Source organism: Achromobacter sp. 1011811831 (assembly GCF_059760905.1).
In genome coordinates, this window is the sequence record NZ_JCBANG010000011.1 from 57026 (window position 1) to 106522 (window position 49497).

The 49497-nt window shown below is 66.8% G+C and carries 42 protein-coding genes and 1 other RNA gene (1 of these 43 running past the window's edge); 11 read left to right on the plus strand and 32 right to left on the minus strand.

The annotated features are described in order from the left end of the window. On the minus strand, positions 1–1333 hold the 5' portion of the coding sequence (gene mnmC / locus AC6LJ9_RS06670) for a bifunctional tRNA (5-methylaminomethyl-2-thiouridine)(34)-methyltransferase MnmC2/FAD-dependent 5-carboxymethylaminomethyl-2-thiouridine(34) oxidoreductase MnmC1 (protein ID WP_498146937.1). Its footprint begins 548 nt before the window's first position; only the first 1333 of its 1881 coding nucleotides appear in the window; the start codon lies at positions 1331–1333; the stop codon falls past the left edge of the window. 167 nt (positions 1334–1500) lie between these two features. Here mnmC and AC6LJ9_RS06675 point away from each other — a divergent pair, with 167 nt between their 5' ends. Beyond that, complete coding sequence (locus tag AC6LJ9_RS06675; RefSeq protein WP_498146938.1) at positions 1501–2376, plus strand: inositol monophosphatase family protein; 876 nt, start codon at positions 1501–1503, stop codon at positions 2374–2376. Positions 2377–2388: 12 nt separating this feature from the next. Here the strand turns inward: AC6LJ9_RS06675 and AC6LJ9_RS06680 are convergent, their stop codons facing one another. Further along, a complete protein-coding gene (locus tag AC6LJ9_RS06680; RefSeq protein WP_498146939.1) occupies positions 2389–4083 on the minus strand; it encodes an AMP-binding protein in 1695 nt (564 codons plus the stop codon). 77 nt (positions 4084–4160) lie between these two features. Here AC6LJ9_RS06680 and AC6LJ9_RS06685 point away from each other — a divergent pair, with 77 nt between their 5' ends. Further along, positions 4161–5363: a M20 aminoacylase family protein gene (locus AC6LJ9_RS06685; RefSeq protein WP_498146940.1), complete on the plus strand. Its 1203-nt coding sequence runs from the start codon at positions 4161–4163 to the stop codon at positions 5361–5363. A 62-nt stretch (positions 5364–5425) separates the two neighbouring features. Here the strand turns inward: AC6LJ9_RS06685 and AC6LJ9_RS06690 are convergent, their stop codons facing one another. After that, a complete protein-coding gene (locus AC6LJ9_RS06690) occupies positions 5426–6319 on the minus strand; it encodes a LysR family transcriptional regulator (RefSeq protein ID WP_498146941.1) in 894 nt (297 codons plus the stop codon). On the opposite strand from AC6LJ9_RS06690, the gene AC6LJ9_RS06695 reads away from it, so the two are divergent. The 5 genes from AC6LJ9_RS06695 to pagP all read left to right on the plus strand — a co-directional run bounded on the left by AC6LJ9_RS06695 (position 6318) and on the right by pagP (position 10203). Continuing rightward, positions 6318–6446 (plus strand): hypothetical protein, encoded by a 129-nt coding sequence (locus AC6LJ9_RS06695; RefSeq protein ID WP_498146942.1) that lies wholly within the window; start codon positions 6318–6320, stop codon positions 6444–6446. The genes AC6LJ9_RS06690 and AC6LJ9_RS06695 overlap by 2 nt on opposite strands. Then, the gene (locus AC6LJ9_RS06700) at positions 6443–7528 is read left to right on the plus strand and encodes a YeiH family protein (RefSeq protein WP_498146943.1); all 1086 of its coding nucleotides are present in this window, start codon (positions 6443–6445) and stop codon (positions 7526–7528) included. The genes AC6LJ9_RS06695 and AC6LJ9_RS06700 overlap by 4 nt, the downstream gene beginning before the upstream one ends. A gap of 92 nt (positions 7529–7620) precedes the next feature. Continuing rightward, positions 7621–8031 carry an acyl-CoA thioesterase gene (locus tag AC6LJ9_RS06705; RefSeq protein ID WP_103272510.1) on the plus strand — a complete coding sequence of 137 codons (411 nt, stop codon included), beginning with the start codon at positions 7621–7623 and terminating at the stop codon, positions 8029–8031. Between the two features lie 10 nt (positions 8032–8041). Continuing rightward, entirely contained in the window at positions 8042–9514 is a 1473-nt protein-coding gene (gene mgtE / locus AC6LJ9_RS06710; protein ID WP_498146944.1) for a magnesium transporter, read from the plus strand. 134 nt (positions 9515–9648) lie between these two features. Then, positions 9649–10203: a lipid IV(A) palmitoyltransferase PagP gene (gene pagP / locus AC6LJ9_RS06715; RefSeq protein WP_498146945.1), complete on the plus strand. Its 555-nt coding sequence runs from the start codon at positions 9649–9651 to the stop codon at positions 10201–10203. 15 nt (positions 10204–10218) lie between these two features. Here pagP and AC6LJ9_RS06720 read toward each other — a convergent pair whose 3' ends face one another. The 4 genes from AC6LJ9_RS06720 to AC6LJ9_RS06735 all read right to left on the minus strand — a co-directional run bounded on the left by AC6LJ9_RS06720 (position 10219) and on the right by AC6LJ9_RS06735 (position 13798). Further along, the gene (locus tag AC6LJ9_RS06720; protein ID WP_212314319.1) at positions 10219–10851 is read right to left on the minus strand and encodes a gamma-glutamylcyclotransferase; all 633 of its coding nucleotides are present in this window, start codon (positions 10849–10851) and stop codon (positions 10219–10221) included. A gap of 194 nt (positions 10852–11045) precedes the next feature. Continuing rightward, positions 11046–11504, minus strand: coding sequence for an Lrp/AsnC family transcriptional regulator (locus AC6LJ9_RS06725; protein ID WP_212314320.1), 459 nt, complete (start codon positions 11502–11504; stop codon positions 11046–11048). Between the two features lie 38 nt (positions 11505–11542). Further along, a complete protein-coding gene (locus tag AC6LJ9_RS06730; protein ID WP_498146946.1) occupies positions 11543–12802 on the minus strand; it encodes a D-amino acid dehydrogenase in 1260 nt (419 codons plus the stop codon). Positions 12803–13015: 213 nt separating this feature from the next. Next, a complete protein-coding gene (locus tag AC6LJ9_RS06735; protein WP_498146947.1) occupies positions 13016–13798 on the minus strand; it encodes an SDR family NAD(P)-dependent oxidoreductase in 783 nt (260 codons plus the stop codon). A gap of 212 nt (positions 13799–14010) precedes the next feature. Here AC6LJ9_RS06735 and AC6LJ9_RS06740 point away from each other — a divergent pair, with 212 nt between their 5' ends. Further along, positions 14011–14571 (plus strand): cysteine dioxygenase family protein, encoded by a 561-nt coding sequence (locus AC6LJ9_RS06740; RefSeq protein ID WP_498146948.1) that lies wholly within the window; start codon positions 14011–14013, stop codon positions 14569–14571. On the opposite strand, the gene AC6LJ9_RS06745 is transcribed toward AC6LJ9_RS06740, so the two are convergent. The 6 genes from AC6LJ9_RS06745 to AC6LJ9_RS06770 form a co-directional block, all read right to left on the minus strand. Then, a complete protein-coding gene (locus tag AC6LJ9_RS06745) occupies positions 14556–16250 on the minus strand; it encodes a thiamine pyrophosphate-binding protein (RefSeq protein WP_498146949.1) in 1695 nt (564 codons plus the stop codon). The genes AC6LJ9_RS06740 and AC6LJ9_RS06745 overlap by 16 nt on opposite strands. A gap of 56 nt (positions 16251–16306) precedes the next feature. Next, a complete protein-coding gene (locus AC6LJ9_RS06750) occupies positions 16307–17296 on the minus strand; it encodes a tripartite tricarboxylate transporter substrate binding protein (RefSeq protein WP_498146950.1) in 990 nt (329 codons plus the stop codon). Beyond that, positions 17293–18033 carry a GntR family transcriptional regulator gene (locus AC6LJ9_RS06755; protein ID WP_498146951.1) on the minus strand — a complete coding sequence of 247 codons (741 nt, stop codon included), beginning with the start codon at positions 18031–18033 and terminating at the stop codon, positions 17293–17295. Before AC6LJ9_RS06755 ends, AC6LJ9_RS06750 begins: the two co-directional genes overlap by 4 nt. 218 nt (positions 18034–18251) lie before the next feature. Beyond that, positions 18252–18974, minus strand: coding sequence for a VOC family protein (locus AC6LJ9_RS06760; RefSeq protein WP_498146952.1), 723 nt, complete (start codon positions 18972–18974; stop codon positions 18252–18254). Between the two features lie 15 nt (positions 18975–18989). Continuing rightward, the gene (gene secA, locus AC6LJ9_RS06765; protein ID WP_212314339.1) at positions 18990–21725 is read right to left on the minus strand and encodes a preprotein translocase subunit SecA; all 2736 of its coding nucleotides are present in this window, start codon (positions 21723–21725) and stop codon (positions 18990–18992) included. Between the two features lie 175 nt (positions 21726–21900). Then, entirely contained in the window at positions 21901–22887 is a 987-nt protein-coding gene (locus AC6LJ9_RS06770; RefSeq protein ID WP_498146961.1) for a M23 family metallopeptidase, read from the minus strand. Between the two features lie 127 nt (positions 22888–23014). On the opposite strand from AC6LJ9_RS06770, the gene AC6LJ9_RS06775 reads away from it, so the two are divergent. After that, positions 23015–23419, plus strand: a complete 405-nt coding sequence (locus tag AC6LJ9_RS06775) for a flagellar hook-length control protein FliK (RefSeq protein WP_103272498.1) — start codon at positions 23015–23017, stop codon at positions 23417–23419. Positions 23420–23769: 350 nt separating this feature from the next. Here the strand turns inward: AC6LJ9_RS06775 and lpxC are convergent, their stop codons facing one another. The 16 genes from lpxC to rnpB form a co-directional block, all read right to left on the minus strand. Continuing rightward, a complete protein-coding gene (lpxC, locus tag AC6LJ9_RS06780; RefSeq protein WP_498146953.1) occupies positions 23770–24693 on the minus strand; it encodes a UDP-3-O-acyl-N-acetylglucosamine deacetylase in 924 nt (307 codons plus the stop codon). Positions 24694–24994: 301 nt separating this feature from the next. After that, a complete protein-coding gene (ftsZ, locus tag AC6LJ9_RS06785; protein WP_103272496.1) occupies positions 24995–26179 on the minus strand; it encodes a cell division protein FtsZ in 1185 nt (394 codons plus the stop codon). A gap of 185 nt (positions 26180–26364) precedes the next feature. After that, positions 26365–27591: a cell division protein FtsA gene (ftsA, locus tag AC6LJ9_RS06790; protein WP_102775405.1), complete on the minus strand. Its 1227-nt coding sequence runs from the start codon at positions 27589–27591 to the stop codon at positions 26365–26367. Between the two features lie 4 nt (positions 27592–27595). Further along, positions 27596–28420: a cell division protein FtsQ/DivIB gene (locus AC6LJ9_RS06795; RefSeq protein ID WP_498146954.1), complete on the minus strand. Its 825-nt coding sequence runs from the start codon at positions 28418–28420 to the stop codon at positions 27596–27598. Between the two features lie 12 nt (positions 28421–28432). After that, entirely contained in the window at positions 28433–29383 is a 951-nt protein-coding gene (locus AC6LJ9_RS06800) for a D-alanine--D-alanine ligase (RefSeq protein WP_212314343.1), read from the minus strand. After that, positions 29380–30786: a UDP-N-acetylmuramate--L-alanine ligase gene (murC, locus tag AC6LJ9_RS06805; protein ID WP_498146955.1), complete on the minus strand. Its 1407-nt coding sequence runs from the start codon at positions 30784–30786 to the stop codon at positions 29380–29382. Before murC ends, AC6LJ9_RS06800 begins: the two co-directional genes overlap by 4 nt. Further along, positions 30783–31859: an undecaprenyldiphospho-muramoylpentapeptide beta-N-acetylglucosaminyltransferase gene (gene murG, locus AC6LJ9_RS06810; RefSeq protein ID WP_498146956.1), complete on the minus strand. Its 1077-nt coding sequence runs from the start codon at positions 31857–31859 to the stop codon at positions 30783–30785. Before murG ends, murC begins: the two co-directional genes overlap by 4 nt. After that, a complete protein-coding gene (ftsW, locus tag AC6LJ9_RS06815; protein WP_212314346.1) occupies positions 31856–33049 on the minus strand; it encodes a putative lipid II flippase FtsW in 1194 nt (397 codons plus the stop codon). Before ftsW ends, murG begins: the two co-directional genes overlap by 4 nt. Further along, entirely contained in the window at positions 33046–34578 is a 1533-nt protein-coding gene (gene murD, locus AC6LJ9_RS06820; RefSeq protein ID WP_498146957.1) for a UDP-N-acetylmuramoyl-L-alanine--D-glutamate ligase, read from the minus strand. The genes ftsW and murD overlap by 4 nt, the downstream gene beginning before the upstream one ends. Next, complete coding sequence (gene mraY / locus AC6LJ9_RS06825; RefSeq protein ID WP_103272489.1) at positions 34575–35744, minus strand: phospho-N-acetylmuramoyl-pentapeptide-transferase; 1170 nt, start codon at positions 35742–35744, stop codon at positions 34575–34577. Before mraY ends, murD begins: the two co-directional genes overlap by 4 nt. Then, positions 35734–38589, minus strand: a complete 2856-nt coding sequence (murF, locus tag AC6LJ9_RS06830) for a bifunctional UDP-N-acetylmuramoyl-L-alanyl-D-glutamate--2,6-diaminopimelate ligase MurE/UDP-N-acetylmuramoyl-tripeptide--D-alanyl-D-alanine ligase MurF (RefSeq protein WP_498146958.1) — start codon at positions 38587–38589, stop codon at positions 35734–35736. The genes mraY and murF overlap by 11 nt, the downstream gene beginning before the upstream one ends. Then, positions 38586–40313 carry a peptidoglycan D,D-transpeptidase FtsI family protein gene (locus tag AC6LJ9_RS06835; RefSeq protein WP_212314350.1) on the minus strand — a complete coding sequence of 576 codons (1728 nt, stop codon included), beginning with the start codon at positions 40311–40313 and terminating at the stop codon, positions 38586–38588. The genes murF and AC6LJ9_RS06835 overlap by 4 nt, the downstream gene beginning before the upstream one ends. Then, positions 40310–40594, minus strand: coding sequence for a cell division protein FtsL (gene ftsL / locus AC6LJ9_RS06840; RefSeq protein ID WP_103272486.1), 285 nt, complete (start codon positions 40592–40594; stop codon positions 40310–40312). The genes AC6LJ9_RS06835 and ftsL overlap by 4 nt, the downstream gene beginning before the upstream one ends. Then, a complete protein-coding gene (gene rsmH / locus AC6LJ9_RS06845) occupies positions 40594–41688 on the minus strand; it encodes a 16S rRNA (cytosine(1402)-N(4))-methyltransferase RsmH (RefSeq protein WP_498146959.1) in 1095 nt (364 codons plus the stop codon). The genes ftsL and rsmH overlap by 1 nt, the downstream gene beginning before the upstream one ends. Before the next feature lie 7 nt (positions 41689–41695). Then, complete coding sequence (gene mraZ / locus AC6LJ9_RS06850) at positions 41696–42124, minus strand: division/cell wall cluster transcriptional repressor MraZ (protein ID WP_062685149.1); 429 nt, start codon at positions 42122–42124, stop codon at positions 41696–41698. A gap of 425 nt (positions 42125–42549) precedes the next feature. Further along, positions 42550–42954, minus strand: an RNA gene (gene rnpB, locus AC6LJ9_RS06855) — RNase P RNA component class A. Positions 42955–43066: 112 nt separating this feature from the next. Here rnpB and AC6LJ9_RS06860 point away from each other — a divergent pair. After that, positions 43067–44896: an ATP-binding cassette domain-containing protein gene (locus tag AC6LJ9_RS06860; RefSeq protein WP_498146960.1), complete on the plus strand. Its 1830-nt coding sequence runs from the start codon at positions 43067–43069 to the stop codon at positions 44894–44896. Positions 44897–44987: 91 nt separating this feature from the next. Here AC6LJ9_RS06860 and pyrC read toward each other — a convergent pair whose 3' ends face one another. Both pyrC and AC6LJ9_RS06870 read right to left on the minus strand, forming a co-directional pair. Continuing rightward, positions 44988–46052: a dihydroorotase gene (gene pyrC / locus AC6LJ9_RS06865; protein ID WP_212314359.1), complete on the minus strand. Its 1065-nt coding sequence runs from the start codon at positions 46050–46052 to the stop codon at positions 44988–44990. Between the two features lie 14 nt (positions 46053–46066). Then, the gene (locus AC6LJ9_RS06870) at positions 46067–47260 is read right to left on the minus strand and encodes a M20 aminoacylase family protein (protein WP_212314360.1); all 1194 of its coding nucleotides are present in this window, start codon (positions 47258–47260) and stop codon (positions 46067–46069) included. 148 nt (positions 47261–47408) lie between these two features. Between AC6LJ9_RS06870 and AC6LJ9_RS06875 the strand changes: the two genes are divergently transcribed. Next, on the plus strand, positions 47409–47687 hold the full coding sequence (locus tag AC6LJ9_RS06875) for an SWIB/MDM2 domain-containing protein (RefSeq protein ID WP_006217453.1): 279 nt from the start codon (positions 47409–47411) through the stop codon (positions 47685–47687). A gap of 530 nt (positions 47688–48217) precedes the next feature. Here the strand turns inward: AC6LJ9_RS06875 and AC6LJ9_RS06880 are convergent. Then, entirely contained in the window at positions 48218–48583 is a 366-nt protein-coding gene (locus AC6LJ9_RS06880; RefSeq protein WP_212314362.1) for a hypothetical protein, read from the minus strand. Positions 48584–49497: the final 914 nt, after the last annotated feature.

Here is a 49497-nt window from a genome sequence, read left to right on the forward strand (position 1 = left end):
TGTCCGCCCGCGCCAGTTCCCGGCCCGCCGCGTCCAGCGCCTGCCACTGCCCGCCATCCTGATGGACGCGCGCGACCTGCGCCGGCAGTACCGTCACGCCGGGCAAGGCCAGCAAAGTTTCGATCAGGCGGCCCGGCTGCACCAGCATGCCCTGCGCGAAATACACGCCGCCGCGCGCCACCGGCATGCCGGCCAGCGCGCCGGCTTCATCGCGATCGACCTGCCGCACCCATTCGGCGGGAAACGCCAGTGTTTCCAAGGTGCCCGCCAGCGCCGCCGCGCGCCCTTCGTCGCGCTCCAATTGCACCGTGCCGCAGACACGCGGCGCGGCGCCCTCGGGCAAGCCACGCCATCGCGCCAGCGCTCGCGCGCTGCCCGCGCGCGACAGCCGGGCGCGCGCGTTGTCGTCACGCGCCACCACCGGCGTCAGCGCCGCCGCCACGTGGCCGGCATGCGCCGGCGCGCCCTCGGCGCGTGCCGCGTCCAGCACGGTCACGCGCCAACCGCGCAGCGCCAGGCCCTGCGCGATGCCGGCGCCGGCCAGGCCCGCGCCCACCACGACGGCATGGCCGCGCGGCCGAACGCGGGCGCGCGCCTGCACGGCCCGCGCGCCCTCTGCCCGGGCAGTGGCGACGGTCATGTGCCACTTGCCGCCATAGCCGGCTTCACGGCGCGCGTCGAAACCGGATTCGGACAGCGCCTTGCGCAGCTCGCCGGTGCAGGCCCAGGTGGCCAGGGTCGCGCCGGGCGCTGCCATGGCGGCGAGTTCACGCAGCAACGCCGGCTCCCACATGCGCGGGTTGCGTCCGGGCGCGAAGCCATCCAGGAAGTACGCATCCACGCAGGCGTCCAAACGCGACGCCACGGTTTGCGCCTCGCCAAAGGCCAGCGTCAGCGTGACGGCCCCGCCGTCGAATTCGAGCCGGTGCAAGCCTGGCAACGGCAGCGGCCATTGAGCCGCCAGCTCTTGCGCCAGGCCGGCCAACAACTCGGGCGCGTAGCGCGCCAGCAGCGCGGCCAGATCAACCGGGGCGAAGGGATGTCCCTCGACCGCCAACACGTGCAGCGCCGCGCTGCGCGCCGGATCGTCGCGCCATGCCCGCCACAGCGCCAGGAAATTCAGGCCCAGCCCGAACCCGGTCTCGCAGACCGTGAAAGCATCCCTGCCGCGCCAGCGTTCCGGCAGGCCATTGCCCCGCAGGAACACATGCTCGGCCTGGCCCAACGCCCCCGCCGGCGAATGGTAGACGTCGCCATAGGCCGGACTGTAGAGCCGGCCTTCGGCATCGAGGGCAACCGTCGCCGGCGCCAGGGGAACATAAGACGAAGACATGAGGGACCAGGATTCCAGCAGATTCGGGAATGACGCGAATTATCGGACGACATGACGGTCCTGCGCAGCCCGGCCACGCGGCGCCGACGTTGGATGCACGCCACGGGCGGCGCGGTTTTGGGGCCGGACGCAACAAGGCTGACGCATGCGGGGCGTACACTGGCCGCATGGATACCTACGATCAGCCCCGCTCGATGGGTTCGCCCATAGACCTGTGCGCCACGATCGACGCGGCGGTCACCGCCGCGCACGCCGGCGCCGCCATCCTGCAATCCTACGCGCATCACCGCGCCGATCTCGTGATCGATCGCAAGGCGCGCAACGATCTGGTCTCGCAGGCCGACCGCGAAGCCGAAGCCGCCATTATCCAGGAGCTGCGCGCGCGCACGCCGCAGTTCGGCATCGTGGCCGAGGAAACCGGCGGACAGGCCCAAGGCAGCGCCACCTGGTACATCGACCCGCTGGACGGCACCACCAATTTCCTGCACGACATCCCCCACTACGCGGTTTCCATCGCATTGATCGCGCATGCCGGCGCATCGGTGTCTGCCGGCCAGCCGCTGGCCGAGGACACGCCGGTGGTTGGCGTGGTCTACGACCCCTGCCGCGAAGAGCTGTTCACCGCCGTCTACGGCCTGGGCGCATGGCTCAATGGCCGGCGCATCTCATGCTCGCGCACGCAGACGCTGGATGACGCGGTGCTGGCCACCGGCTTCCCTTTCCGCGACTTTTCCTTCGCCGGGCAATACATGCCCATGCTGCATGACGCGATCAACCGCGCGCGCGGCGTGCGCCGCATGGGCGCTGCCGCGCTGGACCTGGCCTGGACAGCCTGCGGCCGCTATGACGGCTACTGGGAAATGGGGCTGGCGCCCTGGGATGTGGCCGCCGGCACGCTGCTGGTGCGCGAATCCGGCGGTATCTGCTCAGACATGCACAAGCGCGACTCCTGGCCGATCGGCGGCCGGGTCGTGGCGGGCAACGCCGCCATCGGCCAGGCCCTGCACGAAATGATCGCCCCGCACCTGGACAAGCAAGACTGAACCCGCGCCCGGTCAGGCCACGGGCCTGGCCGCCGCCTCGACGTCGGGCCGCAGCTCGCGGCGCAGGATCTTGCCCACGTTGCTCTTGGGCAGCTCGTCGCGGAACTCCACGTAGCGCGGGCGCTTGTAGCCCGTGAGCTTGTCCTTGCACCATTGCTGGACCTGCTCCTCGGTCAGCGACGGATCCTTCTTCACCACGAATACCTTCACCGCCTCGCCCGAGTGTTCGTCCGGCACGCCGATGGCCGCGCATTCCAGCACGCCCGGATGCTGGGCCACGGCGGCCTCGACTTCATTCGGATAAACCTTGAAGCCGGACACCGCGATCATGTCCTTCTTGCGGTCGACGATGCGCGTGTAGCCCTGCTCGTCCATGATGCCGATGTCGCCGGTGCGGAAGTAACCGTCGGCCGTCATGGACTGGCGCGTCTCTTCCGGCTTGCGCCAGTAGCCCAGCATGACCTGCGGCCCGCGGATGCCGACCTCGCCGCGTTCGCCCAGCGGCACCTCATTGCCCGCGTCGTCCAGGATGGCCACGTCGGTAGACGGCAGCGGCAGGCCGATGGAACCGGAATAGGCGGTGGCGTCGGTGGGATTCACCGTGGCCACCGGCGAGGTCTCGGACAGGCCGTAGCCTTCGATCAGGGGCCGTCCGGTGATCTTCAGCCAGCGCTCGGCCACCGCCTGCTGCACCGCCATGCCGCCGCCCAGCGTCAGCCGCAGCACGGAGAAATCCAGCTTGGCGAAGTCCTCGTTGTGCGCCAGCGCGTTAAACAGCGTATTGACGCCGGGGAACAGATTGATGGGCACCTTGCGCCAGGCGTTGATCAGCGAAGGCTGGTCGCGCGGATTGATGATGAGCACGTTGCGCATGCCCGCATGCAACCCGTAAAGGCCGCAAACCGTCATCGCGAACACGTGATACAGCGGCAGCGCGCTCAGGATGGTGAGCTGGCGATCCGCCAGGTCGTGGATCACTGGCTGGGCCACGGCCTCGGTCTGCAACACATTGGCGGTCAGGTTGCGATGCGACAGCATGGCGCCCTTGGGCACGCCGGTGGTGCCGCCGGTGTATTGCAACACGGCCACGTCGTCCATCGACAGCGCCGGAGGCGTGAACGGCCGCCGCGCGCCGTCGGCCAGGACCGCCGGCAGCATGCGCGCGCCGTCGATCTGCCAGGCCGGCACGATCTTCTTGATATGGCGCGCCACGAAGTTGACCAGCGGCGCCTTGAGCCCGCCCAGCAGGTCGCCGGGACCGGTCACGACGATGTGCTTGAGCTCGCCGCGGGTGCGCACGTTCTGCAAGGTGCGCGCGAAGTTTTCCAGGATCACGATGACCGCGGCGCCGCTGTCCAGCAGCTGGCGCTGCAGCTCTTCGGCCGTGTACAGCGGGTTGACGTTGACCACGATATGGCCGGCCCGCAACGCGCCCAGCATGCTGACCAGGTAGGCCGGCACGTTGGGCATCATCAGCGCGACGCGCGAACCCTTGGGCAGGTTCAACGACTGCAGCCACGCGGCGAAGGCGCGGGCATGCGCGTCGAGCTGGGCGTAGGTGATGTCGGTGCCCATCGCCGTGCAGGCGGTGCGGGCCGCATGGCGCTGACACGCCCGGTCCAGCAAATCGACCAGCGAGGCATAGCCCTCGGTGGAAATCTCTTGGGGAACACCTTGCGGATAGTGCGCGAGCCACGGACGAACCATAGTGTTTGCCTCCATTAATTCGATTTTCGAATGATGATACCCTTGTTGAGTTCCCTTTCGTCCCCCGAATTTTCCCCATGAAACTGCTCGAACCCATCGTCGCCTGGCACAACGATATCGCCGGCATCCGGCGCGACATCCACGCGCATCCCGAACTGGCTTTTGAAGAGTTCCGCACCGCCGACGTCGTCGCGGCCAAGCTTGAGGAATGGGGCATCGAGATCGATCGCGGCCTGGGCGGCACCGGCGTGGTCGGCATCATCCGCGGCAAGCTCCCCGGCGAGCGCGCGGTCGGCCTGCGCGCCGACATGGACGCGCTGCCCATGCAGGAAGCGAACACCTTCGCCCACGCCAGCCAGCACGACGGCAAGATGCACGCCTGCGGCCACGACGGCCACACGGCCATGCTGCTGGCCGCGGCCCGCTACCTGTCGCAGCACCGCGATTTCGCCGGCACGGTCTACGTGATCTTCCAGCCGGCCGAGGAAGGCGGCGGCGGCGCCAAGCGCATGATCGACGACGGCCTGTTCACGCGCTTCCCGATGGAAGCCGTGTTCGGCATGCATAACTGGCCCGGCATGCCGCCCGGCAAGTTCGGCCTGACGCCCGGCCCCATCATGGCGTCCAGCAACGAGTTCTCGATCGTCATCAAGGGCAAGGGCACGCACGCCGGCATGCCCAACCTGGGCGTCGACCCGGTCATGGCGGCGGTACAGATGGCGCAATCGCTGCAGACCATCATCACGCGCAACCGCAACCCGCTCGACGCCGCGGTGCTGAGCATCACCCAGATCCACGCCGGCAGCGCCGACAACGTGGTGCCCAACCACGCCGAGCTGCGCGGCACGGTACGCACCTTCACGCTGGACGTGCTGGACCTGATCGAACGCCGTATGGAAGAGATCGCGCGCCACACCTGCGCGGCGATGGGCTGCGAAGTGGAGTTCAAGTTCCAGCGCAACTACCCGCCCACCATCAACCATCCCGACGAAGCCGCCTTCTGCGCCGAGGTGCTGCGCGGCATCGTCGGCGAGGACATGGTCGACGACCACGTCCAGCCCACCATGGGCGCCGAGGACTTCGCCTTCATGCTGCAGGAACTGCCCGGCTGCTACGTCTGGATCGGCAACGGCATGGGCGAGCATCGCGCCCACGGCCACGGACTGGGGCCGTGCATGCTGCACAACGGCAGCTACGACTTCAACGACGAGCTGCTGCCGCTGGGCGGCACGTACTGGGTCCAGCTGGCGCTGCAGCGCCTGGCCAAGCCCCAGGCCTGAACCCTGGCCATCCGGCGGCCCGGCTCTGGCCGGGCCATTGACGCCGTGCGCGGCGCGCGATCCTAGGCGCCATCCCCCGGCCCGACCGCCATGCACATCGCCAGGAAACGGCCGGCGGCTCGGGCCGCAGCATCCGCGTGCGGCACCAGGATGCTCAGCGTGCGCGTCAGCGGCCGGGGCAGCAGCCGCAACGCGGCCAGCGCGCCGTCCTCGTGCCGCATCGACATCACCGACACGAAGCCCACGCCCAGACCGGCGCGCACCGCCTGCTTCACCCCCTCCACGCCCGCCAGTTCCAGCCCCACCGACGGCGCCAGGCCGGCATCGGCGAAGGCGCGCTCGACCAGCCGCCGCACCCCCGAACCGGGCTCGCGCATGACCAGCGGCGACGCGGCCAGATCGCGCAGCGTCACGGCGCCCTTGCCCGACAGCGCATGGTCGGCGCGCACGATGGCCACCACTTCATCCTGGCGCCAGGCATGCACGGCCGTGTCGGCCGGCAGCCCGGCAGGCACGTCGCCTTCGATGAAGGCCAGATCCAGGACGGGTAACCGTTCGACGATCTCGCGCGTGTTGCCATCCGACAGGTGCAGGCTCACGGCCGGAAAGGCCTGCCGGAACTCGGCCACCAACCTGGGCAGAAGATAACTCGCCGGCGTGGTGCTGGCGCCCAGGCGCAGCACGCCCGTCTCCAGCCCGCGCCAGGATTCGCGCACGGCCTGCGCCTGCCGATACACCTGCCGCAGTTGCCGGGCCTGCTCGGCCAGCCGCTCGCCGGCCTCGGTCAGCGCGATGCCATGGCCGCTGCGGCGGTATAGCGGCTCGCCGAACCATTCCTGCAGCATGCGCAGCTGGCCCGACACCGCCGGCTGCGACAGGTGCAGCGTCTGCGCGGCGCGACTGATGTTGCCGGTGTCGGCCACACAGGCGAAGGTGAGCAGTTGATCTGGCGTCATGGCGGTAGGACAGACAAAGATATCAGAATTACTGATATTAAATATTCAAAATAAAGATTTTTCAAATAACGCTGGCAAATTTAATATTCCAGCCAGTTATTTAGATATTCCAGAAGGCCCGCCATGAGCGCTTCGACCAGCACCGCCGCCCCGCTTCCCGCCTCGCCCGCCGCCCACGCGGCCGCCCCCGCCGCCACGCCCTGGCGCGACAAACTCAACGGCGTCCTGTTCGTCGGCCTGATGGCCGCCGCCGTGATGCAGTTGGCGGACCTGCCCGCCATCCGCCAGATGGGTTTCTCGCCGCTGGTGGTCGGCATCGTCTGCGGCATGCTCTATGGCAACTTCCTGCGCGGCACCATGCCGGCGGACTGGGGCGTGGGCGTCAACTTCACTGCCCGCCGGCTGCTGCGCATCGCCGTGGCCTTCTATGGCCTGAACATCAGCATCCAGCAGATCGTGGCCGTGGGCCTGCCCGGCCTGGCGGTCTCCGTGGCCGTGGTGCTGGGCACGCTGCTGATCGGCACCGTGGTCGGCCAGCGCCTGCTGGGCCTGGACCGCGACACCGCCATGCTGACCTCGGCCGGCAGCGCCATCTGCGGCGCGGCCGCCGTGCTGGCGTTCGAGCCCACCCTGCGCTCGGCGCCCCACAAGAGCGCGGTGGCCGTCGCCACGGTAGTGCTGTTCGGCACGCTGTCCATGTTCCTGTACCCGGTGCTCTACCATGCCGGCTGGCTCAACCTGGACACCCAGGCGCTGGGCATCTACATCGGCGGCACCATCCACGAGGTCGCCCAGGTGGTGGGCGCGGCCAGCAACGTGGACCCGGCCACGACGGAAGTAGCCACCATCGTCAAGATGACCCGCGTGGCCCTGCTGGTGCCTGTACTGCTGGTGCTCGGCATGTACCTGCGCAACGCCGCCAGCCATGCCGGCGGCCAGGGCAAGGGCGCCAAGCTGCCCATCCCCTGGTTCGCCATCGGTTTCCTGGCGCTGGCCATCATCAATTCGCTGAACATCCTGCCGGCGGACGCCGTGGCCGCGCTGCGCCGCCTGGACGTGTTCGCGCTGACCATGGCCATGACGGCGCTGGGCATCGAAACCCGCTTCGCGCAGATCAAGAAGGCCGGTCCCCGCGTCATGGCCCTGGGCCTGATCCTGTACGTCTGGCTGCTGGTCGGCGGCTACGGCATCGTCAAGCTGGCGTCCTGAGCCGGACCCGGCCCGCAACGACCGCGGCGCGCGCGCCGCGGTCTTGTTTTTCCTGCATAATCGGCTGGTTTCCAGGCATTGGAGCCAGCCGCATGTCCTCCAGCACCCCCACCCCCTTCACCACCCTGCCCGCCAATCGCGACGCCGTGCTGCGCGTCATGCCGATGCCGGCGGACGCCAACATCCACGGGGACGTGTTCGGCGGCTGGATCATGTCGCAAGTGGACATCGCCGGTTCGATCCCGGCGGCGCGCCGCGCCGCGGGCCGCGTGGCCACGGTGGCGGTCAACGCCTTCCAGTTCAAGGAGCCCGTGTTCGTGGGCGACCTGCTCAGCTTCTACGCCGCCATCGTCAAGACCGGCAACACCTCGATCACGGTGTCCGTCGAAGTCTATGCCGAGCGCCAGCGTCTGGACGCCGAAGTCGTCAAGGTCACCGAGGCCGTCCTGACCTACGTCGCCACCGACGAAGCCCGCCGCAGCCGTCCTCTACCCAAACTTTGAGCCGTAACGCATGACGCAATCCGCCGCCGCGCACAAGCTGCCCGCGACGCCCCGCCGCCTCGACCCGGAAGACGCCCAGCACGCCCTGGCCGAAGTGCAGGAACGCCTGCGTCGCCAGCAGCTGGTCGCCGATCTGGTGCATCGTCAGGAAGAAGGCGACGCCAAGGCCAACCTGGTCGAGGACCTGGTTCACCGGCAGCACGAAGCCGAGCTCAAGACCCTGCTGGACGGCCTGCATCCGGCCGACATCGCCTTCATCCTCGAATCGCTGCCCAAGGACGAGCGGCAGACGATCTGGAAGCTGGTCAGCCCCGAACACGACGCCGACGTGCTGCTCGAGGTCGAGGACTGGGTACGCGAATCGCTGATCGAGGCGATGGACCGCCAGGACCTGGTGGCGGCGACCGGCAACATGGACGCCGACGAGCTGGCCGACCTGGCTCCGGACCTGCCGCCCGACGTGGTGGCGGAAGTCCAGAAGGGCCTGACCGAGGAAGAGCGGGCGCAGCTGCTGGAAGCCATGGGCTATCCGGAGGACAGCGTGGGCGCCATCATGGACTTCGAGATGGTCCGGGTGCGCGAGGACGTGACGCTGGAGGTGGTGCTGCGCTACCTGCGCCGCCTGCACGAGCTGCCCGACCATACCGACCAGATCTTCGTGGTCGACCGCCAGGACAAGCTGCAGGGCATCCTGCCGCTGTCGCGCCTGCTCGTCAGCGAGCCGGAAACCGAGGTGCGGGCGGTCATGAATTCCGACTTCCTGACGCTCAATCCGCTGGACTCGGACGCCGACGCGGCCGGCGCCTTCGAGCGCTATGACCTGGTCTCGGCCCCCGTGATGGACGACCAGGGCCGACTGATCGGCCGCGTCACCATCGCCGACGTGGTGGACGTGATGCGCGAAGACTCGCAGGAGCAGGCGCTGTCACGCGCCGGCCTGCAGGAAGAAGACATCTTCGCCCCCGTGTCCACCGCGCTGCGCAACCGCGCGCCCTGGCTGCTGTTCAATCTCTGTACCGCCGCCACGGCCTCGTTCGTGGCGTCGCAGTTCGAGGGCACGGTCAGCCAGATCGTGATCCTGGCCTTCCTGATGTCCATCGTCGCCGGCATCGGCGGCAATTCCGGCAACCAGACCATGACCCTGATCATCCGGGCGCTGGCGATGGGCCGGATCACCGGACGCAACCTCTGGCAGCTGGTCAAGCGCGAGCTGTTCGTCACGCTGATGGTGGGGCTGTGCGGCAGCCTGGTCGCGGCGCTATTCGCCTGGGCGATCTCGCACTCCGTCGCCATCGCCCTGGTGATGATGGCCGCAATGATCTGCAACATGCTGGTCGGCGCCTCGGTCGGCGTGCTGGTGCCCATGGTGCGCGCGCGCTTCGGCAAGGATCCCGCCATGGGCTCGTCGGTGCTGCTTACCTTCGCCACCGATTCCCTGGGTTTCTTCATTTTCCTGGGATTGGCGACGCTCTTCCTGCTGTAGCAGCGCCCCCCAGCCTCGGCTGAAAAGGGTTGCGCTGCACACTTGTCGACCAATTTTGACAGAATACCGACAGGGAAAACCCTAGCCCATCAAGTACAGTAATAGGCTTGTCATTTCTTCTGCCTATTCCTGTAATGATCGCCAGACTCCGGACTGCCCTGCTCGGCGTGGCGCTCTCGGTTTTCACCGTCAGCGCCCAGGCTTGTGACAACCTGCCCTCCTGGGCGCAATCGGCCTGTACCCGGCTGGACCAGATCTGGTCCGAAGGCAATAACGACCTCTATATCAGCGGCTATTCCTGGCACAACCGCTCCATGTACAGCGCGGAAAAGATCCGCAGCTTCAACGAGCGCGCCTGGGGCGGCGGCTACGGCCGCAGCCTCTACGACGAGGACGGCGACTGGCAAGGCCTGTATGGCATGGCCTTCCTGGACTCGCACAGCAAGGTCCAGCCGATCGCCGGCTACGGCTTCCTGAAGATCGGCCGGGTCAGCGAGAATTTCCGCCTGGGCGCCGGCTACACCGTGTTCCTGACCGCGCGCCAGGACATCATGCACTACATCCCCTTCCCCGGCGTGCTCCCGCTGGTCTCGGCCGGCTACAAGGACGCCATGCTCTACGCCACCTACATTCCCGGGGGCAAGGGCAACGGCAACGTGCTGTTCATGTTCGGCCGCTGGTCGTTCTGACGGCCAGCTCCGGTTTCAGCAGGGCTGCCCCAGGCGCCGTACCAGCTCGCCCAGGCGCATATCGTCGATGCCGTGCGCGCGCAAGGCACGCTCGGTTTCAATCACATAGTCCAGGCACGGGCCGGAATGGCCCACCGCGTTGCGCACGGAGGCCAGCAGCCGGTCATCGCTGACGTCGGCCGCGTATTCCTGACAGGCGCGGTTGAGCAGGAACACCAGCCCGCGCACGGGCGCTTCCTTGGTATGGCAGGTCAGCCAGCGCGGGCAGTAAGCGCCGGTCACCATCTCGCGACGCCAAAGCGTGTCGAAGACCGTCCGCACGTCACTGGCGGCGATCTGGAAGGCGACGCCACGGCAACAGCCGCCGCGGTCCAGGCCGAACACCAGGCCGGGATTGTCCGGCGAGCCGCGATGGTCGTGCGACCACAGGCACAGGGAACGGTGATAGCCACGCACCGTCGCAAGCCGCCGCTCGCGCCAGGCGAAGCCGGGATGCCAGATCAGGGAACCATAGGCGAATACCCAGAGATCGTCGCTGCCGTTCCAGCCGGTCAGAAGATCGTCCACCGACGCCGCGCGTCGGGCCGGGGATTGCTGCGACTGAGCCAGACCGGCGCAATCGCCGGCGGCGGGTACTGCCAAAGCCATGAGGACCCTTTGATATCCCGATTCATTCCCATGCGGAGAATGGGCGATATCCTACGCCGGCGCGCGCGCAAAAGCATTGCGAGATAGGGCTTAAGCAACGCACCGAAAGAAATTTGCGTTTCGCGGACAGGGCCGGAAAGGGAAAAAAATTGCGCGGGCGGATTCCTCGCCCTTTTCGGGCGCGAAATCGGCGCTCAGACCGCGTCCAGCGGCAGCTCGGTGGTGCTCTTGATGACTTCCATCGAGAAGCTGGCGCTCACGTCCAGCAGGTCCACCGCTTCGATCAGGCGACGGTAGAAGCGGTCGTAGGCGGCCATGTCCTCGACCACGACCTTGAGCAGGTAATCGATATCGCCGGCCATGCGGTGGAACTCGACCACATTGGGCAGCGCCATCACCGCGTTGATCAGGCTCTGCGTCCACTTGGCGTTGTGCTGGCTGGTCTTGATGGACACGAACACGGTCAGGTTCAGGCCCAGCGCCTTCGGGTCCAGCAGGATCGCGTTGCGCGCGATGACGCCATCGTCCTTGAGCTTCTGGATGCGCCGCCAGCACGGCGTGACGGACAGGTTCACCTGCTCGGCGATCTCGGCCACGGAACAGGTCGCGTCCTTTTGCAGCAGCGCGAGAATCTTGATGTCGGTCTGGTCCATGCCCTTTCCTCGACTTTCCAACGATCCGGCAGACCGGCTCATGACGCGTAGCGCTCCGCCGTCAGGCCTTCCATGTCCACCTCCGGCGGCCGGCCGGCCACGATATCGGCCACAATCTTGCCCGTTCCGCATGCCTGCGTCCAGCCGTTGGAGCCGTGGCCGCAGTCCAGGAACAGGTTTTCGTAGCGCGTCCGGCCCAGGATGGCCGGGCCGTCCGGCGTCATCGGCCGCAGCCCGGCCCAGGCCTGGGCACGGTCCAGCGCGATGCCCTGCGGGAACCATTCGCGCACCACGGACGTCAGGAAGGCCACCCGCCCCGCATCCACCTCCAGCCCATAGCCCTTCAATTCGGCCATGCCCGCGGCCCGGATCCGCGAACCCAGCCGCGAAATCATCACCTTGTTGTGCTCGTCCATGATGGCGGCCTGCGGCGCGCGGCCGGCATCGGTGACGTCGGCGGTAATGGAGTAGCCCTTGAGCGGATAGATGGGCAGCTTCAACCCCAGCGGCCGCAACAGGAAGGGGCTTTGCCCGCCCAACGCCACCACATAGGCGTCGGCCGCCAGCATGCCCTGATCCGTATCGGCGCCGGCAATGCGGCCGCCCTGCCCGACCAGGCGCCGGATCTCGACGCCATAGCGGAAGTCGACGCCCTGGCCTTGCAGGTAAGCGCTCATCCCGGTGGCGAACTTGTAGCTGTCGCCGGAGCCATCGGCCGGCAGGAACAGCGCGCCCGCGACAGGCGCCTTCGTATGCGCCAGCGCCGGCTCGACGCTCGCCGCGTCGGCCCCCTCAAGGAAGCGCCACGGCACTTCGAATTCATCCAGCGCGCGGGTGATGCCGGGAACCGCCTTCAGGCCGGCCTCATCGCGGAACAGCTGCAGCGTGCCGTCCTGATGGAAATCGAATTCGATGGGCAGGCCCGCGCCTGCGATCTCCTTCAGGCAGGCAAAGCTGTAATGCGCCACCCGCTGCATGCGCAGCTTGTTGACGCGGAACCGCTCGGCATTGCATTGCCCCATCCAGCGCGCCAGCCAGGCCAGCTTGCGCGGTTCGGGCGTGAACGAGAAGCGGATGGCGGAATTGCGCTGCAGGGACATCTTCAGCACCTTGCCGATCATGCCCGGCGCGGCCCAGGGCCCGGCGAAGCTGGGACACAGCCCGCCCGCGTTGCCGAAGCTGGTCTCCAGCGCGGCAGCCGGCCGGCGGTCCGCCACGACGACCTCATGTCCGTCCCGCCACAGGTAGTAGGCCGCCGCAACGCCCGCGACGCCAGCGCCCAACACCAGCACTTTCATGAATGTCCTTTCCTTGTTCTCAATGTCACTCCAACATCCGCAGCACGGGGTCCGCCCCGATCCTGCCAAGAAAACGGCAATGCTGGCGCCACCGGGCACTGCGCCTCTCCCTGGCACGGCCGCCCCAAATGGGGGCCGCGCGGATCCGGCTCCGCCGGTCCGCCACCGGCGCCCCCTGGGGGGAAGCGCGCAGCGCTTCGGGGGGGACCTAACCTAATACACTCCGGGATAGCCGCCGCCGTCGAGCAGGATGTTCTGCGCCGTCAGGTAGCCGGCCTGGGCGGAGCATACATAGGCGCACAAGGCGCCCAGCTCCTCGGGCTCGCCGTAGCGGCCCGCCGGATTGGAACGCCCGCGCTCGTCCCAGACCTGCTCGAAGCTCTTGCCCGGGAACTGGTCCATCATGCCCCGAATGTGGCGGGCCTGCGCGTCGGTGGCGAAGACGCCCGGCAGCAGGTTGTTGATGGTGACGTTGTGCCGCACGGTCTGTCGCGCCACGCCGCCGACAAAACCGATCAAGCCGGAGCGCGCGCCATTGGACAACCCCAGCTCGGCATGCGGCGCCTTCACGCTGCGCGACACGATGTTGACGATGCGCCCGAAGCGGCGCTCGACCATGCCGTCGACCACGCGCCGGATCATGTCGATGGGACCAAGCATCATGGCGTCCAGCGCGGCGACCCAGTCCTCGTGCGACCAGTCGCGGAAGTCCCCGGGCAGCGGTCCATCGGCGTTGTTGATCAGGATGTCCGGATGCGGGCAGGCGGCGATGGCCGCGTCGCGTCCGGCCGGCAGCGTCAGGTCGGCCGAGACCCAGCCCACGCCAATGCCGGTTTCGCGCGCGATCTCGGCGGCGGCCTGCTCCAGGCGCTCCGGATTGCGCGCCGCGATCGTCACCGACACGCCCTCGCGCGCCAGTTGCTGCGCGCAGGCGCGCCCCATGCCACGGCTGCCGCCGAACACCAGCGCCGTCCTGCCCTTGATTCCCAGATCCATGCTTTCCCCTTGCTGGTCCGTGCCGCAGCCCCTGTCTGGCGGGCTTGCGGCATGGCCGGCTGTCTGCGGCCGAAGGCAGTCAGTATAGGAGCGCGCCCCCGCCACCGGCGTGGAATTTTTTTCTAATCTTCACCGCCACATCCGCCGATTTGGCAAAGGCATTCCAGCCTGAACCCCTAAGATGAAGGTCTGTCCACACCGCGGCTGATCCCATGTCCGACGTCCAAACTGCCTGCCCCGATCTGCGCACGCTGTGCGAGTCGGTTCAAGCCGCGCAGATGACCGCGGCCCGCGCGCTGCTGCGCGACCTCGCCTCCAGCGTCGCCAGCGTCAATGGCATCCTGCAAGGCCTGCCCGAAGCGCTGCGCGCCGGCCGTGCCGAATCCTATACGCGGCACATCGCCTACGCGGATCCGCACGGCGCCTTCACCATCGCCTACCTGATCTGGCGCCAGGGACAGTTCAGCCCGGTGCACGGCCACAAGACCTGGTGCACCTACCAGGTCCTGCAGGGCGAGCTGTCCGAAACCCACTACCGCTGGGACGCGGACGCGTCCGCCGCCATTGCTTGCGGCGGAGCCACGCGCCGGCCGGGCGACATCGTCACGGCCACGCAGGGCCTGCACCAGATCCACAGGCTGGGCAACGCCAGCCCCGGCGTGGCGATCTCGCTGCACATCTACGGCGTCGATCAGGCCGATATCTGCACCGGCGTCAATCACCTGATCGACAAGGTCCTGGACGCATCGGCCACGCATCACCCCATCCACTGACTGACCGGCGCCGCCGCATCCTGCAGCGGCTGTGCCAGCACGTCGATCAGGGCCGGGCCATCATGCTCCAGCGCGGCCTTGATCGCCGCGTCCAGCTTGGCCGGATCTTCCACCCGCCATGCCTTCACGCCATAGGCTTCGGCAATGCGGGCGTGGTCGGTGCGATCGAAATCCACGCTGTAGTAGCGCTTGTCGTAGCCGGCCTTCTGGCTGGCCTTGATCCAGCCATAGACCGAGTTCGAGAACACCACCATCAGCAGCGGCGCCTTGTGCCGCACAATTGTTTCCAGTTCGCCGACCGTGAAGCCGAAGCTGCCATCGCCCATGACCGCGACACACTTGGACTGCGGCCGCCCCACCCACGCGCCCATGGCGGCCGACATGGAAAAGCCCAGCGCTCCATGCGCGCGGTTGGTGATGAAGTGGCGACCGGGACGCGACACATCGTAGTACGCGGAGAAATACGGGCACGGCGTGCCGGGATCGGCGCAGACCACCGCATCATCCGGCAGCAGACGGTTCAGCGACTGCACCACGCGCTCGGGCCGGATCGGCGTATCCAGGCCGGCGGCCAGCGATTCCAGCTGTTCGCGCCGCGCCTGCTTCGCGCGGCCGGCCAGCACCGAGCCGTCGACCGCGTCGGCGGGCCGATGCGCCAGGCGCTCGCGCACCTCGACGGCCAGGGCCTCCAGCGCCAGCCGGGCATCGCCCACCATGCCGACTTCGGTGCGGTAGTTGGCGCCGATCACCGAGGGATCCACGTCGATGTGCAGGATCGGCACGTCGCGACTCGGAAAGCGCCAGTGCTCGGTGGACGTGGAGCCCGCGCGGCAACCCACGAACAGCACGGCGTCGGCGGCGGCCACCACGTCGCGCGTGGCCATGACGCCGCCGTTGGAGCCGACCACGCCGGCGTTGAGCGGATGCGTGTCGGCCAGGCTGCCCTGCCCGCTGACCGTCAGGCAGACGGCCGCTTTCAGCATCTCCGCCAAATCCTGCAAGGCGGCGCTGGCGCCGGCGATGACCACGCCGCCGCCGCAGATGATGACGGGCGAACGCGCGCCGGCCAGCCGCTGCGCGGCCCGCGCCACGTCGGCGGGGTCCGGCGCGTAGCGCATGGCCGGGTAGCTGCCGTGCTCGGGCTGCGTCCAGATGTCAGCCGCGTCCACTTGCTGTTTCATCACGTCATAGGGAAAGCACAGATGAGCGGCGCCCGGCTTGCCGGTGGTCATGTGGCGGAAGGCCGCCCGCACCATGCCCGGGATCTGGTCGGCGCGATCGATCGTGCGGTTCCATTTGGTCAGCGGGCGGTACAGCGCCTCCTGGTCCAGCTCGGTCAGCGGATACTTGCCGCGCGAACCGACCGCCACGTCCGATGTGATGCCCAGCACGGGCACCGACGAGTCGTTGGCCTCCACCAGGCCGGGCAGCAGATAGGTCGCGCCGCCGCCGCTGGGGCCTTCGCATACGCCCACCTTGCCCGTCACCCGTGCATACGCGTCGGCCATGTAGCCCGCGCTGCGTTCGTCACGCGTGAGGATGTGGCGCATGCCGTGGTCGAGCCGGTACAAGGCATCGTAGAACGGCAGGCTGGTATCGCCGCACAGGCCAAAAATATGCTGGACGCCGTTGTGCTGCAGCATGCGCACCATCGCTTCCGCGCCGGTCAGGGTATTCATGTCGTCTCCATGCTTGCTTGACGCTACGGGCTGCGGCCCGCCAGGCCGCCGGCGCGTCAGTTTTCGAGGTTGATGTTGCTGGTCTTGATGAAGGCGTTCCAACGTTCGTATTCGGCCTTCACATAGGCATCCAGCGCGGGACCGTCGGAGGCCACGATCTCGAAGCCCGCCTCGCCCAGTTTCTTGCGTACGTCCGGGTCGGCCAGCACGGTCTTGAAATCGCGGGTCAGCTTCTTGATGGTGGCCTCGGGCGTGCCCTTGGGCGCGAACATGCCGCTCCAGGAATAGGCGACGAATCCGGGAAAACCGGACTCCGCCACCGTGGGCACGTTGGGCAGGTCGGCCAGCCGCTTTTCGCCGGCGACCGCCAGGGGCTTGATCTTGCCCGCCTGGATCTGGCCGCGCAGCGCGGCGAAGCTGAGCCAGGTCATGTTGGCCTGCCCGCCCACCACGGCCTGGATCGCCGGCCCGCCGCCGCCATAAGGCACATGCAGCAGTTCCACCTTCGACAGGCGCTTGAGCTCTTCTGGCGCAAGATGGTTCAGCGAGCCCACACCGGTCGACGCGTAGTTGTAGCGGTTGGCGGGCTGCTTGGCCGCGGCGGCCAGGAAGTCCTTCAGGTTGTCGCCGGGCACGGACGGGTTGGCGCCAAGAACCAGCGGAAAGCGCACGGTCTGCGTGATGGCGACGAAGTCCTTGAACGTGTCGTACGGCAGCTTGGGTTTCACGGCGGGATTGATGCCGTGGTTGTCGAAGCTCACCAGCAGCGTGTTGCCATCAGGTTCGGCCCGGGCCACGAAGGCCGTGGCGATCTGGCTGGCGGCGCCCGGACGGTTCTCGACCACGACCGCGCGTCCGCCCAGCTCCTGCGACAGGCGCGGCTGCAGGATGCGCGCCAGGATATCGGTGCTGCCGCCCGGCGGATACGGCACCACCAGGATCAGCGGCCGCTCTTCGGCCGCCGCATCGGCAACCAGCCCCAGGCCGCCTATCGCCGCCACTGCGCAAGCCATGGCCAGCGCGCGTCTGTACAACGTATGGATCATCGGTGTTCCCCTGTTGTGGTGTCGGCCTGCGCTGCCTGCGTGGGGTCGGCCTGGTCCCGCATGTAGATATTGGAAAAGCCCGTGCGTATCACGTCGGTGATCTGATCCAGGCGGCGGCCGATATGCGCCCCCATCATGCCGGGCAAGGCATCGATGTCGCGGCGTTCCAGCGCCTGCACGATGCGCATGTGCTCGGCCTGCGTGTGCGCGCGGCGCCCCTGCTGCATGTCGATCCAGCGCACGAAATGGATGCGGGCATTCACGCTTTCCAGTGCGCGCACGAATTCCTGGTTGCGCGAATAGCGCGCCAGCATCAGGTGAAAGGCCTCGTCCAGCTCCAGCAGGCGCGTGGCCTCGCTGTCTTCCGGCACGTCGCGGGAGCGCTCGACGAAGGCCCGCAGCTCGGCCAGCTCCGCATCGCTGGCGCGTTCGCAGGCCGCGCGCACGATGCCGGACTCCAGCACGGCGCGGTATTCATACAGCGAATGGATCTGCTTGGCGTCCAGCAGCCGGGCGATGAAGCCCCGGTTGACTGCCCGGGTCAGGAAGCCTTCAACCATCAGCTGGTTGAGCACTTCGCGCAGGGGCGTGCGGCTGACGTTCAGGCGCCGGGCCAGTTCGACCTCGTTGATGCGCTCGCCGGGCTTGAAGTCGAAACGCACCGCCATCGCCTTGACGGTGTTGTACAGCTCTGCCTGGCCTTCGGAGGTGCGGGACGCGAGGCGGGTCTGCGTCATGATCGGGTCTCCGGCGCGGCGCGCCTTGGGATTGAAGTGCATACTAAAGTGCATACACTTTGACCGACAACCCGGGTTTGCCCGGACGGCAACGCGCAGGCATGCGGCCGGATCACCCGGCGTGCGGCGACCAGGACGATCCGACGGCCGAAGGCTGGCCGATCAGAAGGAAAACACGCGGGAAGGAAATGCGGTTGGACGCCAACGGCGTCCGGGGATCAGAGCCCGGTATCCAGCGCGTAATGCGCGCCGTCCCGGTTCTCCAGCGTCAAGGCCGACAGGGTCGGATGCACGGCTTGCGGGTCTTCGCTGACATGGATCCGCAGATTGGCCAGCGGCACGTCCCAGCCGCCGTCCTTGCCAGCTTGCGCGGTCACGCCGGCGACCAGCGCCAGGCGTTGCGCGGCGGCATGGGCGTCGGCCGCGCGGGCATCAATGCGCAGCAGGCTGCGCGCGCCATTGGGATGGGACATCAGCGCCGGAGACCAGACGCACTCGGGCGTCAGGTGACGACAGAAATACATGCGGATGCCGGGCAAGGGCTGCTCGGCAAAACGCACGGTATGAAAGCGCGCGGTGACTTCGCGCCCGTCCAGCAGGGCGGGACGGCTCAGTTCCTGCACCGGATTCACGGCAAAGCCGGCGGCGCGCAGCCGCTCGTAGGTGGCTTCGGCGTCGTGCGTGCGGAAGACCAGGGCTTCCAGCCCGAACGGCGAATCGGCGATTTCCTTGCGCGCCGGCGGCGCGCCGGGCGGCCAGCCCAGCAACTCGATGTACGTGCCCTCGAGCACGATCAGGCGGTTGCACGACCCCAGGTTGTGCACCGCCTTGTCGCTCAGGTGAAAGCCCTGGCGCTCGAAATGCGGCGCCAGCGCATCCAGCCGGTCGCGCACCATGACCACGGCGTGGTCGAATTCGGTGCGGCCGACTGCATGCAGCATGGTCTCAGGCTCCACTCAGACCAGCTTGCCGTGGCACTGCTTGTACTTCTTGCCGCTGCCGCAGGGGCAGGGATCGTTGCGGCCGACCTTCGGCAGCACGTTGCGCACCGGCTGGGCGCCGCTGTCGTCGGCGGAACTGGCCAGCGCTTCGTCGTAGTCGGAGTGGTGGTACTGCACGTTCTGCACGTGCGGCTGCGCCGCTTCGGCCTCGGCCTGCTCGACCTGCTCCTGCGACTGCACCCGCACCGTCATCAGCACGCGCACCACATCGTCGCGGATACGGTCCAGCATGCCGGAGAACAGTTCGAAGGCTTCGCGCTTGTATTCCTGCTTGGGATTCTTCTGCGCGTAGCCGCGCAGATGGATGCCCTGGCGCAGGTAATCCAGCGAGGACAGATGCTCGCGCCAGTGCGTGTCGATGGCCTGCAGCATGATCGAGCGCTCGAACTGCGACCACGATTCCGTGCCCACCTGCTCGACCTTCGCCGTGTAGTTCTGGCGCGCGGCGGCGACCACGCGTTCGCGCAGGTCCTCGTCGGTGATGTTCGGCTCTTTTTCGAGCATCTCGGTCAGCGGCAGCTGGATCTGCCAGTCGGCTTCCAGCGCCTTTTGCAGGGCCGGCACGTCCCACTGTTCTTCCACCGATTCCGGCGGCACGAAGGTGTTGAACATCTCCGTGACGGCGGCGTCGCGCAGGTTCTCGACCATCGCGCCCACGCTGGCGGCTTCCAGCACTTCGTTGCGCTGCGAGTACAGCACCTTGCGCTGGTCGTTGGCGACGTCGTCGTACTCGAGCAGCTGCTTGCGGATGTCGAAGTTGCGGCCTTCGACCTTGCGCTGCGCGGTCTCGATGGAACGCGTCACCATGCCGGCCTCGATGGGCTCGCCCTCGGGCAGCTTCAGGCGTTCCATGATGGCGCGCACGCGATCGCCGGCGAAGATGCGCATCAGCGGATCTTCCAGCGACAGGTAGAAGCGCGACGAACCCGGGTCGCCCTGGCGACCGGCGCGGCCGCGCAGCTGGTTGTCGATGCGGCGCGATTCGTGGCGCTCGGTGCCGATGATGCGCAGGCCGCCGGCTGCCTTGACCTGCTCGTTCAGCGGCTTCCATTCGGAACGCACCTTCTCGATGCGCAGCGTCTTCTCGGTTTCCGTCAGCGACTCGTCGGCGCGGATCAGGTCGATCTGCTTGTCCGCGCTGCCGCCCAGCACGATGTCGGTGCCGCGGCCCGCCATGTTGGTGGCGATGGTGATATGGCCCGGCTTGCCGGCCTCGGCGACGATCTCGGCTTCGCGCGCGTGCTGCTTGGCGTTCAGCACTTCGTGCTTGAGCTTGGCCTTCTGCAGCAGGCCGGCCAGCAGCTCGGAGTTCTCGATGCTGGTCGTGCCCACCAGCACGGGCTGGCCGCGCTCGTGGCAGTCGCGGATGTCGTTGAGGATGGCGTTGTACTTTTCCTCGTTGGTCTTGAAGACCTGGTCGTTCTGGTCCTTGCGGACCATGGGCTTGTTGGTCGGGATGATGACCGTTTCGAGCCCGTAGATTTCCTGGAATTCGTACGCTTCCGTGTCGGCCGTGCCGGTCATGCCGGACAGCTTCTCGTACATGCGGAAGTAGTTCTGGAAGGTGATCGAGGCCAGCGTCTGGTTCTCGTGCTGGATCTTCACGCCTTCCTTGGCCTCGACGGCCTGGTGCAGGCCGTCCGACCAGCGGCGCCCGACCATCAGGCGGCCGGTGAATTCGTCGACGATGACCACTTCGCCGTCCTGGACCACGTACTGCTGGTCGCGGAAGAACAGCGTGTTGGCGCGCAGCGCCACCATCATGTGGTGCATCAGCGCGATATGGCGCGGATCGTACAGCGACTCGCCCTCGGGCAGGATGCCCAGGCGCGCCAGGATGCCTTCGGCATTGACGTGGCCGGCTTCCGACAGGTAGACCTGCTGGCTCTTTTCATCGACCCAGTAGTCGCCTTCGGGTTCCGGCTCCTGCGGCTTGGGCTCGGTGGCCATGCGCTTGAGCAGCGGCGGCACCGCGTTCATGCGGATGTAGAGCTCGGTGTGGTCTTCGGCCTGGCCGGAGATGATCAGCGGCGTGCGCGCCTCGTCGATCAGGATGGAGTCCACTTCGTCGACGATCGCGTAGGCCAGCGCCCGCTGGCGGCGGTCCTCGACGCGGTACTCCATGTTGTCGCGCAGGTAGTCGAAGCCGAATTCGTTATTGGTGCCGTAGGTGATGTCGGCGGCGTAGGCGGCCTTCTTTTCCTCGTTCGGCTGCTGCGGCACGACCACGCCCGTGGACATGCCCAGGAAGCGGTACAGGCGCCCCATCCAATCGGCGTCGCGGCGGGCCAGGTAGTCGTTGACCGTGACCACGTGCACGCCCTTGCCGGCGATCGCGTTCAGGTAGACCGGCAGCGTGGCCATCAGCGTCTTGCCTTCGCCCGTGCGCATTTCGGCGATCTTGCCGCTATGCAGGACGATGCCGCCCAGCATCTGCACGTCGAAATGGCGCATGCCGAACACCCGCTTGCCGGCTTCGCGCACCACGGCGAAGGCTTCGGGCAGCAGGTCGTCCAGCGACGTGCCCTGGGCATGACGGGAACGGAATTCGTCGGTCTTGGCCGCCAGTTCCGCGTCGGAAAGCGCGGCGATCTTGGACTCCAGTCCATTGATCTGGGTTACCAGCTTGCGATACTGCTTAAGCAGCCGATCGTTGCGGCTACCTATGAGTTTTTTGAGCAGAGAAACCATGCGTGTGTCGGCCGCACAGGCCACGCCGCGGCCATGCAGGCCTGGGCAGCGTCACCCGTGACTTTATGTTATTGGTTGAGCGGGGGTCCGCCGGGAAACGAACCAGTTTAACGCACCTGCGGCGTAATAGCCTGGAACTATGATCAGGCCATCACGCTTGCGACCGGCTGCGGGATCAGCGCGTGGCGCTGTCCGTGCCGGCCGCACGGGCCACGGCCGGCGGGGCGTTCTGCTGCGGCCCCAAGAACAGGCGCGGGTCCAGCGGCTGGCCAGCCAGCCGCACCTCGAAATGCAGGTGCGGACCGGTGGAGCGTCCGGTGCTGCCAACGCGAGCGATCTGCTGGCCGCGATCGACCAGTTGCCCCTGCTTGACCAGCAGCGACGAGGCATGCGCGTAGCGGGTGATCAGGCCGTCGCCATGGTCGATCTCGACCATGTTGCCGTAGCCCGGATGGAACTTGGATTCCAGCACCACGCCGCCCGAGGCGGCAAGAATGGGCGTGCCCGGCGGCGCGGAGAAATCCAGCCCTTCGTGCAGCGCCGAGCGGCCCGTGACCGGGTTGCGGCGCCATCCGTAGGACGAACTCAGATAGGGATAATCGGTGATGGGCATGGCGGTCGGCATGCGCGCCTGGTCCGCCGAACGCTGCGTCAGCGCGGCGTCCAGCAGCTTCAGGTTGTCGGACTGCTGCGCCAGCCTGACCTGGATGTCGTCCAGCTGCCGGCCCAGTTCCTCGGCCGAGGCGGCCGTGGGCGGCGCCTGGTCGGTGAACAGATCATCCATGACGCCCGAGGCTTCGGGCTGGGCCGGCACGCTCGGCTGCGCCGAGGCAAGCTGCTTGGCCAGCTCGGGATCGGTATAGGCCACGCCCGCCACCTTGGCCACGCGCTGGCCCAATCCGTCGATGCTGACCAGCTTGGCCTGGAGCGTGCCGATCTTCGCCGCCAGCAGATTCATGTTGCCGCGCAGGAAATCGGCATCGCGCCCGGTGTCCTCGGCCAGCGGCCAGCCCACGGCGCGCACGGCCGGCAGGTCAGAAGTGAAGTATCGTTGGATGGCGGCGCCGAAAATGGCTGCCGTGACCAGCGCGCCCCCAAGAAACAAGGCCAGGTGCGCCCCGCCGAGGGTGAAATGCCCGTCCCGCCCGTCGCGGGCGTGCATAATCACGATTTTCAAGGTTGTGCTTCCTAATTCTAGAGACGGCATGAATAGACCCACTTCATTCCGCCAACGTTCCAATTCCAGCCGGCGAGGGGAAAATACCGCCCTGGGATGGCTGGGTCATGACATGCGGGGCGCCGGCGTCCTGGCGACTGCCCGCAAGCACTTGCAAATCCAGTACGCGGTGGCGGCGCTATTGCCGGCCCCGCTGGGCTCCGTCTGCCAGGTAGGCAAGCTGGAAAACCAGCGCCTGCTGCTGGTGGTGCCCGGCCCCGCCCATGCGGCGAAGCTGCGTCAATTGGCTCCGCGCATCGCGCAAAGCCTGGCGGACCAAGGCTGGAACCTTAACGAAATTGCCGTGAAGGTACAAGCCGGCCTGCCCAAGCCCGGCGCCCGTCAACCGAAGCCGCCGAAAGAAGCGCAACCGCTGGGCGATACCGCCCTGGGCGCGTTCGAGACCTTGCACCACAATTTGCGGCCCGGCCCGCTGGCCGATGCCGTGGCGAAGCTGCTGAAGCACCACAAAGAGTAGCCGAAACCCGCGGGCTTTGCCCGCCCCGTCCCCGCATCATGGAACCCGACGCCCCGGATAATCAGGGACGGCCTGCTCGCTCGGATGCCGGGCGGACGATGCAGGAACCCCCCGCGCCGGCGGCGCAAGCATCCCGCACGCCCTGCCTGGGCGCGCGGCGCCTTTCATAAGTGTGTCCTGCCCCTGAAAGGTTCCCGGATGGGACGCATTCACTGCAACGACGGTCCGGAAATCACCAAATGATCGGCACGGGCCGGGCAGCTCGAATGCGGACGACTTGAAATGGACGGCGCAAATGAAAAGGCCGTCCCAAGGACGGCCCGCATCGGATTAGTCCGAGAAAAACAGCCTCAGGCCAGCTTCCACTCGTGACGGAATGCCTGCGGGGCGTCCGCCTGGGATTCATAGGTGATCAATTCCCACGCATCCTGCTGCGCCAGCAGCGCGCGCGCCAGCTGGTTGTTCAGCCCGTGCCCGGACTTGCAGGCCACGTAGCGCGCCACCAGCGGCTTGCCCAGCAGATACAGGTCGCCGATGGCGTCCAGGATCTTGTGCTTCACGAATTCGTCGTCGTAGCGCAGCCCGTCGCTGTTGAGCACGCGGTACTCGTCCATGACGATGGCATTGTCCAGGCTGCCGCCGCGGGCCAGGCCCATCGAGCGCAGCGCCTCGACTTCGTTGACGAAGCCGAAGGTGCGTGCGCGGGCGATCTCGCGCACGTAGGAATGGGTGGCGAAATCGATCTCGGCAAAATTGGCCGTGGAGTCGATCGCGGGATGGCGGAAATCGATCGAGAACGCCAGCGCGAAGCCGTCATGCGGCTCGAGGCGGGCCCATTTCTCGTTGCGGCCTTCGCCCTCGCGGATTTCGACGGGCTTGAGCACGCGGATGAACTGCTTGGGCGCATTCTGTTCGACGATGCCAGCCGAGCGCAGCAGGTAGACGAACGTGGCCGCGCTGCCGTCCATGATGGGGACTTCTTCGGCGGTCAGGTCGACGTGCAGGTTGTCGATGCCCAGGCCGGCCAGCGCCGACATGAGATGCTCCACGGTGGAAACGCGGACATTGCCTTGTTGCAGCACCGACGCCATGCGCGTGTCGCCGACGCCGGCGGCTTGCGCGGGCAGGTCCACGACCTCGGGCAGGTCGACGCGGTGAAATACGATCCCGGTGTTGGGCTGTGCCGGGCGCAGGGTGAGCTCTACCCGCCGTCCGGAGTGGACGCCGACGCCTGTCGTGCGGACGAGATTCTGAATGCTGCGCTGTCGGAACATGACAATAAGGGATATTTAAGCCAGGAAGCTAGCAAGATGACACGCATATTGCCGGCATAACCGACGTATTGTAACTCTGTCCGATCCCCGACGCCAACGGCGGCGTCCGAATCGACCGGTAAAACCGTCCCTTTTTGATGCCGCGCAAGGGAAACGCGGACCGCTCCGCCTCCGGCCCGCCCGCGGGGACAGGCGGGCCGGAGATGAGGGAGTGCGGATGAGCTGCCAGGCCGCTCTTCAGGCTGATGCTGCGGCGCCGGGCGCCGAGTTCAATCTATAGAGCGTCCAGGCGGCTCCAGGTTCAATCCGCTTGCTTGCGCAGGAAGGCCGGGATATCGAAGTGATCCATACCCGAGCTTTCCAGCGCACGCACCTGGGCCGACGCCTGGCTGCGCGGGTTGCGCATGACAGACGGCATGTCCAGGTTGCGGTAATCGCCCTGGCCGGCGGCCGGCATCCCGCCCAGGGGCAGGTTGTCGGTGCCGGTGCGCAGCGCCTCGGCGGTGGTCTGCACCAGCTGCGGACGAGCTTGCGCACGGCCCAGGCCGGTCGCAACCACGGTCACGCGCAGGTTCTCGCCCATCGACTCGTCATAGGCCGTGCCGAAGATCACGGTCGCGTCTTCCGAAGCGTAGCTGCGGATCGTTTCCATGATTTCGCGCGTTTCGCGCATCTTCAGCGTGCGGCTGGCGGTGATGTTGACCAGCACGCCGCGAGCGCCGTTCAGGTCCACGCCTTCCAGCAGCGGGCAGGCGATGGCCTGCTCGGCGGCGACGCGGGCGCGGTCAGCGCCCGATGCCGAAGCCGTGCCCATCATGGCCTGGCCCTGCTCGCCCATGATCGTCTTGACGTCTTCGAAGTCGACGTTCACGTTACCTTCGACGTTGATGATCTCGGCAATGCCCGCGCAAGCGTTGTGCAGGATGTCGTCGGCCGAGCGGAAGCAGTCTTCCTGGGTGGCGTCCTCGTCCATCAGCTCATACAGGTTCTCGTTGAGCACCACGATGAGCGAATGCACGTGCTTGGCCAGCTCGGAGATGCCATCCTCGGCCATCTTCATGCGCTTGTTGCCTTCGAAGGAGAAAGGCTTCGTGACCACCCCGACGGTCAGGATGCCCAGCTCCTTCGCCACTTCGGCCACGACCGGGCCTGCGCCCGTGCCGGTGCCGCCGCCCATGCCGGCGGTGATGAAGACCATGTGCGCGCCGTTCAGGGCGGCACGGATCTCCTCGCGCGCGGTTTCGGCCGAAGCGCGGCCCTGCTCCGGCTTGGCGCCGGCGCCCAGGCCGGTGCGGCCAAGGCGGATCTGCACCGGGGCATTGGTCGCCGCCAGCGCTTGCGCATCGGTGTTGGCGCAGATGAAATCCACGCCGTTCACGCCGTTGCGAATCATGTGCGAAACGGCATTGCCGCCCGCACCGCCCACACCAACGACCTTGATTACGGTCCCTTTGGTGTTGTTCTCAAGCATCTCAAAGTTCATCATGATGACTCCCTCACAAGTCCGTGTATGCAAATCACAAAAATTCCCCAACAACCTATTTTTTGTGAATCGCCTCAAAGCCGAAGCCGATCTCAGGATCCGCAACGGGTTTGAAGCGCCTCCCCTTCTGGCCCGCCCCGCCCGACTGCTGCGGCGCGCGCCAAGGAACAGGCCCCTGCCCTGCCCCCTCAATTCATGAACCACTCCTTCATGCGCGCCAGCAGGCTCTTGAAGTTGCCGGTCTGCGCGGCGACCTTGCGGCCACGCACGCGCTGCATGCGCGCCTCTTGCAGCAGCCCCATCACGGTCGAGAAGCGCGGGTTGCGCATCACATCGGCCAGGCTGCCTTCGTATTCGGGCACCGCCACGCGCACCGGCTTCAGGAACACATCCTCGGCCAGCTCGACCATGCCGGGCAGTTGCGCGGAACCGCCAGTCAGCACCACGCCGGACGCCAGCAGGTCTTCGTAGCCGGAATCGCGCACCACCTGCTGCACCAGCGTGAACAGCTCTTCGACGCGCGGCTCGATCACGGCGCCCAGCGCCTGGCGCTTGACCTGGCGCGGACCGCGGTCGCCCAGCCCCGGCACTTCCACGGACTCGTCCGGGCTGGCCAGCACCTGCTTGGCCACGCCGTAGCGCAGCTTGATTTCCTCGGCATCGGGCGTGGGCGTGCGCAGCATGGCCGCGATGTCGTTGGTGATCTGATCGCCGGCGATCGGCAGCACGGCGGTGTGGCGGATCGCGCCGCCGGTGAAGATCGCCACGTCGGTGGTGCCGCCGCCGATGTCGACCAGCACCACGCCCAGTTCCTTTTCGTCCGCGGTCAGCACGGCCAGGCTGGAGGCCAGCGGCTGCAGGATCAGGTCCTGCACTTCCAGGCCGCAGCGGCGCACGCACTTGACGATGTTCTGCGCGGCGCTGACGGCACCGGTCACGATGTGCACGCGCACTTCCAGGCGCAGGCCGCTCATGCCGATGGGCTCGCGGATGTCTTCCTGGCCGTCGACGATGAACTCCTGCGTCAGCACGTGCAGCACCTGCTGGTCGGTCGGGATGTTCACCGCCTTGGCGGTCTCGATGACACGGGCGACGTCGGTGGCGGTGACTTCCTTGTCCTTGACGGCGACCATGCCGCTGGAATTGAAGCTGCGGATATGGCTGCCGGCGATGCCGGTATAGACGTCGCGAATCTTGCAATCGGCCATCAGCTCGGCTTCTTCAAGCGCGCGCTGGATGGAGTTCACGGTGGTCTCGATATTGACGACCACGCCCTTGCGCATGCCGCGCGATTCATGCTGGCCTAGGCCCAGCACTTCGAACCGCCCTTCAGGCAGGATTTCAGCCACCACAGCCACCACCTTGCTGGTGCCGATATCGAGGGCGACGATAAGGTCCTTGATGTCACGGGTCATGGCGTTAGCGTTTCTTGGGAGGTTTCGGTATGGATTTGGACTTGGTTTCCGACGGCGGCAACGGGGCCAGCGCCAGTGCGAAACCATTGGGATAGCGCAGGTCGGCCTGGGTGATGGTGCGCCCTTCCAGGCGTCCGGCCACGGCGGGCCACGCCTGCACAAAACGTTGAATGCGCGCCGCGAACGGCAGCGCGCCCGGCAGGCCGTGCGGATCCGGCGCGTCGGCGCCCGGATCCCGGCCCAGGTCCAGCAACATGCCGTTGGACAGCACGACGCGCCAGGCGTAGCGGGGACTCAGCTCGAGCTGCTTGACGTGCATGTCCAGCGGCGCGAACCAGCGCGCCAGCTCGGCATAGCGCTGCACCACCAGCGACTCGGTGCCTTCGGGTCCGGAGAACTGCGGCAACACGGTTTCGTCGTCCACCTCGCCCGTATTGGCCGTGAACGCCTCGCCCCAGGTGTTGATCATCTGGTTCTCGTTCCACAGCGCCAGCGGCTGCTGCTCCTCGATGCGCACGCGCAGCACGTTCGGCCAGATGCGCCGCACGGTAGCGTGCCGCACCCAGGGCACCGACTCGAAGACCGTGCGGGCGTCGTCCAGGTCCACGGTGAAGAAGTTGCCCTTGAAGCGACCCGCGATCGCCGCGCGCACCGCGCCCGGCGAGACATAGTGCAGCTCGCTGTCCGGCATCGGCTCCAGTTCGATGGCTGACAGCGTGAAGTACGGACGCTGCGCCACCCACGCCACGCCCGCCAGGAGCATGGCGCCGACCGCCAGCACGGCAAGCGTGTTGGCGATCAGGTTGGTAGTTCGGGCGTCGTTCCACACGGAAAATCCAGGTCAGGCGTTACGGGCGGGGCTGCGCATCTTGCACGCAGCGCCAGCGAGAATCGACACGCAGAGATCGGCATAGCTCATCCCCACGGCCTTGGCCGCCATCGGCACGAGCGAATGGCTCGTCATGCCGGGCGAAGTGTTCATTTCCAGCAACCAGGGCTGATTGGCGCGGTCCAGCATGAAATCGGCCCGCCCCCAGCCCTCGCAGCCCAGCGCGCGATAGGCGCGCACGGCGATGTCCGCGACCTGCGCCGCCACGTCCGCCGGCAGGTCGGCCGGGCAGAAGTACTGCGTGTCGTCGGAGAAATACTTGTGTTCGTAGTCGTAATTGCCGCCGGGCGCGGCGATCTCGATCACCGGCAGCGCGCGCGCGGTCTTGCCCGCGCCCAGCAGGGCCACCGTCAATTCGCGGCCGGTGATGAACTGTTCGGCCAGCACCTCGGCGTCGAACTTCGCCGCCGCCTCGTAGGCGCCCTTCATGTCGGAATAGCCGGCGACCTTGGTGATGCCCACGGTCGAACCTTCGTGCGGCGGCTTGATGATCAGCGGCAGGCTCAGGCGGTCGGGCACCAGGCGCAGCTCGGTGTCGGCGTCCAGCACCTCGAAGGCCGGCGTGGGCAGACCGTGCTGCAGCCAGACGCGCTTGGTCATGGTCTTGTCCATGGCCAGCGCCGAGGCCAGCGGGCCGCTGCCCGTATAGGGAATGCCCAGCAGTTCCAGGGCGCCCTGGATCGAGCCGTCCTCGCCATAGCGGCCGTGCAGCGCGATGAACACGCGGTCAAAGCCCTGCGCGGCCAGGTCGGCCAGGCTGCGCTCGCCGGTGTCGAACAGGTGCGCGTCAACGCCGGCGGAGCTCAGCGCCTGCTGCACGCCCGCGCCCGACATCAACGACACTTCCCGCTCGGCGGAACGACCGCCATACAGCACACCCACCTTTCCGAATTGCGCGCTCATGCCAGTTCTCCCACCTGGGCCGGGACCTTGCTGATCGACCCCGCGCCCATCACGATCACCACGTCGCCGTCCCGCACGAAATCCAGGACCGCCTGCGGCAGTTCCGTCACGTCTTCCACGAACACCGGTTCGACCTTGCCCGCCACCCGCAGCGCACGCGACAGGGCGCGGCCGTCGGCGGCCACCAGCGGCGGCTCGCCAGCGGCGTACACCTCGGTGAGCAGCACGGCGTCGGCCGTTCCCAGCACACGCACGAAATCCTCGAAGCAGTCACGGGTGCGCGTGTAGCGATGCGGCTGGAACGCCAGCACAATGCGGCGGTCGGGCCAGGCGCCGCGCGCGGCGGCCAGCGTGGCGGCCATTTCCACCGGATGGTGGCCGTAGTCGTCGATGACGGTGAAGGTGCCACCGCCATGCGCGGCCGGCACGGCGAATTCGCCCGTCTGGGTGAAGCGGCGGCCAACGCCCTTGAAGGCGGCCAGCGCTTCGCAAATGGCCTCGTCGGCCACGCCCAGCTCGGTGGCCACGGCGATCGCGGCCAACGCGTTGCGCACGTTGTGCAGGCCGGGCAGGTTCAGTTCCACCTGCAGCGGCGGCAGCAGCGTGTCCATATACGTGCGCTGCACGTTGAAGCGCATGCGCGTGCCGTCGGCCTGGACCTCGTAGCCGCGCACCAGGGCTTCCGGGTTCAGGCCGTAGGTGGTGATGGGACGCGACACGAAGGGCATGATCTCGCGCACATTGGCGTCGTCCACGCACAGCACGGCGCTGCCGTAGAACGGCAGGCGCTGCGTGAACTCGATGAAGGCGCTCTTCAGGCGCGCCACATCGTGCCCGTAGGTGTCCATGTGATCCGCGTCGATGTTGGTCACGATGGCCATCACCGGCAGCAGGTTCAGGAACGACGCGTCGGATTCGTCGGCCTCGACCACGATGTAGTCGCCCTGACCCAGACGCGCATTGGCGCCGGCGGAATTCAGGCGACCGCCGATCACGAAGGTCGGGTCCAGCCCGCCGGCGGCCAGCACGCTGGCCACCAGGCTGGTGGTGGTGGTCTTGCCGTGCGTGCCGGCCACGGCGATGCCGCGCTTCAGGCGCATCAACTCGGCCAGCATGATGGCGCGCGGCACCACCGGAATGCGGGCGGCGCGTGCCGCGATCACTTCGGGATTGTCGCCGGCCACCGCGGTGGACGTGACGATGGCGCCGGCGCCGGCCACGTTGCTGGCCGCGTGACCGATCGCGATCTTCACGCCCAGGCCCGCCAGGCGGCGCGTGACGGCCGACTCATTGAGATCGGAACCGCTGATGGCGTAGCCCAGGTTGAGCAGCACCTCGGCAATGCCGCTCATGCCCGAGCCGCCGATGCCCACGAAATGGATATGTCGAATTCTGTGTTTCATGATGAACGCCCCGCTGCTTGTTCACAGACGTCGGCGATATGAGCCGCGGCTTCGGGGCGCGCATGCGCGCGGGCCCGTTCGGCGACGGCTTGCAGTTCTTGTCGAGTGCGCCCGCCCAGCCAGTCCGCCAGCCACTCGGGCGTCAAGGCGGGTTGCGGCTGCAGCCAGGCGGCCTGCGCGTCGCTCAGGAAGCGCGCGTTGGCGGTTTGATGATCATCGATGGCATGCGGGAACGGCACGAACAGCGCCGCCACGCCGGCCGCCGCCACCTCGGACACCGTCATGGCGCCCGCGCGACAGATCAGCAGGTCGGCGTCGCCCAGGGCGCCGGCCATGTCCTCGATGAAAGCGCGGCAATCCGCCTGCACGCCTGCCTGGGCGTAGGCCTGCTGCAACGCGGGCAGATGCTGTTCGCCGGCCTGATGGATGACCGTCGGACGGCGATCCGCCTGCATGCGGGCCAGCGCCTGCGGCACGGTGGTGTTCAGCGCCTGCGCGCCCAGGCTGCCGCCCACGACCAGCAGGCGCAGCGCGCCGGCGCGCGCGCCATAGCGTTGCGCCGGATCGGGCAGCGCGCACAGATCGGCGCGCACCGGATTGCCCAGCGCTTCGCCCTTGGGCAGCACGCCGGGGAAACCGCTGAGCACGCGGCGCGACATCCGGGCCAGCCATTTGTTGGCCGTGCCGGCCACGGCGTTCTGCTCGTGCACGACCAGCGGCGTGCCCCGCAGCGCGGCGATCACGCCGCCGGGAAAGGCCACGTAGCCGCCCATGCCCAGCACCACGTCCGGCTTGACGGCGGACAGCCGTCCCCAGGCCTGGGCGAAGGCGCGCAGCAGCAGGAACGGCAGCTTGAGCAAGGCCGCCGCGCCCTTGCCGCGCACGCCGGCAAAACGCAGCGGCACCAGCTCGATGCCGCGAGGCGGCACCAGCCGGCCTTCCATCTTGTCGGGATTGCCCAGCCACAGCACGCGCCAGCCGCGTTGGCGCAGCACATCGGCCACGGCCAGGCCGGGCATGATGTGGCCGCCGGTGCCGCCGGCCATGATGAGGATGGTCCGGGCGTTCGTCATACCCGTCCCCCGCGCATCATGACGCGATTTTCCACATCCACGCGTATCAGCATGGCAAGCGCGCACAGGTTCATGACCACGCCCGAGCCGCCATAGCTCATCAGCGGCAGCGTCAGGCCCTTGGTGGGCAGCAGGCCCAGGCACACGCCCATGTTGATGAAGGCCTGCACGCCGAACCACATGGCCACGCCATGCGCGACCAGGCCGGCGAACGTGCGTTCCATGGCGATGGCCTGGCGGCCGATGTCGAAGCCGCGATAGACGATGATGGCGAACAGCGAGATCACCAGCATGACGCCGGCGAAACCGAGTTCTTCGCCAACCACGGCCATCAGGAAGTCGGTATGGGCCTCGGGCAGGTAGTGCAGCTTCTCGACGCTGGCGCCCAGGCCCACGCCCAGCCACTCGCCACGGCCCAGCGCGATCAGCGAATGCGACAACTGGTAGGCGCTGCCATAGGCGTTGTCTTCGTTCCAGGGATCCAGATAGGCGAACAGGCGCGCGCGACGCCACGGCGACAGCCAGATCAGCATCAGGAAGGTGCTGACCAGCACGCCCAGCAGGCTGCTGAAATACTTGCCGTTGATGCCGCCCAGGAACAGGATGCCGATGGCGATGGCCACGATCACCATGAACGCGCCCAGGTCGGGCTCGAGCAGCAGCAGCATGCCCACGCCGGCCAGGGCGAAGGCCATGGGCAGGAAGCCGCGGGCGAAGGCCTGCATGTGCTCCTGCTTGCGCACGGTGTAGTCGGCGGCGTAGAGCAGCGCGGCCAGCTTCATCAGCTCGGAAGGCTGGAAATTCAGCGGACCCAGCGGAATCCAGCGGTGGGCGCCGTTGACCTCGCGGCCGATGCCCGGGATCAGCACGGCCACCAGCAGGATCATGGCCAGCACGAACAGCGGCACCGCCAGGCGCTGCCAGACGCGGATCGGAATGCTCAAGGTCACCGCGGCGGCCAGCAGGCCGGCGCTGATGAAGGCGCCGTGGCGGATGACGAAGTAATAGCGGCCATAGGACGCGTAGCGCGGGCCGTCGGCCAGAGCGATCGACGCAGAATACACCATCAGCAAGCCGAGCAGCAGCAAGGTCGACGCCGCGATCACCAGCGGCAAGTCGAAATTGCGCATGCGCGTACGGCCGGGCCGTACGGCGTTGACGCTGGCGGTGAGTTCGGCGAACAGGCTCATGCGACCTCTCCGCTGTCACGGGCGAGCTCGTCGACCTCTTCCACGAATACCTGGCCGCGATGCGGGTAGTTGCGGAACATGTCCAGGCTGGCGCAGGCCGGCGACAGCAGCACGGCGTCGCCGGGCTTGGCCAGTCCCGCGGCATGGCGCACGGCCTCATGCATCGAGGTGGCGGACACAAGCTCGACGCCGGTCTCGGCCAGCACGCGGCCGATCTCCGGGCCGTCCTGTCCGATCAACACCACGGCACGCGCATGGCGCGACACCACCGGAATCAAGGGCGAGAAGTCCTGGCCCTTGCCTTGTCCGCCCGCGATCAGCACGACCTGCTGGCCCATGCCTTCCAGCGCGGCAACGGTCGCGCCGACGTTGGTGCCCTTGCTGTCGTTGATGTAGTCGACATCGCCGACGGTACGCACGAAGGCCGCGCGATGCGGCTCGCCCGCATAGTCGCGCAAGGCGCGCAGCATGGCGCCCCAGCCCAGGTCCAGGCAGCGCGCCAGCTGCATGGCGGCCAGCGCGTTCAATGCGTTGTGCGTGCCGCGGATGCGCAAGGCGTCCACCGGCATCAGGCGGCTCATGCGGCCGTTCGGGCGCACGGGTTCCGGCGCATCCTTCTTGCGGCGCACGGGCGGCGCCGGCTCATCGAAATCGTTGGGCTCGGCGGCCACCAACCAGGCCATGCCCTGGCCCGGTTCCAGGCCCATGTCACCGACCCGCTCCGGCAGTTCACGACCGAAACTGCGCACATCCAGCGCATCCAGCTTGGCAACCATGGCCACGGTCAGCGGATCGTCGCGGTTGACGATCTTGACGCGCGCCATCTTCAAGAGGCGCGCCTTGGCATCGGCGTAGGCCTGCATGCCGCCATGCCAATCCAGGTGGTCCTGGGTCACGTTCAACACCACGGCGGCGTCGGCCTGCAGGCTGTGCGTGGTTTCGAGCTGGAAGCTGGACAGCTCCAGCACCCAAACCTGCGGCAGCGCATCGGTGTCGAGCGCGCCCATCAGCGCGGTCAGCGCGGCCGGGCTGATATTGCCGGCGGCCAGCACCGACATGCCGCTGGCATCGATCAGTTCGCGCGTCAGCGCGGTCACGGTGGTCTTGCCATTGGTGCCGGTCACGGCCAGCAGGCGCGGACGGTAATCGCGCGATTCGGCCAGCTCGACCAGCGCGCGGGCGAACAATTCGATTTCGCCCACGACCTCGAGGCCGCGCGAGGCCGCCTCGTCCAGCAGTGCCTTGGCCGGTTGCTGCCCGGGCGCCAGACCCGGACTGATCACGACCTGCGACACGCCGTCGAGCAGCGCCACATCGAAGGACGTGTCGCAACCCAGCCGGTACTCCACCTCGCTCTGCGCCAGCGCGTCGCGCAAGGCGGCGAGTCCGCCCGGCTCGGCGCGCGTGTCGGCCACGCGCAAGCGGGCGCCCTGGCGGGCGCACCAGCGTGCGGCGGCAACACCCGACTCGCCCAATCCGAGGATCAGGACGAGCGGCGCGTCAGCGCGGGAGGATTCCATCGTATTCATCGCAACTTCAATGTCGAAAGGCCAATCAGCACCAGCATCATGCTGATGATCCAGAAGCGCACCACCACCTGGGTTTCCTTCCAGCCGCCCACTTCGAAGTGATGATGCAGCGGAGCCATGCGGAATATGCGTCTACCTGTTCCATAACGTCGCTTGGTGTACTTGAACCAGGTCACCTGGATCATCACCGACAGCGTTTCGACGACGAACACGCCGCCCATGATGAACAGCACGATTTCCTGGCGCACGATGACCGCGATGGTGCCCAGCGCGCCGCCCAGCGCCAGCGCGCCCACGTCGCCCATGAACACCTGCGCCGGATACGCGTTGAACCACAAAAATGCGAGTCCCGCGCCCCCTATCGCCGCGCACAGCACCATCAACTCGGAAGCGCCGGGGATATACGGGAACAGCAGATACTTCGAATAGTCGACGCGGCCGACCACGTAGGCGAAGATGCCCAGCGCGCTGCCCACCATCACGGTGGGCATGATTGCCAGGCCGTCCAGGCCGTCGGTCAGGTTGACGGCGTTGCTGGTGCCCACGATCACCGCCCAGGTCAGCGCCACGAAGCCCAGCACGCCCAGCGGATAGCTGACGGTCTTGAAGAACGGCACGATCAGGTCGGCGCGCGTCGGCAGGGACATGGTGAAACCGCTGCCAACCCAGGCCTTGAACAACGGCCACAGATCGGCGTTGGCCGGGGCGGACACGGCGAAGGCCAGGTACACGGCGGCCACCAATCCGATGGTGGCCTGCCAGAAGAACTTCTGCCGCGCGGGCATGCCCTCGGGGTCGCGGTAAACGACCTTGCGGTAATCGTCCATCCAGCCGATCCAGCCGAAGCCGAACGTCACCAGCAGCACCACCCAGACGAAGCGGTTGGTCCAGTCCGCCCACAGCAAAGTGCTGATGGCGATGGAAATCAGGATCAGCACGCCGCCCATGGTGGGGGTGCCGGTCTTGACCAGATGGGACTCGGGACCGTACGAACGGACGGCCTGGCCGATCTTCATCTCGGTCAGCTTGCGGATCACGCGCGGACCGGCGACCAGCCCGATCAACAGGGCCGTGGCGCACGCCAGCACGGCGCGCAGCGTGATGTATTCGAACACGCCCAGGGCGCGCACATCATCGGAAAGCAGACGGGCCAGCTCAAGCAGCATGGTGGTCTCCCGGCGCCTGAGCCGTCTGTCCGTCGTTGGTGGAAAAAGCCGTCACTACCCGCTCCATGCGCATAAAGCGCGAACCTTTGATCAATACGCAGGACGGCCGCAAGCCGCGCAGGGCGGCAACCACTTCGTCTACCGATGCGCAGGCGCGCGCGCCCTCGCCGAATGCGGCGGCTGCCGCACGGCTGGCTTCGCCCAGCGTGATGAGTGCGTCGAGCCCCTGCTCGCGCGCGTAATTGCCCACCTCGACATGCATGGCGGGACCGTTGTCCCCGACTTCGCCCATGTCGCCCAGCACCAGCACACGAGTGCCCGCGATGCGCGCCAGCACGTCGATGGCCACGCGCGCGGAGTCGGGGTTGGCATTGTAGGAATCGTCGATGAGCAGCGTTCCGTCGCTCATGACCTTGTGCTGCATGCGGCCCGCCACGGGGCTGAAGCCGGCCAGCGCGCGGATCGCCGCTTCCAGCGGCGCGCCCGCGGCGACGGAAGCGGCGATGGCCGCCAACGCATTGCGCAGATTGTGCAGGCCGGCCACGGGCAACACCAGGTCGGCCGTGCCCACCGGCGTCACCACCTTGCAACGGGTGGAAGCCACTTCCGCCAGGATCTGCTCGGCGTAGACGTCCAGGCCCGGCTGCAGACCGAAGCGCAGCGTGCGGCGCGATCCCGCCAGCGCATCCCAGATGGGGGAATACGGCTCGTCGCCCGGATAGACGGCCACGCCGCTGTCGGGCAAGGCAGAGATCGCCGCGCCGTTCTCGTGGGCCACCGCCTCGACGGTATGCATGAATTCCTGGTGCTCGCGCTGCGCATTGGTCACCAGGGCGACCGAGGGCGCGGCAATGGCGGCCAGCTGGGCGATCTCGCCCGGATGATTCATGCCCAGCTCGAACACAGCGGCGCGATGCGTGGCGCGCAGGCGCAGCAGCGTCAGCGGCACACCGATATCGTTGTTCAGGTTGCCGGCGGTCGCCAGCCGGTTGGCCTCGCCCTTCCAGGCGGCCAGCACGGACGAGATCATTTCCTTGGTGGTGGTCTTGCCATTGCTGCCCGTGACCGCCACCACCGGCAGCGAGTAGCGGGCGCGCCAGGCGGCACCGATGCGCATCAAGGCCACGCGCGTGTCGCCCAGCACCAGTTGCGGCAGCTTCACGCCCGCGACGGGATGCTCCACCACAGCGGCGCAGGCGCCGCGCGCCTCGGCCTGATCCAGATAGTCGTGGGCGTCGAACTTTTCGCCGGCCAGGGCCACGAAGAGTTCGCCGGCGCCGATGCGGCGGGTATCGGTGGAAACCGTCGCGACCTGCGGCAACAGCAGCGCCAGGCGCGCCCATTCGCGGTCGTCGAACGGCAGTTTCTCGCCGCCGATGTCCTGATAGGTTTCATGGCCCTTGCCAGCCAGCAGCAGCACGTCTTCCGGCGCGCAGGCCCAGACGGTTTGCATGATGGCGCGGGCGCGGTCGACCTGCTCCACGGCATCCGCCGAAGCGGGCACGCCGGCCATGATCTGCCGGACGATGTCCTCGGGCACTTCGTGGCGCGGATTGTCGCTGGACACCACCACGCTGTCGGCCAGTTCCGCCGCGATGCCACCCATGACCGGACGCTTGCCCGGATCGCGATCGCCGCCGCAGCCGAACAGGCAGACCAACCGGCCCGAGCGGGCGTTCGCCACCGGCCGCAGCGCGGCGAGCGCGCGCGCCAGCGCGTCGGGCGTGTGGGCATAGTCCACCACCACCAGCGGGCCACGGGCGCCCGCGGCCTGAACGGCCAGGGGCTCCACGGTCTGCAGCCGCCCATCGACCGGATCGGTGGCGGCCAGTTCGCGCGCGATCTGCGCGAACGGCAGGCCCAGGCGATAGAGCACGCCGGCGACCAGCAGAAGATTGGAAACGTTGTGCGCGCCCAGCAGGCGCGTGACGATCTGCGCCTCGCCATGCGGCGAGACCAGCGTGAATATCTGTCCCTGGGCGGTCGCCTGCAGGTCGCGCGCGCGCATCGTCGCGGGCACGGCAGCGTCATCGCTCAGGCTGTAGCCGGTGGCGGCCAGTTCCTGCGGTAACGTGGCCAGCAGGCGTCGGCCGGCCTCGTCGTCGGCATTGATTACGGCGCCGCCCAGCTCGGGCCAATGGAACAGGCGGGCCTTGGCGGCCTCGTAGCGTTCCATGGTGCCGTGGTAATCGAGATGATCGCGAGTCAGATTGGTAAAGGCAGCCAGCGCGACGCGCACGCCGTCCATGCGGCCCTGCTCGATACCGATGGACGACGCTTCCATCGCAACGGACTTGGCGCCGGCGTCGCGCATGGCGGCCAGCAGGCGATGCACAGTCAGCACGTCGGGCGTGGTCAGGCTGCCGCCCAGCGTCTGGCCGTCGGGCAACACCGCCCCCAGCGTGCCGATGGTGCCGCAGGCCTTGTTATTGCGGCTCAGCGCGTGCGCGATCCATTGGACCGAAGAGGTCTTTCCGTTGGTGCCGGTGACGGCGACCACGGCCAGCTCGGACGACGGACGGCCGTACCAGGTATCGCCCAGCCCGCCCAGCAGGCCGCGCAAGCCGCTGACCTGCAGCAACGGAACCTCGCCGGCCTGGGCCAGCATCGCATCTTCCACGGGCGCTTCGCACAGTACCGCGCGGGCGCCTTGCGCCACGGCCCTTTCTATATAGAGACGCCCGTCGCTGGACAAGCCGGCGCAGGCGACGAACACATCGCCCGGCTCGATCTCGCGCGAGTCCAGCTTGAGATGCGCGGTCAAAGACACGCGCTCATGCAACCACGCCACGGTCTGCTCAACCGTGGCGGCTTGGGAATTTGACTGGAAGCCTTTGGCGTTCATCTGCCTGGCTCCTTCAAACCAGCAACAATCGTGGATTCGAAGGGTGCGTCGGGACGCACCCCCATAAGCTGCAGACTCCCGCCGACGATGCGGGAGAACACAGGCGCGGCGATGGCGCCGCCGTAATAGCCTCCGACCGTCGGCTCGTCGATGGACACGGCCACGACGATCTTGGGATCGGACACCGGCGCGAAACCGACATACGAGCTGCGGTAGCGCTGCATGCTGTACTTGCCGTCGACGATCTTGCGTGCCGTGCCGCTCTTGCCGGCCACGCGGTAGCCACGCACTTGCGCGGCCTTGGTGCCTTCGGGGCCGGCGGCGGCTTCCAGCATGCCGCGCACCAGCGCGGTGGTCTTGGGCGTGTAGATGCGCACGCTGGTGGGATCGCTGTCGCGCTTGACCAGCGTCATCGACACCATGTCGCCGTTGCGGGCGAACACGGTATAGGCGCGCGCCACCTGCAGCAGCGACACGGACAGGCCGTAGCCATAGGCCATGGTGGCCTTTTCGATCAGGCGCCAGCGCTCCCAGGGGCGCAGGCGTCCGGGCGCCGCGCCGGGAAAGCCGACCTGAGGGGCCTGCCCCAGGCCCAGCTCCGTGAAGCGGTTCCACATCTCGCGGGACTCGAGCTTCTCGGAGATCAGGGTCATGCCGATGTTGCTGGACCTGCGCAACACGCCGGCCACGTCCAGCGTGCCGTTGCGGCTGACGTCGCTGATGGTGCTGCCCTGATAGACAAAACGGCCGTTGCCGGTCTCGAACATCGTATTGGGCGTGATCCGACCCAGGTCCAGCGCCAGCGCGGCGGTGAACGGCTTCATGATGGAACCGGGCTCGAACGTGTCGGTAATGGCCTGGTTGCGCAGCTTGGCGCCCTGGAAGGACTCGCGCTTGTTCGGATCGAAGGTCGGCACGTTGGCCAGCGCCAGGATTTCTCCGGTATGCACGTCCAGGACCACGGCGGTCGCGCCCTTGGCCTGGTGCTTGTCCATGGCGTCCTTCAGTTCCTTGAACACCAGGTATTGCAGACGAGTGTCGATGGACAGGCGCAGGTCGCGGCCATCGACCGGCAGGGTGACGGCCTGCACGTCCTCGATGACGCGACCCAGGCGGTCCTTGATGACGCGGCGGCTGCCGGGCCGGCCCGACAGCTGCTGGTTGAAGGTCAGCTCGACGCCTTCCTGGCCCTGGTCCTCGACGCTGTTGAACCCGACCACGTGCGCCATCACATCGCCGTCCGGATAGTAGCGGCGCGTTTCAGGCTGCTGGTGCACGCCCGGCAAGCCGAGCTGCTTGATCTTGTCGGCCGCTTCCATCGAGACCTGGCGCTTGAGGTAGACGAAGTTCTTGTCCTCGTCGACCCGGTGCCGCAGATCAGCCGCCGGCATTTCGAGCAGCTTGGCCAGCGCGTCGAGCTGGGCCGGCGTGGACTGCTTCACGTCTTCCGGAATGGCCCAGATAGCGCGCGCCGGCACGCTCGAGGCCAGCACCGCGCCATTGCGGTCCATGATCTTGCCGCGCGTGGCGGACAGCGTCAGCGTGCGCTCGTAGCGACGCTCGCCCTGCTGCTGCAGGAATTCGGTCGACAGCCCCTGCAGGAACAGCGCGCGACCGGCCAGCACGGTGAAACCGCCAAACAGCAGGATCAGCACCAGACGGGCGCGCCACGTCGGCAGCTGGCCGCGCAGCACGGGGTTGTCGAAGAAAGGGACACGCTTCATTGAGCGCCTCCAGTGGCCGGCGCCTGATTCAGGTACAGCGTGCGGTCCGGCACGATGGAAATCATCTTGAGACTATCGCGCGCAATGGCATCCACGCGCGCGTTGCGCGCCAGTTCGGCACGCTCCAGCTGCAACCGCCGCCAGCCGACTTCGAGGTCGCGCTCCTGCGCCTGATCCCTGCCCAGCTCGACGAAGAGCTGGCGCGACTGATATCGGCTGGTGACCAGTGAAATGGCCGACAGCATCAGCAACGCGGCAATGATCAGGTTGACGCGGCCCATCAGCGGCGCCCTCCCTTTCCGCCCTTGCGCGGGACGGCGAGGTCGCTGCCGGGCAAAGAACCCGTATGCACGAAGGCGGCGCCGCCTTCGGCCGGCAACGGCGTGGCGCTGCGCTCGGCCGCGCGCAATACTGCGGAGCGGGCGCGGGCATTGACCGCCACTTCATCGTCCTCGGCCTGGACGCGGCCAAGGGAATACAACACGGGCTGGGGCATCTCGCTTTCGCGCAGGGGCAGGCGTGCATACGCGGCGGCCGGCTTGGCCGCCGCCACGATGCATTGCTTGACCATGCGGTCTTCGAGCGAATGAAAGCTGATCACCGCCAACCTCCCCCCCGGGGCGAGCAGATCTAGAGCTGACGCGAGGGTGCGAGCGAGCTCTTCGAGTTCCCGATTGATGTAAATCCGTAGAGCTTGAAAGGTGCGTGTGGCCGGATGCTGCCCCTTTTCGCGCGTGCGGACGGCGCTGGCGACGCACTCGGCAAGTTCGAGCGTGGTGCGCAGCGGCCTTGTTGCGCGGCGAGCAGCAATCGCCTTTGCAACCTGAAAAGCAAACCGTTCTTCGCCATAATCCGCTATGACCTCCCGCATCTCATCCACACTGGCTTGCGCCAGCCAATCCGCCACCGTGGGACCACGGGTGGTGTCCATCCGCATGTCGAGCGGGCCGTCCCTCATGAAAGAGAAACCACGCTCGGCATCGTCGATCTGAGGCGAGGAAACGCCCAGATCCAGCATCACGCCATCGACCTTGTCGATGCCGCGCTGCTGCAATTCTTCGGCCATGGTGGCAAAGCCGCCATGCACCACTTGCACCCTGGAATCCTCCGCTGCCAGCGCGGTGGCCACGGCGATCGCCTGGGGATCCTTGTCGAACACCACCAGCCGCGCCTGCGGGCCCAGGCGGCTCAGCAGTTCGCGGCTGTGACCGCCACGGCCGAACGTGCCGTCCACGAAGACGCCGCGTTCCGCCCGCAAGGCGGCATCCGGCCCGGACTGCGGATGCGACCGTGACGCACCCTTGCCGCCGAAATCGGCCAGCAAAAGCGCGTCCACCGTCGGCTCCAGCAAGACGGGCCGATGTTCGAATTCCATAGCTGTTTCAGAACGAAAACTGGTTCAACACATCCGGCATACCCTTGGCCAGGTCCTCGGCCTCGCGGCTGGCCAGGGTAGCGGCGTCCCACAGCTCGAAGTGCGCGCCCAGACCGAGCAGCATCACATCGCGCGTCATACCGGAAGCGTTGCGCAGTTCAGGAGCGATCAGGACCCGGCCGGAGCCGTCCAATTCCACATCCTGAGCGTTGCCCAGCAACAGCCGCTGCAGCGCGCGGGCCGACATGGGAAAGGCGGCAATCTGCTCGCGCTTCTTTTCCCACTCGGGACGCGGGTACACCAGCAGGCAGCCGTCGGGATGGCGAGTCAGGGTCAGCCGGCCATCGGCCTGCGACACGAGCGCGTCACGGTGCCGGGTCGGAATCGAGATCCGTCCCTTGGCATCCAGCGTGAGCGCGCTGCTTCCCTGAAACACCACTTTTACCCCACTTAATTGCACAATTTCCTACTATTTCCCACTCTACGGTATGGGGCAAACCGGGTCAAGCGCACGGTTGCAATTTTTTCAATCACAACAAGGACTTAGAGCAACTTGTAAAACATAAAAAAAGAAAACCTCCCAATAAATCAGGAGGTTGCGTCACTATCTAAAAGTCCTTCTTGAAAAGTGGCGGCTAACAATGGCTTTGCATTGTTTTGGATAGCGCTCCCGCCCCCGGCGGCGCGGGCTTCGAACGCCGCGCAGGGCTTGCGGCCTTCAGAAATTTGCCGCCCCAGGTTCGCCGACGCCGTGATCCACCATCGGCATCGGCCGGCCGCCCAAGGCCCCGCGGCACGGCACGGCGCCAAGACCCGCTATCGGCGCCCACGCCCGCACGGGGCCGCGCCGCGAAAATATCAATGCAAGACGGGCCTGTAGGCCGGATTCTGTACACCGGGTTGCCCCGGCGGACGATCATTCCTCTGCGCGGCTCATTGCTGAGCCGCTGTAGCCATCTACCCGCATGCTTGGACGGAGCCGCCCTTCGCGGTCCGAAGACCGCACGCATGCCTATTTGATGTTGCTCCGGGTAGAGGTTGCCGCGTTTCACCCTGCGATGCCGCCGCCCGTTACCGGACGGCGCGATACGGAGATGGCCGTACCTGTGCGCGTCGCCGCGCCCGCCCCGCAGACTCGTCTCTGTGGCCCTATTCCTCGACATCGCCCGAAGACGACACCGGACGGCCGTTAGCCGCTACCCTGCCCTGTGGAGTCCGGACCTTCCTCGATGGATTCGCATCCACCGCGATCGCCCAGCCCGCCTTGCGCTGCGTATTCTAGTACACCCCGCGGCTCCGTCCCCCTGAGGCACGGGCCCAGGCTTCCTGCGACAATACGCGCTGACTCCCGCATTGACGCCGCAGACACGATTCTTACATGGCCCTCGCAACCCTCATCACCCTGACAGACATCCAGCTGGCCTATGGCCATCACCCGCTGCTGGACCATGCCGACTTCTCCATCCAGGCCGGTGAACGCATCGGCCTGATCGGCCGCAACGGCGCCGGCAAGTCCTCGCTGCTCAGGCTGCTCGACGGCCGGACCCTGCCCGACGATGGCGACATCGCCCGCAGCTCGGGCCTGCGCGTGACCACCGTCGAGCAGGAGCCCGAGCTCGACGAGAACGCCACCGTGTTCGACGTGGTCTGCAACACGGAAGGCGACCATGAAGACTGGCAGCGCCCGTCGCGCGTGCGCGCCGTGCTGGAAAAGCTCGGCCTGCCCGCGGACGCGCAGATCGCCGGCCTGTCGGGCGGCACGCGCAAGCGCGTGGCCCTGGCCCGCGCCCTGGTCGACGAGCCGGATCTGCTGCTACTGGACGAGCCCACCAACCACCTGGACTTCGACGGCATCGCCTGGCTGGAAGACATGCTGCGCAACTGGAAAGGCGCGGCCGTCATCATCACGCACGACCGCCGCTTCCTGGACGCCGTGGCGACCCGCATCGTCGAACTGGACCGCGGGCGCCTGCTCAGCTTTCCAGGCAATTTCTCGCAATGGCAGGAGCGCAAGGCCCAATGGCTGGAATCCGAGCGCCTCGAACAGGCTCGCTTCGACAAGCTGCTGGCCCAGGAGGAAGTGTGGATCCGCAAGGGCGTGGAAGCCCGCCGCACCCGCAACGAAGGCCGCGTGCGTCGGCTCGAGCGCCTGCGCGTCGAGCGCGCCGAGCGCCGCGAGCGCGTGGGCAACGTGTCGCTCGCGCTGGCAGAAGGGCAACGCTCCGGCAAACTCGTCGCCGAACTCGAACACGTCGGCAAGCATTTCGGCGACAAGACCGTGGTGGATGACTACTCGACCACCATCCTGCGTGGCGACCGCATCGGCATCATCGGCCCCAACGGCGCCGGCAAGACCACGCTGCTGAAGCTGATCCTGGGCGAAATGACGCCCGACAGCGGCAATACCCGCATGGGCACCAACGTTGAGGTCGCCTATTTCGACCAGATGCGCGCCCAGCTCGACGAGAACGCGACGCTGGTGGACATCATCAGCCCGGGCAGCGAGTGGGTGGAGATCGGCGGAACGCGCAAGCATGTCATGAGCTACCTGGGCGACTTCCTGTTCTCACCGGCGCGCGCCGGATCGCCGGTGCGCAGCCTGTCGGGCGGCGAACGCGCGCGCCTGCTGCTGGCGCGGCTGTTCGCACGCCCCGCCAACGTGCTGGTGCTGGACGAACCCACCAACGACCTGGATATCGAAACGCTGGAACTGCTGGAAGAGCTGCTGCAGGAATACTCCGGCACCGTGCTGCTGGTCAGCCACGACCGCGCCTTCCTGAACAACGTGGTCACGCAGACCATCGCTTCGGAAGGCGATGGCCGCTGGCGCGATTATGTGGGCGGCTACGACGAATGGCTGATACAACGCCCGGCGCCCGCCTCGCTGGCCGCCGATGCGGACAAGGCATCCAAGCCGGCGCTCGACGAAGCCGCCGCGCGCGCCAAGGCCGCCAAGCCGAAGCCGGCGCGCGCCGCGAAGATGAACTCCTGGGAACTGCGCGAGCTGGAAGGCCTGCCCGACGCCATCGCCGCGCTCGAGGCGCAGCAGGCCGAGCTGGCCGGCAAGCTGGCCGACGGCAGCCTTTACCGGGACGCGCCGGCGGAAGTGGAGCGGATCAACGGCGAACTGGCCAAGCTGGAGAGCGAACTGGAAGAGAAATTCGCCCGCTGGGAGCTGCTGGAAGCGCGCCGAGAAAGCGCGCTCTGAGCGCCGCTCGGAGCATGAAAAAGCCCTGCTTATATATAAGCAGGGCTTTTTTCTGCACGGATCATTTCGGCCGGCCGTCCCGGCCCGATGCTCAGACCTGGGCGCGCCAGGCCAATGCTTCGCCCGCGGCCAGCGGCACCAGGGCAGTATTGCCGAAAGGCAGTTCGTCCGGCACCTGATAGGTTTCGCGAACCAACGTCAGCTTGCCGGTATTGCGCGGCAGCCCGTAAAAGTCAGGGCCATGGAAGCTGGCGAAGCCTTCCAGCTTATCCAGCGCGCCCGCCGCGTCAAAGGCCGTTGCGTAGAGTTCCATCGCATGCAGGGCGGTGTAGCAACCGGCGCAACCACAAGCATGCTCCTTCAGGCCACGCGCATGCGGCGCGCTGTCCGTGCCCAGGAAGAAGCGCGGACTGCCGCTGGTGGCGGCCGCGACCAAGGCCTGGCGATGCGTCTCGCGCTTGAGGATGGGCAGACAGTACCAATGCGGGCGCACGCCGCCCTGGAAGATCGCATTGCGGTTGTACAGCAGATGCTGCGGCGTGATGGTGGCGGCGATCGGCCCTTCGGCGTCGCGCACGTACTCGGCGCCTTCCTTGGTCGTGATGTGCTCGAACACGACCTTCAAGGCGGGGAAGGCGCGGCGCAATGGCTTCATCACGCGCTCGACGAACACCGCCTCGCGGTCGAACACATCGATGGCCGGGTCCGTGACTTCGCCATGCACCAGCAAAGGCATGCCACATTTTTCCAGCGCTTCCAGCGCCTTCGCGCACTTGCCCAGCAGATCGGTGACGCCCGCGTCGGAGTTGGTGGTGGCGCCAGCGGGATACAGCTTCACCGCATAGACCTGGCCGGATTCATGCGCGCGGAAGATCTCCTCGCCCGACGTGTTGTCGGTCAGGTACAGCGTCATCAGCGGCGTGAAGGCGTCGGCATTGCCGCCCGCCTTGGCCAGGGCCTCCAGGATACGGCCGTGATAGGCGATTGCCTGCTCGGTCGTGGTCACCGGCGGCTTGAGGTTCGGCATGATGATGGCGCGCGCGAACTGCCGCGCCGTATCGGCGACCACGGCTTCCAGCGCCGCGCCGTCGCGCAAGTGCAGATGCCAGTCGTCGGGGCGGGTGATGGTGAGTTGCTTGATTTGCGCAGTAGACATGGGTCGCTTCTTGCTTAATCCGCCAGGGGCATACCCCGCTCGGCCAGCGCGCAGAACATCGCGCTGCCCAAGGGAATGACGGCATCGTTGAAATCAAAATGGGAGTTGTGCAGCACGCAGCCGGAATCCGCTCCGCCCTGCCCCAGCCGGAAATACGCGCCGGGCTTGGTCTGCAACATGAAGGAGAAGTCTTCCGAACCCATGGAAGGCGTCAGGTCGCGAACCACGTTTTCCTTGCCGATCATCTCGGTCGCGATATCGGCGACGAGGTTGGCGTGCTGCGGGGTGTTCAAGGTCGCCGGATAGATGCGTTCGTAGATGAGCTCGGCGCTGCCGCCGAAGGCGCCCGCGATCGCGGTCACCAATTCGCGCATGCGCGTCTCGACCATCTCCTGCACTGATTTGCGGAAGGTGCGGACCGTGCCGACCAGCTTCGCCTCGCGCGGAATCACGCTCATGGCGCCGGGATGGCCGGCCTGCATGGAGCCGATGGAAACAACGGCCGAATCCAATGGATTCACATTGCGCGACACGATCGTCTGCAAGGCGGTGATGATCTGCCCCGCGATGGTCACCGGATCGATGGTCTGATAGGGATGGGCGCCGTGGCCGCCACGCCCCGTGATCTGGATCTCGAAGCGATCTGCGGCCGCCATCATCGGACCGGGATTGATGCCCACGGTGCCCGGTTTCAGGCCAGGCCAGTTATGCAGGGCATAGATGGCATCGCACGGAAAGGTGTCGAACAAGCCGTCTTCCAGCATGGCGCGCGCGCCGCCGCGGCCTTCTTCCGCGGGTTGGAAGATCAGCACGGCGGTGCCGTCGAAGTTGCGCGTCTGCGCCAGATACTTCGCCGCACCGATCAGGATCGCCGTGTGTCCGTCATGGCCGCAACCGTGCATCAGGCCCGGCTTGGTGGACTTGTGGCCGAACTCGTTGTCTTCAGTCATTGGCAAGGCATCCATGTCGGCGCGCAAGCCGATCATGCGTCCACTATCGCAACGCTTGCCGCGAATCACGCCGACCACGCCGGTCTTGCCTATGCCCCGATGCACTTCGATGCCCAACGCTTCCAGCGAGCCGGCCACGATGCCCGAGGTGCGCACCTCCTCGAATCCCAGCTCGGGATGGGCGTGCAAATCGCGCCGCAGCGCTGTCAATTCGTCATGAAACAGCCGAATTGATTCCAGGGGAGACCTTGCGTACATAGGAGGTTACACAATGATGTGGTAGGAGGGACCAGTCTGTATATTTTAGTTGCTACAGAGGATAAATGGCTTTGTCTTTACGGGAGAGACACGTTATGCTCCGGCCGCAGGACAATTTTTCCAACAGCCAGAGAAGGAGCGCCGCATTATGGCCACAACCTCCAAACCCGCGACCGCGCGCAAGCCGAACGCTGCATTCATGAAGCCCCTGACCCCGAGCGCCGAACTGGCTGCCGTCATCGGTTCGGAAGCCGTGCCGCGTACCGAGGTCACCAAGAAGATCTGGGAATACATCAAGAAGCACAACCTGCAAGATGCCAGCAACAAGCGCAACATCAACGCCGATGCCAAGCTGCGCCCGATCTTCGGCAAGGATCAGGTCACGATGTTCGAACTGACCAAGCTGGTCAACGCACATCTGAAGTAAGCAGGCTAAGGGCGTACGGCGTACGTCCCTGCCTCTTGCCATTGCGACGCCCAGGCTTTGGTCCGGGCGCATCGCTCACACAGCGCCGGCGGGTTCATCGCCAGGCAGCATCCCAGCCCCACGGGCAATCAAGCAAGCCAGCACCTCTCGCGTTTAGCACTGATGGAATCCGTGGCATTGCCGATTGCGTGGTGAGCCGTCACTGCCTCGAAACCCACGTCGATATTGACTCTCCGCGTGGCTCTCAAGATTTGCGATGTGGATGCCGAGCATGCGGCGCGGTGCTTGGATCAGCGATGCCACGACGGTCGCGTGGTGCCATCGTCCCCGAGCTGAGACTCCTGATGGACGCAGACTGCCATGTGCAGACATGCTTGCCCGCACAGCGTCAGAGGCGCTAGACCTCGCCATGCGATGGAACGCCGCGACTGGCAAGGCAGTGCTCATGCTGGGCCGCTGCGCTCTGCATGCGTCGCGCGAATGACAAGGCCGGCAATAGCCGGCCTTGATGTGATGGGCTCAAATCCGCATCAGGCGTAATGCGTCGGCGCGTTGCCCTCCAGCAGCGCCAGCAGGCCCTTGATCAGGCGGTACAAGACCCAGACCACCGTCGCGGCAAGGCCTATCCAGCCGATGAAGATATACACAGCCAGGGCACTGATCGCCATCCACAGCAACGCCCACCAGAACGTGCGCAGCAACCAGTCGAAGTGCGCGGCGTAGACCGTGCCAGCCACGTCGGCGCGCTTCAGATACATCAGCACGACAGACGCCAGCGTGGCAATGCCCAGAAAACCGCTGCTGAGAAAGCCGAGCGCATACAGGCCATAGGCCACGTAGGTCAGCGTGCGCAGGTCCAGTTTCGTACCGGGCCCGGGGGTCTGGGTATCACTCACGATAACGCTCCAACGAATAGATTTCGGTCAATCTTACCGCACAAACACCCCCCATCCACGGGCGTTGTTATTTATGCACAATGAGGATTGGCGCGGGTTTCCAGGCCATCTCGTATCGATCTCGGGCATTTGGACTAGGCGCTCGGCACTTCTGGCCAACATACCTTGCCATGCGAGCTCGGACCATCGGGAATCGGGTTGGCTTGCCTGGCGTTGGCGCGGAAAGCATGACCAGTGCATGTCCTGTCACGAACGGTGGCCAGTGAGCTTGGATTTTCGCGACAAGTGCATGCCTGAGTGTCGAAGGCGGCGTGGCGAGGAAGTGTTGGCGGATGGATATCATTTGGAGTTCAGGCGGTGCCGGCCTCCTGCCCCGTCTCGACGATAGCGGGCACCTCGATCAAACGGATACAGACGAGCGCAAGTAGCAGTGCCCCTGAGCTCGCGAACTAGATTCTTTGCGCGTTGCCGAGCTGACACACTCTTCTCCAGAGCGTCCATGCCAGGTGCAGGAATTCGCGCAATCGACGGGACGGCCGCTGGCGGACAAAGAGCGACCAGCCGAGCGCTGTAGTCGATACTGTTTTTCGAGACGCTGGGGCGGCCACAGAGCTAGAAGCGCGTCGGCATCTACACATTTCTTGTTCGTTTTGGCCGGCATTACCATGAAGAGAGTGGAGGCGCGCGGTGAACGTCAGCGTGCTGGCGGATCGCGTGCCCATGCGGCGGCTGAGCGAGGACTTCCTGCCGCCCTTGCGGCAGGCAGTGGAACGGATCAGCGAGTTTCTGGCAGCCTAGCCTGGGCCTGCCGTATTTAGAAGCAGACCTTGCCGCACTCAAGGGCAGAAGTCTTGCGGAGGTAGCTGGCGCTGAAGAATCTCTGCAACCCGTGGCGCTTTGGCACCTGCATCCTC

Bases quoted from the DNA above. Each gene is read 5' to 3' on its own strand.
- mgtE (WP_498146944.1), top strand. From the start codon at position 8,042: ATGACGCAATCCGCCGCCGCGCACAAGCTGCCCGCGACGCCCCGCCGC.
- AC6LJ9_RS06800 (WP_212314343.1), bottom strand. From the start codon at position 29,383: ATGAGCGCGCAATTCGGAAAGGTGGGTGTGCTGTATGGCGGTCGTTCC.
- murG (WP_498146956.1), bottom strand. From the start codon at position 31,859: ATGACGAACGCCCGGACCATCCTCATCATGGCCGGCGGCACCGGCGGC.
- AC6LJ9_RS06700 (WP_498146943.1), top strand. From the start codon at position 6,443: ATGAGCGCTTCGACCAGCACCGCCGCCCCGCTTCCCGCCTCGCCCGCC.
- AC6LJ9_RS06680 (WP_498146939.1), bottom strand. From the start codon at position 4,083: ATGGTTCGTCCGTGGCTCGCGCACTATCCGCAAGGTGTTCCCCAAGAG.
- ftsZ (WP_103272496.1), bottom strand. From the start codon at position 26,179: ATGATGAACTTTGAGATGCTTGAGAACAACACCAAAGGGACCGTAATC.
- lpxC (WP_498146953.1), bottom strand. From the start codon at position 24,693: ATGTTCCGACAGCGCAGCATTCAGAATCTCGTCCGCACGACAGGCGTC.
- AC6LJ9_RS06725 (WP_212314320.1), bottom strand. From the start codon at position 11,504: ATGGACCAGACCGACATCAAGATTCTCGCGCTGCTGCAAAAGGACGCG.
- AC6LJ9_RS06740 (WP_498146948.1), top strand. From the start codon at position 14,011: ATGTCCGACGTCCAAACTGCCTGCCCCGATCTGCGCACGCTGTGCGAG.
- AC6LJ9_RS06760 (WP_498146952.1), bottom strand. From the start codon at position 18,974: ATGCTGCATGCAGTCGGCCGCACCGAATTCGACCACGCCGTGGTCATG.
- AC6LJ9_RS06730 (WP_498146946.1), bottom strand. From the start codon at position 12,802: ATGAAAGTGCTGGTGTTGGGCGCTGGCGTCGCGGGCGTTGCGGCGGCC.
- AC6LJ9_RS06735 (WP_498146947.1), bottom strand. From the start codon at position 13,798: ATGGATCTGGGAATCAAGGGCAGGACGGCGCTGGTGTTCGGCGGCAGC.
- AC6LJ9_RS06685 (WP_498146940.1), top strand. From the start codon at position 4,161: ATGAAACTGCTCGAACCCATCGTCGCCTGGCACAACGATATCGCCGGC.
- rsmH (WP_498146959.1), bottom strand. From the start codon at position 41,688: ATGGAATTCGAACATCGGCCCGTCTTGCTGGAGCCGACGGTGGACGCG.
- AC6LJ9_RS06835 (WP_212314350.1), bottom strand. From the start codon at position 40,313: ATGAAGCGTGTCCCTTTCTTCGACAACCCCGTGCTGCGCGGCCAGCTG.
- AC6LJ9_RS06720 (WP_212314319.1), bottom strand. From the start codon at position 10,851: ATGGCTTTGGCAGTACCCGCCGCCGGCGATTGCGCCGGTCTGGCTCAG.
- AC6LJ9_RS06770 (WP_498146961.1), bottom strand. From the start codon at position 22,887: ATGCACGCCCGCGACGGGCGGGACGGGCATTTCACCCTCGGCGGGGCG.
- murC (WP_498146955.1), bottom strand. From the start codon at position 30,786: ATGAAACACAGAATTCGACATATCCATTTCGTGGGCATCGGCGGCTCG.
- AC6LJ9_RS06775 (WP_103272498.1), top strand. From the start codon at position 23,015: ATGCGGGGCGCCGGCGTCCTGGCGACTGCCCGCAAGCACTTGCAAATC.
- AC6LJ9_RS06690 (WP_498146941.1), bottom strand. From the start codon at position 6,319: ATGACGCCAGATCAACTGCTCACCTTCGCCTGTGTGGCCGACACCGGC.
- ftsA (WP_102775405.1), bottom strand. From the start codon at position 27,591: ATGACCCGTGACATCAAGGACCTTATCGTCGCCCTCGATATCGGCACC.
- AC6LJ9_RS06745 (WP_498146949.1), bottom strand. From the start codon at position 16,250: ATGAATACCCTGACCGGCGCGGAAGCGATGGTGCGCATGCTGCAGCAC.
- murD (WP_498146957.1), bottom strand. From the start codon at position 34,578: ATGAATACGATGGAATCCTCCCGCGCTGACGCGCCGCTCGTCCTGATC.
- AC6LJ9_RS06870 (WP_212314360.1), bottom strand. From the start codon at position 47,260: ATGTACGCAAGGTCTCCCCTGGAATCAATTCGGCTGTTTCATGACGAA.
- AC6LJ9_RS06695 (WP_498146942.1), top strand. From the start codon at position 6,318: ATGGCGGTAGGACAGACAAAGATATCAGAATTACTGATATTAAATATT.
- AC6LJ9_RS06860 (WP_498146960.1), top strand. From the start codon at position 43,067: ATGGCCCTCGCAACCCTCATCACCCTGACAGACATCCAGCTGGCCTAT.
- mraY (WP_103272489.1), bottom strand. From the start codon at position 35,744: ATGCTGCTTGAGCTGGCCCGTCTGCTTTCCGATGATGTGCGCGCCCTG.
- AC6LJ9_RS06755 (WP_498146951.1), bottom strand. From the start codon at position 18,033: ATGACGCAGACCCGCCTCGCGTCCCGCACCTCCGAAGGCCAGGCAGAG.
- ftsW (WP_212314346.1), bottom strand. From the start codon at position 33,049: ATGAGCCTGTTCGCCGAACTCACCGCCAGCGTCAACGCCGTACGGCCC.
- pagP (WP_498146945.1), top strand. From the start codon at position 9,649: ATGATCGCCAGACTCCGGACTGCCCTGCTCGGCGTGGCGCTCTCGGTT.
- AC6LJ9_RS06750 (WP_498146950.1), bottom strand. From the start codon at position 17,296: ATGATCCATACGTTGTACAGACGCGCGCTGGCCATGGCTTGCGCAGTG.
- ftsL (WP_103272486.1), bottom strand. From the start codon at position 40,594: ATGGGCCGCGTCAACCTGATCATTGCCGCGTTGCTGATGCTGTCGGCC.
- AC6LJ9_RS06875 (WP_006217453.1), top strand. From the start codon at position 47,409: ATGGCCACAACCTCCAAACCCGCGACCGCGCGCAAGCCGAACGCTGCA.
- secA (WP_212314339.1), bottom strand. From the start codon at position 21,725: ATGGTTTCTCTGCTCAAAAAACTCATAGGTAGCCGCAACGATCGGCTG.
- pyrC (WP_212314359.1), bottom strand. From the start codon at position 46,052: ATGTCTACTGCGCAAATCAAGCAACTCACCATCACCCGCCCCGACGAC.
- AC6LJ9_RS06705 (WP_103272510.1), top strand. From the start codon at position 7,621: ATGTCCTCCAGCACCCCCACCCCCTTCACCACCCTGCCCGCCAATCGC.
- AC6LJ9_RS06675 (WP_498146938.1), top strand. From the start codon at position 1,501: ATGGATACCTACGATCAGCCCCGCTCGATGGGTTCGCCCATAGACCTG.
- murF (WP_498146958.1), bottom strand. From the start codon at position 38,589: ATGAACGCCAAAGGCTTCCAGTCAAATTCCCAAGCCGCCACGGTTGAG.